Here is a 57,671-nt window from a genome sequence, read left to right as displayed (position 1 = left end):
CTTCCTGGCCCCATCAGTTAACGATGGCCCGGTTGGTGGCGCGGGCTATGCGTTTGGGACGGAGTGCTTTAATTCAGACGGGTCGCCCCCTTTATCAAGGACAACCTTATCGGGTGAGTTATTTGGTTCCCTTGTTGATGTGGCCGGGGCCAGCCATTTGGGTGGGGCCCCAGGAGGTCTTACAGCAGTTGCAGATGGTGGAAATTCCCCAATTACAGGAGACCTTAGCTCTCAGTTGGGTGAAGTCGGTGGTGGTGGCCGATCGCTGGCCCCATGCCGATTTTTCCGGTATTTTGTTGACGACTCCAGAACAGTTTTTCGGCGATCGCCTCCATCCCCACACCCCAGGAGAGCGCTTCCCCCTTGGTATTCCCACCCTCATTGATGGTGTAGATGACCTAGAGGACTGGACAAGAAAACAGGTGAACCAATGCTTAACTCCCAAAGACTGGTCAGATTTAATGTTAGCCAGTCCCCAACACCGAGACCCCATTCGCGACATTCAAGTTAAGCTCACCAAATCCATTTTTCAGCATCCCCCCAACCCCTACGAGTGCTGTTTACTGACTGAGGAGGATCGAGAGGCGATCGCCCAATTATTCGATTACTTCGACGACTATCAGCTTATCCTCCCCTCTCCCTGGCAACAGTTCAGCCTCCCTTCATCCTCAGAAGAACATCTCCTATGGGCCGATATTCATCGTTCTACCGGTCAATTTACCCTTTGGTCTGGCCCCATAGATATCGCCCCAATCCTGTCTCCCCTATGGGCTAATCAACCCGTAGTTTTAATTGGGCAAACCCTGGATCGAGAACCCAATGCCACTCGCTATTGTGCCCAAATGGGACTCCAGGATCTCACCTGCATTCAATTTACCTCTAGTAATCAAGATTTAATCCATCTCTATTTACCCGATCGCCTCCCCCTCCCCAATACCCCCCAATTTCAAATCCAAGTCTTACCTGAAATTCAAGGGTTACTCAGTGTGCGAGGAAATCAAAGCAATTTAACCGTTATTTTAGTCGCCGATGTGCCCCTCAAAGCCCAAATTGCCGCCACTTTAGCTGGTGAATTCGGCTCCAAAGTACAAGTGGAAAAAACCAGCTTAGAAAGCCATGGGATTTTAGTCTGTGGTTGGGAATTTTGGCGATCGCATCAAAGCATCCTCCCCACCCCCGGTTTATTGATCATTGTCGCCTTACCCATCCCCTCCTTAGAACATCCCCTCGTGGCTGGACGAGTGGCCTATTATAAACAAAGGCGCTTAGACTGGTTTCGAGAATATCTACTACCGACTGCCATCCAAAACCTGAAACGGGCGATCGCCCCAGTCCGTCCGGGAGTCGTCGCCCTATTAGATACCCGCGCCCTTCACCGCAGCTATGGCAAAACCATCCTCACCTCCCTCGAACCCATTGCCCGCATTAATTACCGCGATCTTACCTGGGTCAGAGACATTTGGGAGCAACATCCCTAAAATGATCAGTAAAATCCGATATTTAGACAACATATGTCATCTAAAAAATATCAAAAACGCCGAAACCGCCAAAATCAATGGATCGCCTTTGAACTTTTATTAGGCTTTTGGATTATCTTGCCTTTATTAATAATCGGCGGATTTAATTTTCTCATCGATCCCTATGGAGTTTACAATCAATTTTTCACCCTCCGAGAACTCAATGATTACAAGCCCAACAAAGAAGATAATGACAGACTCTATAAAGCCATAGACATCATTCATCTTCAACCCAATACCATTTTACTCGGTTCATCTAGGGTCAAACGAGGTTTAGATCCCGATCATCCCGCTCTAGATACTTTTCCTCCCGTTTATAACTTAGGTCTCAATGGGGCAAATATCTATGAAATCAGACGATATCTTGAGCATACTTGGGTCAATAATCCTAGGCTTAAGCGCGTTATTTTAGGACTCGATTTTTTTACTTTCGATCGCCATATCCAAAATCAGCCAGGTTTTGCCGAATACCGTTTAGAAAAAAAGCAGATTTCTGGGAAAGATGCTATCAATACTACGTTATCTTTAGACACCTTAGCCAGTAGCCAGGAAACTATTAAAGCTAATTTTGACACTCCAAAATCCGAGCAATTTTCAGCACACAAGGGATTTTTACCCTACTTTAAGATTCATGATGGCAATACAGAAATTCGCTTTCAGGGGTCAACTAAACTCTTTTTTATAGAGCATCAAAATTATCAGCTATCAGCAAAGTATATGAAGGACTTTAAGGCTATTGTCAACCTTTGCCAAGAAAATAACATAGAGTTAATTGTATTTATTTCTCCCGCTCATGTCATTCGATCGCAATCTATTTATGCCAGTGGAAAATGGTCAGTTTTTGAAGAGTGGAAGCGTCAAATCGTCGAGTTAATGGGTTCGGTTTGGGATTTTTCTAATTATAACTTGGTTAACACAGAAGAGTTAAGCGAAAAGATGAATTATTATGTAGATGATTCCCATTATACTAAGCCCATTGGCGATTGGGTTCTCAATCGCATTTTGGGTTATCAAGAAGAAGAAGTTCCCCCAGATTTTGGAGTTCTCTTAACTCGTGATAACCTAGATCGAGTTTTAGCCCAAAATCGCCAAGATAGAGATCGATGGCAGGAAGAATACCCTCAATATGTGGAGTTTGTTCAATCGATTCAGGCAGATGTAATGAACAATTCCCAAAAATAGATGAATCTTATCCCAGCCAAGCATTTCAGCTACCAATGCTGGGGAAAATTGCGAGTTCCCAACTTTTGCCGTTTTTGCAGCCGTTCCATACGCGCTCGGATCTCTTGAGCGCGTTTCTGGGCCGGAGATATATATTCCTGGGGTTCGGGTTTTTTCGGTTGGGGTTGATGGGTCAGACACTCGTTTAAACTCTCTAGATGGGGGGCAAGATCTAGAGCGGTTAGCACTTCCTGAGCTGAACGATATCTTTCGTCGAGATCGACCGCCAACAGTTGATCGATAACATCCGCAAATTGGTCGCTGACTTCCACATTATTGCGCCACCATTGTTTAGGGCGAAAATGGGGGAGGTCATCATCGGAGGAAAACTGACCGGTTAACATATAAACACAAGTAATGCCTAGGGCATAAAGATCGCTGGCAAAGGTGGGTCGTAGGGCTAATTGTTCGGGGGGAGAAAAGCCAAAGGTTCCCACAAAAGCCGTAGAAGCAGTTGCTGTAATGGTATGATTCGATTCGGTTTCTTGGATTAAGTATTTGACTGCACCAAAATCAATTAAAACCAATTCTCCTGTGGAAGACTGGGATCTACTATGTCGGCGAATAATATTGGGGGGTTTAATATCCCGATGGATGACTCCTTGCTCATGAATAAATTTTAATAGGGGTAAAATTTCTAGGAGAAAGGACTTGACTTGCTTTTCTGTATATTGGCCGTAATGTCGGATCTCGCGGGAGAGGGTTCGCCCTTGAATGTATTCTTGAACGAGATAAAATTCCCCCTCTTCTTCAAAATAGTCGAACATTTGGGGAATTTGGGGATGATTCCCTAACTGGCTGAGAATTTTGGCTTCTCGGCGAAAGCAGCGACGGGCCCTTTCGAGTCCTTTGGCATGTTTGACTTTAGGGCAAAGTTGTTTAATCACGCACCAAGGCTGTTGGTTTGCGCCTAAATCTTTAGCTAGAAAGGTGACTCCAAACCCACCCCGTCCCAGGAGTTTGTACATTTGATAGCGATCGCGAAATAACTCGTCTTCTCCACACAGACGGGCTAAATCCGTTTCCCAGGTTACGTTGTTAGGAAACTGAAGTAATTTATTGGAGGCTTGCTCATTCGCCATATTTCTCCCCAAACTTGGCCGAAGTATTGTCGATTGCGGATTCTTAACTTTAGTGTAGCAATCTTAAGAGCATTAGGGGTTTAATAGGTCGATGGCTCCCACCATTGGGTGATGTCGTACCCCAACTGCTCGACCATCGATCGCAGACAAGGTAAGCTCAGACCAATCACATTCATATGACAGCCTTCGATGCGCTCGACAAATATGCCCCCTTTGCCTTCTATGGCGAAGGCTCCGGCACAGTTGAGGGGTTCTTTGGTGGCAATATAGGCTCTTAAGGCGCGATCGCTCACACGGGCAAAATAGACCGTCGTTACTTCTGCGGTAATCACTGAAGTCTTTTGATTTAAGTCTAACAAAGCATAACCCGTATATAAATCGCCTTTTTGACCGCGCATTTCCTGCCAACGGCTCATAGCTTCGGCAGCGCTGGCAGGTTTACCATAAATTTGACGGTTGATTGCCAGTATGGAATCACACCCCAAAATTAGGGGCAGGCGATCGCCTTTTTCATATTCCGGGGCGATCGTTTCTGCCTTGCGTTGGGCCAAGGTTTTCACCAAGGTTTCTGGGTCTGAACTTTGCACTTGGGACTCATCAAAATGGCTCGGATGCACTTGGGGAAAGATTCCCGCTTGTTGGAGTAAGCGCAACCGAGCTGGGGAGGCCGAAGCTAAGACCAAGGGAGGAATGGTCATCATTTCATCATGGATCTAATAAACATTAAACGATTGAACCACTTGTTCAAAGAGAGTATGCAGTTTTTGCCAGCGTTTTTCCGTTGTCGATAAACTAAACGTGAGCAATTTTCCGCGACTGACGGCCACACTGGTGAGGTTATGACGCAGGGGTTGGTCAGGAATATTGACCTCATACTCCAACAAGTAATAGAGCTTATCACCAAGGGTTTTAGAACCTGCGTTCACCAATTCTGCACTGCGTCCTGTATTTTCCGGGGCGATCGCGGTTTTTGAGAGTTCATATCCCACTTCTGTTGCGGTTCCGAGATCGCTTAATTCTTTCTCTCCCTCCACTGGGTTAATGACCACGGATAAATTTTCCGTTCTCTCTACTAAATCGTGGAAAACCACATCCGGCCCCCCACTAACTTTCACTGCCACCCAACCATTGGGGTATAAAAACTCATATCCTTTGGTGGCATTGACATACTGTTGCAGTCCACTGGTCGCAGAAACGCAACTGGTCAACATCAGGGTTAATCCCATGAGGGTGGCGATCGCTAGGCGTTTGAACATTCGACTTTTTCCTCAATCCTCTGTAGGAATAAGGGTATCATAGAGAGGAAGACCTGAGTCACCGATGAGCATAACCGGGAAAAAACTGACATTAGATGTCCAAAATCATGGCGCTCACTCAAATAACTCCTTCTATTGCACAACCTCCTCTAAAGAAGCTCCCTAACCCAAGCCCGAAATGCTTTCATGGTTTTATTCCTGCCTTCAACTTTACTGCGTTCTAGGTATTCAGGAATAATTTGGGTTAAAGAAAGTCCAGGAAAATGAGGACTTTCATCAGATTGAATATAAACACCATCTTGCAGCACATTAATTTCTAAACTTGTACCATTAAAGCGCCACAGTTCCCCCACTCCCAAGGCTTCATAATTATTAAACCGAGTCCGAGAGGTAAGATCAATTTCAATAGCCAAATCGGGGGGCGGGTCTACACTTAAATCAATTCGCTTTTGACCGCGAACTGCTGCCTCATTTTCGATATAGAAACATTGGTCAGCTTCAAGTCCTTGTCTCATGGTTTGACTTTTAAAGGTCGTCGAGGCCAAATTTCTGAACTCAATATCAAGTTCTTCTAGCAGAATCTCTACTAGATTACCAATAATTACTTTATCGTCTTCGTGTTCGGGTAAGGGTGTCATGATTTCTAATATTCCTTGGCTGTAATTAATCCGAGACCCGCGTTTTTCTCCTAAATTGTCTAGCAAGTCTTCGTACATCTGCCAACTAATGTCTTTCATTAAAAGTTGATGGCCGGGAAGAATAACTAACTGTTCAAGAGTGACTTGCATAGTGTTGACCTTTGTATGGATTGTCGGAATGCGGCAATATTATTCCATTATGACTTGATAGCGATTCTCCTGGGGAGACGCGATCGCGCTCCGGGTCAAATAACAATTTAACTCCGGTCTGGCGATGTGATTCATTTTTAGCATGACTCTCATGTAAACTAAAAGGGAGATTAAAATACAAACGTCAAAATCGTTACCCAGAAATCGAGGAGGTTAATCTAGATGGATGCAATGGAGTTTTTTCAGCGCAGTGCAGGCACATGGCGATCGCGGCGTTCAACCCATCACCTGGCCTTTCGGCGTGCAGAACTGGGAGAACTCGAAATCACCGTTAGCGCCTTAACTCCAGACGATCCCAGAGTGCAAGAAATTTGCACCATGCATGAAGTGGATGGCCAATTAGCTGCCGGAGGCGCACTGGTGCAATGGCACGGCAGTATGGGTTGGGATCGGGAAGGAGAAGGTCATGAAGATTCAACGGTGATGGTGATCGTTCCTGATGTGGATAACCCGCGCAAAGGTAAACTCTTGCGGGAAAAAGGCTATGCAGAAATTGTCCCCGTGGCTGGACAGTATGAAATGGATGATGAAGACGGACTGAACTTAATTACCGAATATGAAACCATGAGCGCGATCGAGCGATTTTCGTTCGCCAGCGATTCGGACGATATTCGGATGCGAACCAGTACCGTGAAGCGCTTCGGCGGATTTAACACCGCCTCCTTCTGCATTGAAACCCGGATCGGTTCAGCCGCAGACACCAACGCTACGGCTGTGCCAGAAGCCCTCAAATCCTCTTGGGAAAAAGAATCGGCGGTTTCTCTGTTGGGATGGTAACTCAACAGTCTATTAGAGAGGGTAGGGGGTAAAGTCAGTTTCAGGAATCAAGCAAATCTTAAAAATGCATCAAAAGTTCGTTCTCAGTTTTTGAATAGGCTGTAGAATGGCACATCACCACTATGGCGAGAACTGCAAGAACTGTATGAACGAACGTATGATCCCTGAAGAACAATGTCCGATTCAGATTGAAGATGACCGGACAGGAATGAGTGTAGAGACACTTAAACGTGCCTTTGCAGATAACTTATTTTACTTACAAGGAAAGTATGAATCCTTAGCCACCCAAGATGATTTTTACATGGCTCTCGCCTATACTCTGCGCGATCGCCTCCTGAGTCGTTGGCTCAAAACCCTGAAAACCTACCTGGAAAATGACGTAAAAACCGTCTATTATCTATCAGCCGAATTTCTCATGGGTCGGCATTTAGGCAATAGTCTGATTAATCTGAACCTCTATGAGCGAGTCCGTCAAGCGGTCGAAGAATCGGGTCTCGATCTCGAAGAAATCCTCGAACACGAACCCGATCCCGGCTTAGGTAATGGGGGTTTAGGTCGGTTAGCTGCTTGCTTCCTCGACTCCCTAGCTACCCTAGAAATTCCTGCCGTCGGCTATGGGATTCGCTATGAATTCGGAATTTTCCATCAGATTATTCAGGATGGCTGGCAAGCGGAAATTCCTGACAAATGGTTACGTCTGGGTAATCCTTGGGAAATTGCTCGTCCCGATCAAGCTGTAGAAGTCAAATTTGGTGGCCATACGGAAACCTACCACGACGAAAAAGGACGGCCAAGAATTCGTTGGATTCCCGGTACAACGGTGATGGGGATTCCCTATGATACGCCGGTTCCTGGCTATGATACCAATACCGTTAACCCCCTACGGTTATGGAAAGCAGAATCGAGTGATGATTTTGATTTCAGTGAGTTTAATGCGGGGAACTATGATGGTGCAGTTTCGGAAAAAATGCGCTCTGAAACTATCTCCAAAGTTCTCTATCCCAATGACAATACTCCCCAAGGGAAACAACTGCGACTGGAGCAACAATTCTTTTTTGTCTCTTGTTCCCTCCAGGATATTATCCGGGTTCACTTGATGCGTCATAAAACTCTGGATAATTTACCAGAGACGACCGCCGTTCAACTCAATGATACTCACCCGACGGTGGCGATCGCCGAAATGATGCGTTTATTGCTTGATGAACATGGCTTTGATTGGAATATCGCCTGGCGCATTACCCAAAAAACCTTTGCCTACACGAACCATACCCTAATGCCAGAAGCCTTAGAACGGTGGTCAGTGAGCCTATTTGAAGCCGTTCTTCCCCGTCATCTGGAAATTATCTACGAAATCAACCATCGTTTCCTCGAAGATGTCAAGCATTGGTATCCTGATGATTTAGAACTCCTCAGCCGTCTCTCCCTGATTGAAGAAGGCGCAGAAAAGAAAGTCCGCATGGCTAATTTAGCCTGTGTCGGCTCCCATGCCATTAATGGAGTGGCTGCCTTACATACAGAATTACTCAAACAGGATACTCTGAAAGACTTTTACAAGCTTTGGCCGGAGAAATTCTACAATAAGACCAATGGAGTTACCCCCCGTCGTTGGCTCTTATTAAGTAATCCCAAATTGTCAGAACTTTTTACCCGTAAGTTGGGCGAAGGGTGGTTAAAAAATGTGGATCAGTTGCGTCAACTGGAAAGCTCTGTCGAAGATCCAGAATTTCGATCGGAGTGGCACAAGATTAAACAGCACAATAAACAGTTGATGGCGGAATATATCCGCACTCACAATGGGTTGGAAATCGATCCCAACTCCTTGTTTGATATTCAAGTAAAGCGGATTCATGAATATAAACGCCAGCACCTGAATGTGTTGAATATTATCACGCTGTATAACCGGATTAAGCAGAATCCAGGTCTGAAGATTCAACCGAGAACCTTTATCTTTGGGGGTAAGGCTGCACCGGGATACTTTATGGCCAAGTTAATCGTTAAGTTGATTAATTCCGTGGCTGAAGTGGTGAATAAAGACCCCGATGTGCGCGGTCGAATTAAGGTGGTTTTCTTGGCTAACTTTAATGCGTCCTTGGGGCAGAAAATTTATCCCTGTGCCGATTTATCCGAGCAAGTTTCGACGGCGGGTAAAGAAGCATCGGGAACGGGAAATATGAAGTTTTCCATGAATGGCGCTCTGACTATTGGTACGTTAGATGGGGCAAATATTGAAATCCGGGAAGAAGCGGGTGCAGAGAATTTCTTCCTGTTTGGTTTGACGGCTCAAGAGGTGGCAGAGCTGAAACAACAGGGATATAAGCCTTGGGAGTATTATGAACAAAATGCGGAACTCAAGCAAACGATCGATCGCATTGCTTCTGGATTCTTTTCCCATGGCGATCGCAACCTGTTCAAGCCTCTGGTGGATTCCTTGATGTACAATGACCCCTATATGCTGTTTGCTGACTATCAGGATTACATTGATTGTCAAGATAAGGTGGATCTGGCCTATGCCGATCAAGAGAATTGGATCAAGATGTCGATTTTGAATTCAATCCGCATGGGCAAATTTTCTAGCGATCGCACCATTCGTGAATATTGCGAACAAATTTGGGGCGTTAAACCCGTAAAAGTTGAACTCGAAGAATATAATCAAGCCTTAGCGGGTTTGAAAGTTCCCCAAAAACTGGGGTCTTAGCCTTGGGATTGAGTAGGATGGGTTTTATGGCGATCGGATGATCTTATATAGCAAACCTAAATGAGTTATGTAATACCTGCCCCTCATCCCCCTACCCCCTTCTCCCGCAGGCATTGCCCTGAGCCTAGCCGAAGGGAGAAGGGGGAAAAGTCCCTCTCCCTTGGGAGAGGGATATAGGGAGAGGGACTTTCCTGTTGCACAACTCATTTAGACTAGCTATATCAAGTCCGGTTATTCATGTCCGCTTCGCGGAAATACCATCATTATATCAAGTCCGTTTGAATAGTTGTCATTGCGACCGCAGGGAAGCAATCGCTAGGACTATCGAGATTGTTGAGATTGCTTTACTCCACTGCGTTTTATTCGCAATGACATATTAGAACTGATCCAACGGACTTGATATTAAAAACCAAGGGAGCGAGACGCTCCCACTCCAGTAATATTCAGCCATTCGAGGAGTGCGGGCATCTTGCCCGCTTTTTTTTCCCATTAATATCAAGTTCGCTTAAATACCCTAATTAAAAATCCAGGGAGCAAGATGCTCCCACTCCAGTCATATCAAAGAATTCGAGGAGTGCGGGCATCTTGCCCGCTTTTTTTTCCATTAACCGGGCTTCTCTTTTGAGATTAACCAGACTTGATTCTGACAACGCTGAGTCATCACATTAAGTCACAGATTGTAAAGTATATCTACAAACTCTTCCCAAACGCTACTCCCATCAGGTAAGACAAGATCAGATTCACTGAGGGAAGAGAGAATGTCCCGTCGTCGCGCCATGCTCGGAATAAGACAATACCGCCAACTTCGTCGTGGGATTGGCCAATATTACCGCAAGCATAGAGTATTAGTATTCATCTTGCTCTTTGTGCTGACCTTGACAGGATGTAGAATCGGTGGGATGCGATCGGGAAATCAACCCCTCCCTAGCGTCTCTCCCCTCCCCTTAGCCACTCCCCCCGCTTGGATTGAGAGCATTAACCCCACGGAAGAAGCTAAACCCCTGAATCAAATTAATGTGATCTTTACCGATCCTCTGATTCCCCTAGAAAGTCTCGACTCTCCCCAACAACGAGACTTACTCAATAAATTTGAAATTACCCCCAGAATACCGGGAACATTTCGCTTTTTAACCCCGCGCATGGTAGGATTTCAAGCCGATCGCGCCCTTCCCTTAGCTACCAGGGTACAAGTAACGCTCAAACAAGGCTTAAAAGACCTGAATAACCATCAATTAGACCGGGATTTTGCTTGGACATTTAACACCCTTCCCATTCAGCTTTCCAATCTTCCGGGCACGAATCTAGACAGCAATGGCAACCCGGAACCGGTAGATATTAATCCCCAACTCAAATTTACCTCCAATGTTCCCTTAGACCTAAATTCCTTAGCCGAGCATACTCGCTTAGTCTCTGCGGGGAGCGATCGCGACATTGCCCTGAATATTGCCCTCGATGAAAACAGCACAAACCTCACGCCCCAAACAGAATTCGATCCCTCCCAGCAACAATACGACTATATCATTACCCCCCAAAAAAACCTCGAAAAAAACACCCCCTACAGCCTAGAAATCTCCGCCGGATTACAACCCGCTAACGGCAACTTAGCCAGCGAAATCCCCTTTTCTAGTCAATTTAAAACCTACAACGCCCTCAACTTTGACGAACTCGAAACCACCGGCGAACCCGGCCCTGGTGGAACCTATGGGCGATTTATTAAAGGTAGCCCCCAATTGAGATTTAATAATCCCATTGTCGCCGAATCTGCCGTTAATACCATTACGATAAATCCCCCTCCCGCACCCAACGCCCCTCCCCTAGTGCGATTCACCTATGAACCCAACCTAATTCAGCTTAACCCCTGGGCATTAGAGCCGGATACCAATTATACGATTACCATCGGCTCTGAATTAGAGGATCGATTTGGGCAAACCCTAGAAAATCCAGTTACTCTACAATACGAGACGGGAAATGTAGCTGCGGATATTTGGGTGCAGCGTGGATTAAATATTTTACCTAACACTGAAGATTTACAGCTTGATATTTCCAGTGTTAACCTCCCCGATGGAGAATATCAAGCCGCATTTCGTCCCCTAGAACCCACCGATTTAGTCTATGTAGACTCTGCCTATCCTCAAGGGAATGGCAACGATATTTTACCCTCCGAAAATCAATGGCAATCCTATCAAGTTTCTGGTCAACAAAACCAAACCCTTATTAATTCAGTCAACTTAAAATCAGAATTAGGCGGAGAATCAGGACTACTCGCCTATGGGGTGAAAGCCAGAACCAACTCCTATGAAGAAAATGGGGAGCGGCAATGGAATACCCCCACCTTTTATGGATTAGTAGAACTGACCAATCTGGGAGTATTTGCCCAATGGTTCCCAGAGTCGGGTTTAATTCGTGTCAATCACCTAGATGATGGGCAAGCCGTTCCTGGTGCTACAGTAGAGATTTATCAATCCCAATTAGGAGCAAAATCGAGACCCCAACCTAGAGCTTGTGCCACGGGACAAACCGATGATTTAGGATTACTACAATTAACGGCCCAAAACTTGCGAAGTTGTATGGGAGGAAGTCGGTTTTCTGAAGCTCCCGAACTGCTCGTTATTGCCAGAGAAGGTCAAGATTGGGCATTCACCCGCACTGAGTCTTATAGTGGGGCTTATGGTTATGGCATTTATGCCGATTGGGAAGATACAAAACCTGTTTCTAGAGGTACAATATTTTCCGATCGCCAGCTCTATCAACCCGGAGAGCAAGCCACATTTACCGGAGTGGCGTACTATCTGGAACAGGGAGACCTGAAAACCGATACGCGAGCCAATTATCGGGTGAAAATTCAAGACCCCAAAGGCAAGGAAACGGACTTAGGAAACTATAGAACGAACGGTTTTGGCACATTTTCCCTGGAGGTTCCCTTAGCCAAAACTCAGGAAGTGGGAGAATATGTCATTCGTGCCGAAGGTTCTGGCATTACCTTAACCGGTAACTTCCAGGTGGCTGAATTTAATCCGCCCAATTTTAAGGTGGAAGTTGGCTTAAATCAAGAGGTGGCCCAACCCGGAGATTCTATCACAGCCACAACGAGCAGTAATTATCTGTTTGGCGCTCCTGTTATTGGTGGCAGCGCAGAATATTATGTCACTCGTCGCCAAACCCAGTTTAATCCCCAGCAATGGCAAGGGTATACTTTTGGCCCGCAATGGTTTTGGCCGGAAGAAGCGCCTGTGGTAGAAACGGAAGTGTTGCAAACGCGGCAAACCCTGGATGATTCCGGTTCTGGGGAGCAACGGTTTAACCTAGATGCCGATTTGCCCTATCCCATGACCTATCAGGTGGATGTGTCGGTTTCGGATGTCTCGAATTTGTCCGTGAGTGACTCGCAAACCCTGACTGTGTTGCCGAGTGCCAATATTATCGGTCTGAAGAGTAACTTTGTGGCGGATGCGGGGCAAGCCTTTCCTGTGGAAGTGGTGGTTACCGATGCACAGGGGAACCCGAAAGCGGGAGAGCGGGTGAGACTGGAGTTACAGAAAATGACCTACTCTAGCGTAACTCGTGTGGTGGAAGGAGGACGGAGCGATCGCACCCAAGTCGAATATGAAACCGTGGGCGAAACCTTCGTCCGCTCCGCTCAAACCCCCACCACGGCTGAACTCACGCCCCCGGACTCCGGTTCCTATCGCATCCGTGCTAACTTTGCAGGCAGTCAAAATAGCGCCACTGCTACCGACTTGCAAATCTGGGCAACCGGAGGCAGTGGGGTGCGTTGGGGTCGAGGAGATGAAGATAAGCTAGAAATTAAACTAGACAAAGAGACCTATAAGCCCGGAGATACGGCAACCGCGCTGATTCAATCTCCCTATGAACAGGGGCAACTCTACTTTGCCATTATCCGCGATAAACCCCTATTCCAAGCCCTGCAACCCGTGCAAGGCGGGGCCCCCCAAGTACAGTTTGAAGTCACGCCAGAGATGCTACCGAATGCCGCATTCGAGGCGGTTCTGGTGCGTCAGGGCGAGTCCTTGGAAACCGCAAATCCTGAAGATGTGGATAACTTGGTCAAAATCGGGTTTGCGCCCTTTAAGATTGATTTGAGCGATCGCCTCTTATCTGTCGAAGCTACCCCATCTAATCCCCGAAGGCAACCAGGGGAATCCCAAACCGTACAGCTACAACTCAGGGATAACACCGGCTCACCGGTAGCAGGAGAACTGACAGTAATGGTGGTCAACGAAGCCATCTTACAACTGACGGGCTATCGCGCCCCCAACCTGCTCGACACCGTATACGCCGAGCAACCCATCTCTACCCGGTTTAGCGATAACCGTCCCGATGTCGTCTTGCAACCCCAAGCTTCCCCCCTGGCTAAAGGTTGGGGATATGGCGGTGGATTTTCTGCGGGAGGAGCCGACACGCGCACCCGTCGAGACTTCCAACCCTTGGCCTATTACAACGGTTCCGTGATTACCAATAACCAGGGACAAGCCAGTGTCACGTTTACCCTACCCGATGACCTGACCACCTGGCGGGTGATGGTAGTTGCCAAAGATGGTAGTCTGCGCTTCGGCAATGGGGAAACCACATTTATCACCAGTAAGCCCATCCTGACGAATCCGATTTTACCCCAATTCGTGCGACCGGGCGATCGCCTAAATGCTGGTCTCTCGATCACCAATACCACGGAAGCCACCGGTAACTTAGACATCACCGGAACCGTCAGTGGCGGGTTAACCTTCGAGTCTACTAATAATAGTATGGACTCTCGTCAGGTGCGATCGAGTCAGGGAACCCTGGGCGAGAGGTTCCCCGTAGCCGTCAGTGAACCTGGTACAGCTACGGTAACCTTTGCGACTAATTTCAACGGCCAACCCGTGGATGCCTTTGAAGTGCCCTTAGAGATTAAAGCATTAGAAGTGACTGAACAGGTGGTCGAGTCCGGAACCAGCACCAACACCGTCACCCTACCGGTCAATGTTGCGCCCGATACCGCCATCGATACGGGAGGATTAGACATTAACCTCGCCAGTACCTTAATGCCCCAAATTCTCGCGCCTGCTCAACAGGTATTTGCCGAGAACCCCCTGCCCTTTGCCGAACCCATGGCAAGTCAACTGCTGATTGCGGCAAGTCTGCAACGCTTGAGTAGCCAATATGGACAAGCTGTAAATACCTTCAATCTGTCCCAAAAAACCAGTGAGGCACTCAATCAACTCGCGAGTCTGCAACGGGAAGATGGCGGATTTAGTAGCTATCCAGGAGTGCGCCAGTCTGACCCGTATCTTACGCCCTATGTGGCCGAGGCGATCGCGGCAGCATCCAACGCCGGATTTTCCCCAGACGGTATCCAAGTTGACCCACTCAAGCGCTATCTGCAAGACCTGTTAGCTGACCCCGAAAATGAGGATTTTTGTACCTCTGCCCTCTGTAAAAGTACCCTGCGCCTAGAAACCCTCATCGCTCTAGCTGCCTGGGGAGATGTGCGAAATGAGTTCCTCTCGGATATCTACAGCGTCCGCAGCGAATTCGATCCCGTTACGCAGATTAAGTTAGCTCGCTACTTGTCCAATTTCCCCCAATGGAGGACAGAAAGCCAAAGCCTGTTTAATCAAATTCGCGAGTCTATCTATCAGACGGGACGCAGGGCAACGATTAATTTACCCGAACGCTATCAATGGTTGTCCTCAGCAACCACGGCACAAGCGGAAGCCTTGCGTTTGTTCATTGCCCAAGATGCTTCCCCCGCAGAAACTGGGCGCTTGTTAACCAGTTTGCTCTCCTTGCGTCGCAATGGCACTTGGGGCAGTACCTATAATAATGCCCAAGCGCTGGATGCTTTAGTTGCCTACGCACAAACGGAAAGCACGCCCCCCAATTTTGGCGTAGGGGTGACGTTTGCGGGTCAAAGTTTGGGTAATACCCAGTTTCAGGGTTACGAGAATTCGACCTGGAATTTGAGCGTCCCCATGGCTCAGTTACCCAAGGGAAACAGCGATCTAGTATTGCAAAAATCTGGCCCCGGAAACCTCCATTATCTCGTCTCCTATGGCTACCGCTTAACGGGAAGTCAACCGGGACGGTTAAATGGTCTGCGGGTGGTGCGTCAGGTGCGCCGAGCGAATGAGGAGGAGGTGCTGCGAACCACGGGACTCTACGATCGCGACCAACCCTTTGAAGTAGAAGCGGGTCAAGTGTTTGACGTAGCCTTAGAGATTATTACGGATCATCCCGTGGATCATGTGGTGATTACAGACCCCCTCCCAGCCGGTTTCGAGGCGGTGAATACAGAGTTTCAGACGGCGAATCAAGCAGTGCAAGCGGATGCCGATAGTTGGCAAATCGACTACCAACAGGTGTACAAAGACCGAGTGGTGGCTTACGGCGATCGCCTCACCCCTGGGATCTATGAAGTGCATTATTTGGCGCGATCCGTTACACCGGGTTCCTATCTCTGGCCGGGTGCAGAAGCGCACTTACAATATGCTCCAGAGGAGTTTGGTCGCAATGCTTCGTCTCGGTTACTGGTGGATAATTGAGTGATAGGGCATGTCATTGCGATCGCAGGGAAGCAATCTCCAAAACTACCGAGATGGTTGAGATTGCTTCATTCCACTGCGTTCCATTCACAATGACATACTGTAACTGATCCAACGGACTTGATATGACTATGGCTTCTCAACATCCCAACCAATCCCAGGATTGGCTAGATCTTGCCCGTGAGCGAGGAAATGATGCAGACGCGATTTACCAAGCCAGATCGACCTCAATCGGCTGTGTTTATATGGCTGGATATGCGATAGAATGTAGCCTAAAAGCATTACTGCGCGATCGCAATGTGGGATTTCCCAAGCATGGTAATGAGGGACATAATCTCCGGGGTTTATGGGAAGCTGCAAAATTTCGCCTCTCAGATTTGCACGACTCTAAAGGAGCAAAGACATTTTTTATCGAATCCTGGGATACATCCTTACGGTATCAACTCAGTTTGGATAGTAGTATCTCTATTGCAGAATTACTAGATGGAGCCAAACAATTAACCAGACAGATACAGCAGCAACTTCGTCGTCAATCTAGGAGGAAAAGTCGATGAATCACCAAGATCTTAAACAACATATTCTTGATAATATGTCATCGGCTACTTTAGAGGTTCAAGACTTGCGAGTTCAACCCGATCCTTTTATGGGCTGGCGTATTGCTGTCATTTCTCCAGAATTTCAGGGAAAATCACCCGCAGAACGCAAGAATATAGCCTTAAAAGGACTGGAAGACTTGACTATTCAGTGGTTAGATTTGCTTACTCCTGAAGAGCAAGAATGGGCCGGTTCTCTCCCTATTGATTCTACCTTAGAAGACTTACCCCTTTGGCCGGAAGCATTAGCCAAATCCCCCGATCCTGAAGCAATCCTGTTTCCATCCGATCTCGATGATGACCTTGACCTCCCCATTGTAACTACTTTCTATTCTCTCAGAGGTGGAGTGGGGCGATCGACAGCCTTGGCTTATACCGCTCAAATTCTTGCCAGTCGAGGAAGAACTGTACTCTGTGTGGATCTGGATTTAGAAGCACCAGGGTTAGCCGCTTTATGGGGAAAAGAAGATGAAATTGAGGAGGGACAGGGTTTGGTTTCTATTTTATTGAGTTTGGATCGAGGGGAAAATCCTAACATCCAAAATCATATTATTAGAGTATCAGAAACAGAGGAAATTTATTGCCTGCCAGCAGGATTACCAAATGCGAATTATGCTCGTTTGCTCAACTTTATTGATCCAGGTGCATGGTATCGTGAAGACCAGAACCCATTACGGCAGTTGATAGAAGCTCTCAGTCACAATCTAACGTTTAAGCCTGATGTTATTTTACTCGATGCGAGGACAGGAATTACGCCCCTGAATGCTCCTCTGCTATTTGATTTAGCTGACCTAGCTATTATTGTATTTTTTCCCCATCCTCAAACTCTAGTCGGGACAGGTGAACTCGTTCGCGCTTTACTCTCAGCAAAGACAAGACGAACAAAATTATCTTTAACACCAGAACCTCGATTTCTTGTTTCTCCCATACCTGCGAGTCAAGCACCAGAAGTGGTGGAGAGATATCAACATCGAGCCATTGATTGGATTGAAGGATGGCTGTCTATTTTACGGGAAAAGCGATCGAGTACAGAACCGATTAAAGCCCCTGAAATTACCCACTTTATTCCCTATCGTGAAGTTATTGCTACTTCAGACAAAATCTTGCTTAATCGCGATGCATGGCGTGATTTTGAGGCGATCGCGGAATGGCTAGAGCGCTTTCTACCTACAGCCAGCGAAGAGCAGATTCCCAGTAATTTGTCAAGTAGTAAAAACCAAATTTTGCAGGAATTGCGATTCTCAGGAGGAACAGCAGAATCCCAAGATAATTTTCTAGAAACCTTTGTACAAACTGACTTGGTTAACAGGGCACTTCAATCGAATATTTCATTAATTCTAGGTCGAAAAGGAACGGGTAAAACAGCAATTTTTAGACGCTTACTAGAAGACTCAAATTTTAATTCTATTGTTGTTTTATCTCCGAGTCCTCTTAAAGGTAATCGTCCTTGGATAATCAATTCGGAAGGATTTAGTTTTATTAGTCAAATATTAGAAAGGAATGGAAAGAACTGGCGAGATTTTTGGTTGCTACAAATTTGTTTAGCTTGCTGGATTTCCTGGGATGGAGAAGCACCTAAACCGGATACAGCTTTTTTAGAAGTTTTAGGAAGCCATCCAAGGAGCGAATTAGAAGTCGTTCGCTGGTTTGAAAATCTCCTACCTATTTCTCAAATTGGCTTATTATCCAGAGATTGGTTAACCCGTTTTGATGGCGCGGTAAGATCTCCTCTATTCCTACTCATTGATGGATTGGACACAGGCTTTGGCAATACTCAGCCCGATCGAGATAGACGGACTCAAGCGATTGAAGGTTTACTGTCTTTAGTAACAGATATAGGTGAGAGTCTGCAATATTTGAAATTCAAAGTTTTGTTGCGCGAGGATATCTGGAGAACGCTAAAATTTGATAATAAAAGCCATTCTTATGGGCGTTCAGTGACTTTAGTCTGGAAAGATAAGGCAACGTTCTTTAAGGTTCCGATCAAACAAGCATTGAAATCTGAAACCTTTAAACAAATGGTAGAATCAGTTGATCAAGGTGGAATTTGGAACAATTACGATCGTTTAAGTGAATCACAAGTCTTTGCAATCTGGAATCTTCTAGTGGGAGAACGAATGAGAGGTGGTAAATCTGCCTTTACTCGAAATTGGGTCTGGAAACGCATCGCTGATGGAAGTGATAATCACAGTCCTCGCGCTCTTTTACAACTTTTTGCAGAAGCTAGAAACTGGGAACAGAGAGAACAGAAACAGAATCCCTATGAGAAGACGATTATTCGTCCCCGTGCTTTAAGCTCTTCTCTGGAAAAAGTTTCAGAACAAGCCTTAAATGCTTTAATTAATGAAGAGTTTCGGGAGCTTGAAGAATTAGTCGATCGCCTGAAGGAGATTGGGTATTCTCCGTTTAAAGCAACTGAGATAACAGGATTCGACGATCAGTTGAGCCTAGCGAGGGAAGTCGGGTTGCTGTCAATTTATGAAGGGAGTGAAAATGAGGTGGAACGGTATAAAGTTCCCGATCTTTATCTGTCTGGAATTGGAATGACTCGCAAGGGACAAGCATAATTGTGGTGCGATCGCACCAGCGATGGGTCGCATTATCGCTCTTAATCCTCTCCCTCTCGGCGAATCAAATACCGAACTTCTTCGAGTAACACATTAAACCTGGCATCGTTTTCCGCTTGTCGTTGCGTTAATAATTCCATGCGGCGATCGCTTTCGGCTTGTCGCTCCTTAATTAATTCCATCTCTTGTTGATGTTGAGCTGCCACTTGCAATAAAGCTTGGCTAGTTACTCTCAACCCATCTATGCTGTCTCTAAGTTCATCTACACTGTCCGCTAACCGATCAATCCTTTCATCTGTCCAACGCTCTCTGACCATTTTTCCTCCTGATTTAGGTAATCTTGGGCTTCTGCATAAATTATATCTTCTGCTTCTAGTTCGTGAACTTGATAACCATTACGGAGCAAAGGATACGTTTTCCTGAGTCGATCGGGCGCTACACTGGGAGACTCCTTCATAATGAGAGAAACGAATCAGGAGAACTACAACGCTTATGTTTCTAGATGATTATCGTCCACATGCCCAAGAACGGGCTGCTCTGGGTATCCCTCCCTTGCCTTTGGATGCCGCTCAAACCTCCGAGTTGTGCGAGATGCTGAAAAATCCGCCAGAGGAGCTGAAAGAAGAACTGCTGATGTTATTGCGCGATCGCATTCCGCCTGGAGTGGATGAAGCGGCTTATGTGAAAGCCGGGTTCCTGACTGCTGTGGCGAAAGATGAGATCCAGTGTCCGTTGATTTCCCATCAGGGGGCGATCGACCTGCTGGGGACGATGGTGGGAGGATATAATGTGCGATCGCTCGTCGATATCCTCAAAAGCAATGATAACGGCATGGCCAGTGAAGCGGCTGGCGCTCTGAGTAAAATCACCCTGGTTTTTGATGCTTTTAATGAAGTTCTAGAACTCTCAGACGTGAACCCCTATGCCAAACAAGCGATCGACGCTTGGGCAAACGCCGTCTGGTTTATCCGCCGTCCCAAACTGGCTGAAGCCATCACCGTCACCGTCTTCAAAGTGCCCGGAGAAACCAACACCGATGACCTCTCCCCCGCACCCCACGCCACCACTCGCCCCGACATTCCCCTCCATGCCCTGGCTATGCTAGAGTCGCGGATGCCGGAAGGGTTGCAAACCATCGCCAAACTCAAAGAAAACGGCCATCCCGTCGCCTACGTCGGCGATGTTGTCGGAACCGGTTCCTCCCGCAAGTCTGCCATTAACTCCGTTCTCTGGCACATCGGCGAAGATATCCCCTTTGTACCCAACAAGCGGGCAGGAGGATACATTCTCGGTGGTAAAATTGCCCCCATCTTCTTCAACACGGCTGAAGACTCTGGCGCACTCCCCATCGAATGCGATGTCAGCAAACTGAACACGGGCGATGTGATCACCATCCATCCCTACAAAGGGGAAATTACCAACCAAGCGGGAGAAGTCATTTCCACCTTCACCCTCAAACCCGAAACCATTCTCGATGAAGTTCGTGCCGGTGGACGCATTCCCCTACTCATCGGACGCAGCTTAACCGATAAAACCCGTGAAGCCCTGGGATATGAACCGAGTCCCCTATTCACCCGTCCCAGTCTGCCCAACGATACCGGTAAAGGGTTTACCCTGGCGCAAAAAATGGTGGGCAAAGCCTGCGGACTGCCCGGTGTGCGTCCCGGAACCTCCTGCGAACCAATCATGACCACGGTCGGTTCCCAGGATACCACCGGGCCGATGACGCGGGATGAGCTGAAAGAACTGGCCTGTTTGGGCTTTAATGCCGACCTCACCTTACAAACTTTCTGCCATACAGCGGCCTATCCCAAACCCGTAGACATCAAAACCCACAAGGACTTACCCGACTTCTTCTCCACTCGCGGAGGGGTTGCCCTGCGTCCGGGAGATGGCATCATTCACTCCTGGCTCAATCGGATGCTCTTACCGGACACCGTAGGCACGGGGGGCGACTCCCACACCCGGTTCCCCCTGGGTATTTCCTTCCCCGCCGGTTCCGGGTTGGTGGCGTTTGCGGCGGCTCTGGGGGTGATGCCCTTGGATATGCCAGAGTCCGTGTTAGTCAAGTTTACCGGTGAGTTGCAACCGGGGGTAACGCTCAGGGATATCGTCAACGCCATTCCCTGGGTAGCCATGCAACAGGGTAAGCTCACTGTCGCCACCGAGAACAAGCAAAATGTGTTTAATGGTCGGGTGATGGAGATGGAGGGCTTACCGGACTTGAAGTTAGAGCAGGCGTTTGAGTTAACGGATGCCACGGCAGAGCGATCGTGTGCGGGTTGTACGATTAAGTTGAGTACGGACACGGTGGCGGAATATCTGCGCTCTAATATTGTGCTAATGAAAAACATGATCGCCAGGGGCTATCAGGATGCGATGACCTTGACTCGTCGTATTGCCAAAATGGAGGAATGGTTAGCAAACCCAGAGTTAATGTCAGCCGATGAAAATGCGGAGTATGCTGATATTATTGAGGTCAATTTAAACGAGATTAAACAACCGATTGTCGCCGCTCCCAATGACCCGGATAATGTCAAGTTAATGAGCGAATGTGCCGGGGATAAAATTGATGAGGTATTCATCGGTTCTTGTATGACCAATATCGGCCATTATCGGGCGGCGGCGAAGATTTTGGAAGGGGCAGGAACGGTCAAAGGTCGCCTGTGGATCTGTCCCCCAACCCGCATGGATGAACAACAGTTACGGGATGAAGGAGTGTACGGTATTTTCGCTGCTGCTGGTGCAAGAACGGAGATGCCGGGATGTTCCTTGTGCATGGGAAATCAAGCGCGAGTGGAAGATAATGCCACGGTTTTTTCGACTTCTACCCGTAATTTTAACAACCGCATGGGTAAAGGTGCGCGAGTCTATTTAGGCTCGGCTGAGTTGGCAGCAGTCTGCGCTCTTCTCGGTAAAATCCCCACTGTTGAAGAGTATTTAGATATTGTGGCTAAGAAGGTTGATCCGTTTAAGGCTGAGTTGTACCGTTACCTGAACTTCAATGAGATTGAAGGTTTCGAGGATTTCGGTCGCGTGATTCCTGTGGAGGAGATGCCCAAGTTAGAAGAGGCTGTAGTGTAGTATAATGGTTAGGGTGGGCCGGATAATGGCTCACCTTCAAAATTCAGATATCTGTTGATTAAATCTTAAGTATACATATTTTATGTCTAATATTCCAACAATTGAATCGAAAAATTTGAGTATTGCAGACTTGTTTCAAGATTTTTATACTGTACCTAATTTTCAGCGTGAATATGTTTGGAAGGAAGATAACGTAAAAAAATTACTTGAAGATTTATTTGAAGGATTAGGACTATATGAATATGAAAGCTCTAATCAGTTCTCGGAATATTTTTTAGGTTCTATTGTTGTTTGTCCAGATAGAACTGATGATAAAAAAACATTTCAGTTAATCGATGGACAACAAAGATTAACTACAGTTTATTTGATTTTTTGCGCCATTAGAGACTGTATTAAAGAATTAGGAGATGAATCAAGAGTAACTGAAAACTTAATCAAAGGTTTTGCTCAAGATATGAACACAGGTGAGGATATTGATAAATATAGATTGTCTCTACAATATGATAGCTTAGGGCAAAAAATACTGGATTGTATTTTAGAAGGAGATAAGTATGAACAATCCTTACTTAAATCTTCACAATCTGCTCAAAACATAGATAAAGCATGGAAACTCATCAAAAATTTCTTGAATGATAACTTAGAAGCTAACTCTAAAAAATTCAAAGAAGCTTGTTCATTTATTGCTAATCGAACTAAGTTGATTAGAATAGAAAGTCCAAATCTTAAAAATGCCCTTAAGGTTTTTGAGACCATTAATGAAAGAGGAATCGGACTGAATCCTGTAGATTTACTAAAAAATTATTTGTTTATTCATACTTCTAACGGCAATAACTATAATCGAGACTGGAGTAGCTTAACTAAAAAATGGCAAGAATTTCTTACAATACTCTCTCAACATAAGCAAGAACCTTTATCATTTATGCGATATTACTTAATGTCTCATTATCCAGTTAACTTGTCTAATACTTTTCCAGAAGAAGAAATTTATGATTGGTTTCTTGAAAACCAAGAAAAACATGAAATACAGAAAAATCCAATAAAATTCATTGAAACTTTAACGTTGGCTGCTGAACACTATTGTAAATTTACAATAGCTAAAAATATTGATAATTCTGACAATTATCACTTAAAAAATCTTGCTCAAATCCAGGGACGTTCCAAACAACAATTAATATTATTATTAAGCGGACGTTTTTTAAGAATAGATCTTTTTAATAAATTATCCTTGTATCTTGAAAACTTATTTTTTGTTTACGCTATTACAAGAAAAACTAGACGCAAAGATTTTAATTTGGGTCGTGAGTTTGCGCGTTGGTCAAAACACTTAAGATTGGTGAAGACGAGTGAGGAACTAGATTCTTTTATTGAAAAATACTTTATTCCTGAACTTAATTCTTTAAAAGACGATTTTAGGCAATCTTTGCTTCAACTATCTGAATCTAATTTAGCGAAATATCGTCTTCGCTATATTTTAGCTAAAATTTCACAATTTGTTGAAAAAACAGCATATGGAAATAGTAAAGAATTAGGATTTTATCTTGATAAGAATATTACCATTGAACATATACTACCACAATCTAGGAAGAATTTAAAATCACAAAAACTAGGAAATTTAACTTTGTTAGAAAAAACAATTAATAGTTCTATTTCTGACAATGATTATGATGATAAATTATCGGGATATCAGCAATCTCAAATTTTAATAACTCGTTCTTTATCGGAAATTCCTCATGTTGGTAACGATACACAGCTAAATCGTGCTATGAGTCAGCTTGGTTTAGTTAATTTCAAAGTATGGGATGATTCTTCTATTGATCAACGCCAAGAAATGTTGGTAAATATCGCTATGAAAGTTTGGGGACTAGATATTTAGTCGGGGAAGTTGCTGTTCTGATCGCCTAAACCGTGATAATCACTGGGATAGGGAGAATGGGAAGGGGGTTGTGGGGGCGATGCTATAATACCAGTATCCTCAACTCACACATAGGAGGAAAATGCCAGCAAAAGACACTTACCATGATGCCGTAAAAAATGCCTTAATCAAGGAGGGTTGGACAATTACTGCCGATCCTTATCCTATTAAATACGAAGAAGTTAAATTAGTTGCCGATCTCGCGAGTCAAAAAACAATTGCTGCCACTAGACAAGAACGACAAATTGTAATTGAAATCAAAAGTTTTCTCAGTCGCTCTCCTATGCGGGAATTCGAGACAGCACTAGGTCAATACCTAATTTACAAAACTTTCCTTTCCATTAACCAACCTGACTGTGAAATTTACTTAGCAATTGGAAAAGATATTTATCAAAAGTTTTTTGAGCAATTAGCAATTCAACTGATTATCCAAACCTATAAAGTCTTATTATTAGTTGTGGATCTGAATCAAGAGGAGATTACCAAATGGACAAACTAATCCACTATCAAACACTGATCAAGGATATTTTAACTGAGTACGATCGCATTTCTGCACAAGTCCCCGATCCGGATATCGATGAAGTGTTAATGTTTGACGATGACAGAAGTCAATACCTCTGGTTTAATATTGGCTGGAAAGATGGCAGAAGAATTAAAGCTGTTTCTGTCTATGTGAGAATCAAAAATGAGAAAATATACATAGAAGAAGATTGGACAGAGGAAGGTATTGCGACTGAGCTACTGAGGGAAGGTGTACCGAAAGAGGATATTGTACTGGCGTTTCATGCGCCTGAAAGCCGAAAGTTTACGGAGTTCGCGATCGCCTAAACCGTGATAATCACTGGGATAGGGAGAATGGGAAGGGGGTTGTGGGGGCGATCGCCTGTCGAATTTAGGCTAAACTCAATGTTTATAATTCTGACCAATTCTCTAAACTCAAACCTTGAACTCTGGCTAAATCCGTATCATTAGAAACCATAATCAAATTCTTAACCATTGCACTCGCTGCAATTAAAACATCTTCAGTTTGTATCGGTAAACCCCTTAATCTCAAATTAGCATGAATTTCAGCAGCTTTCTCTAATATAGCTAAATCATCTAAGAAAATAATTTGATAATCTTGGAAAATTTGATTAAAGCGTTCCCGTTGTTTAGGAGCATCAACAGCCAGGAAGCCTCTCCTGACTTCAAAATAAGTAATGCAACTAAAATTAATTTTTCTTCTTTGAAATTTTAGTCCTTCTAGTTTAGCTTTTATTTTCAAATTATCTTTGACAGCTAAAGAAATAATATTGGTGTCTAATAAATAACTCATAAGTCTACTACTTTCGTTTTATCGCTTCATCAAAGATAGCCATTTGCTCAGGAGTAAAATCTTGACCAATTTTTGACAAAAGTTCTGTAGCCATAACAAAACTACAATGTTCTTTTAACTCAGCATCTGGCATACTATCAAATTCTTCAAAGCTTAAGTTATCTTGAGCAAGTTTAACTAAAAGTTGAATCATTTCTGAATCATTAAGATCTTCTTGGAATAAAGGGCGTTCTTCCATCAAAATCGAAACTACATCCCCAATTCTCTTGACTATCGATTCTTGTCTCAGCTCTGTGGATAACATGATACTTACCTCCATGCAGTTTGGATTAAGATAGTCTCATCATAGCCTAAAATAGTGTTTCACGAGCCAGAAACCGGGAAGTTTACGGAATTTGCGATCGCCTAAACCGTGACACTGACTGGGATAGGGAGAATGGGGAGGGGAGTGTGGGGGCGATCGCCTGATGGGGTGGAGTGGGGAGAGGGCGATCGCCTTAATCTTAAGTTACAATAAACCCAAATTTACAATACCCAATCCCTAACTTCACAATATGACCATTCAGATCAATTTACCTCAAGAACTAGAACAAGAATTATCGATTGAAGCCCAACAAATTAACCTCTCCTTATCCGAATATATTTTACATCTCCTTTCTCTAAGACAAGTCTTGAATAACACTCCCAAAACCGGCTCAGAGTTGATTTCTTATTGGCAAAAAGAAGGATTAATCAATTCTCGTCCTGAAATTGAGGATAGTCAAAACTATGCTCGTCAAATTCGTTATCAAGCTGAACGCCGTCAACCGTTCTAAATGGAAAAATTAATGCTTGTACTCGATACAGATATTCTAATTGATGTTCTCAGAGGTCATCAACCTGCAATTGAATGGTTTTCGACCTTATCCGAAATTCCGAGTATTCCTGGTTTTGTAGTGATGGAGTTAATTCAAAATGCCCAAAATAAGCAAGAAGTCAATCAAGTATTTAAGTTAATTGCACCCTTGCCAGTCATTTGGTTAACTGAAGCTGATTGTACAAAAGCGCTATCAGATTTTAGCCAATATCATTTGTCTGATGGTTTAGGTTTACTCGATGCTTTAATTGCTCATTGTGCTTTAGGTCAACAAGCAACACTATGTACTTTCAATATTAAACACTATCGAGTAATTCGTAACTTGAAAATTTCTCAACCCTATGTGAGATCTCTTAAACCCTGATACTGACTCAGAAGGCGATCGCTGGGTCTGGAAATGCGATCGCCTGATGGAGTAGAGTAGGGAGAGGGCGATCGCTGGTTCTGGAGAGGCGATCGCCTTTGCTATAATACCAGTATCCTCAACTCACACATAGGAGGAAAATGCCAGCCAAAGACACTTATCATGAAAGCTTTAAGAATGCCTTGATTAAAGATGGTTGGGAAATTGTTCGCGATCCCTATACAATCAGATACGAAGGAATGACCTTATTTGCTGATGTAGCAGGGAAAAAGCTATTTTCCGCACAGAAAGAAGATAGCAATATTGTAGTCGAGATGAAAAGTTTCATCAATCCGTCTGCGGTTCATGAATTTCAATGTGCTTTAGGGCAATACATTTTATATCGAACTCTATTATCTCAAATTCATCCAACTTACTGTCTCTACCTAGCTATTGACCAAGATATTTATGAAACATTTTTTCAGAAAAAAGGTATTGAGTTAGTCATTCAACAGTATCAAATATGGTTGATTGTCATCGATCTTACCCATGAGGAGATTGTCCAATGGATAAATTAGAAAACTATCGCTCTCTAGTGAAAAAAACGTTAACCGAATACGATCGCATTGCCAGCCAAACCCCCAACTTGGAGGGAATAGATACAATATTATCCTTTGATGAAGAACGAGATCAATACCTTTGGTTTGATATTGGTTGGACTTCCAGAAAGCGAGTCAGAGCGATTTCGGTTTATATTAGAATCAAAAATGAGAAGATTCATATTGAAGAAGACTGGACAGAGGAAGGTATTGCGACTGAGTTATTGAGAGAAGGAGTGCCGAAAGAAGATATTGTGTTGGCGTTTTATTCTCCAGAGAAGCGGAAGTTTACGGAATTTGCGATCGCCTAAACCCTGATACTGCCTGGGATAGGGAGAATGGAGAGGGGAGTGTGGGGGCGATCGCCTGATGAGGTGGAGTGGGGAGGGGGCGATCGCCTTTGATATAATACCTGTATCCTCAACTCACACATAGGAGGGAAATGCCAGCCAAAGACACTTACCACGATGCCGTCAAAAATGCTTTAATTAAGGAGGGTTGGACGATCGTTGCCGATCCTTACCCTCTTGAATATGAAGATGTTGAGCTTTATCCGGACTTAGCTATAGAAAATGAACAAAGGCAGCGCAAAATAATTATTGAAATTAAAAGTTTCATAAGTCGATCCTTAATCAAGGACTTTGAAAATGCTTTAGGGCAATATATTTTTTATCGAAACATGATTCAATTAGCTCAAGATGAATATCAAGAAATTTACTTGGCAGTGAACGATCAAATTTATGAAACATTCTTTCAAAGAAAATCTATTCAAGGGGCAGTTAAGTTAAATCACGTTTCTTTATTAGTTGTCAATATAAAAGACGAGGAAATTGTACAATGGATAGATTAACCAAATATCGCCAATGTATTCAAAAAATCTTGACGGAATATAATCACCTGGCTAATTGTTCGCAGAAAAAGAAATATAAAACTTGTTTAATCTTCGATGAAAATCGAGACCACTATCTATGGATGTCTATAGATTGGGTGAATGAGAAAAGAATTAATAACACTCATGTTCACATTCGGATCAAAAACGAGAAAATCTACATAGAAGAAGATTGGACAGAGGACGGTATTGCGACTGAGCTACTGAGAGAAGGTGTACCGAAAGAGGACATTGTACTGGCGTTTCATTCCCCTGAAACTCGCAAGTTTACGGAATTTGCGATCGCCTAACCCCTGATACTCCCTGGGATAGGGAGAATGGAGAGGGGAGTGTGGGGGCGATGCTATAATACCAGTATCCTCAACTCACACATAGGAGGAAAATGCCAGCAAAAGACACTTACCACAATGCTGTCAAAAACGCTTTAATTAAGGACGGTTGGACGATCGTTGCCGATCCTTACAAGATTAAATATAAAGATGCTGAATTGTTTGCGGATCTCTCAGCAGAGAAAACCATTCTAGCAGAGCAGCGCGATCGTAAAATTGTCGTCGAAATTAAAAGCTTTCTTAGTCCTTCATTGATGCGAGACTTTGAAATTGCTCTAGGACAATATATTCTTTACCGAAATTTTATTGGTTTAACTGAACCGGAATATGAAATTTATCTGGCGATCAAAGATAGTATTTACCAGAACTTCTTTAGGCGAGAATCAATTCAGGAAGTAACAAAACTAAACCAACTCTTTTTAATTGTGGTTGATATGGATAAGGAGGAAATTGTAGAATGGAAAGACTAGAGCATTATCGTTGCTCAATTAAGAAAATTTTGACTGAGTATCATGAATGGGTCTCTGCCTCATATCATCTAGACCGAGAAAGTTGCTTAGTATTTGATGAAGATCATGACCATTATCTTTGGATATTTATGGCATGGGAAGACAAGAAAAAAATTAGAAATATTCACGTTCATATTCGGATTAAAAATGAGAAAATTTATATAGAAGAAGATTGGACAGAGGAAGGTATTGCCAATGAGCTATTAAGGGAAGGTATAGTAAAAGAAGAGATTGTACTGGCGTTTCACGAGCCAGAAAGTCGGAAGTTTACAGAGTTTGCGATCGCCTAAACCCTTATACTTCCTGGGATAGGGATAGTAGGGTAGGGGGTTTGGGGGCGATCGCCTCGGATGGGAAGAGCGATCGCGAATAAAAGACATAGCCACCACTGCAATTAATAATTACCCCTACTTCGTCACTATTCCCAGTCTAGTTGTTTGAGACAGTTTTGAAAAGCTGTCTTTGCAGAACCTCGACCCGCACTAATTTTAGTTCCACCTTTTCCATCGGGAACAATAACTGTATCTTTCCAACATGGCCCTTGTTTTGACCAATCGATATCTTGAGCAATCTGTTTCACCATTTCTTCATCAAAACCGTCATTTTCATTGTATTGACGAATATAGTGCAAGAGAGAGCCTAAAATTTCCAAGCCAACACTAATGCCTAAAATGCAAGACTCACGAAATTTTGCGGCATCCTTCCAATACAGTTGGTCTTTGCCAATGATCTCTCCAGTTAAACGTGCTGTTTTTTGCCACTCTCGGCTTTTGTTTGGAAATTCTGCGGTTTGTGAATAGAAAAGAAAAAAGGAATTTAGACAGTTACTCAGTTCCTGTCCATACTGTTTGACCAAATCCTGTTTGTTCACCTCAGATAACTTGTCATTAGGAGAGCCTGTAAATGCACAACTGACCAGCTTGGCTACATAATTAATAGTGTAAATGTAACCGGTCTTAGATCCGGGTGTGGATTTTATCTTTTGTGTTTTTTCATAAAACATATTGACATTTTCAACAACAATTCTAGCAATTGCATCTTTCCCAAAGCCACTATAAGCGACCAAAAGGGATTGAGGAATTGCAAGAGTTTGAGCCATATCACAGAAATCAGTTTGACATTGTTCAAACTCACCCTCAAGGACTAAGTTAATTGGAAAAGTACAATCTTTAATCAGATCGCGCTGTATTCCATCAGATTCAATTAATTCAACAATTGCCCTTCTGCGATGTTGTCCATCAGTAATTTCTAGTGATGTATTATGCAAAATAACCATAACATACAAATCTCCCCAAATCTTTTGATATTGGATTTTGGATGGATCGACATTAGCAGTAATTGCTCCCAAAATCCACTTATTTTTTGATTCAGCCCGTTCAATAATATAGTTTTTAATCCTTTTTACATGCTCATCATTAATGGGACGATTTTTTCCAGAACTGGGATCATTACTATGATGAGTAACACTCCTCCCTCTTAGAAGGGTAGGGATTTCCGCAGCATGAGCATTGATTTGAAGCATCAAACGACCTCCATGCTTAGATCCGATGGCCAAATAGGTTTGTCCTGTTCTATACCACTTGACCATAATCGGTTGAATGCTATCAGTGATAGCTTTAGTCAGTTCTTCCGTCACCAAAGAGTCATCGTCTCTCTGATTGTCGTTAGCTTCAGAGAAAGTAGTCGTTTCAGAAACCATAGTGCTTGTATATTGTACGATTCGTTATTACCACAACCATAGTAACACAATTCCTGAAGAGTGCCACATCTTTTTTTGTAAAATCACACTTGACATCGCGTGTGACGGGCGCTATGTTTATATTGGTTTCCCAAGTAAGTAGAAAATTATGAATAACGAATTCAATAGTAAGGATGTTGCTATGGCTGCCATGAATCATCCCAAAGGATATGAAATCTTAGCCCTAGTACATGACTTAGTACAAAAAAATACTTTGATGAGTTTTGCTGCTGACGCTTCTCCCTCATTAAAGACGATTGAAGTGACCAATACCTCTGGTTACACCTCGACTCAAAAAGTGTTTGATTCTACTCAATTGCCTAGAAGCCTGGAACTTCAGCACGAAGGTGTCAACCTTGAGAGTTCAGAGTTACTCGCAGTTGTCGCACAATACCCACAAAGATTAAAAACAGCAATTAATGCTTGGTTAAAATGGGCTTATTGTACAGATGTTGAATATCCTACTCGATCTTTAATTAAAGCAATTAAGGAGAATTGGGATTTATGAGGCTCTATATGATTGTTTAACTTTTTGAGAGTATCTCTATTTTGTTCGGTTGTGGCAAAATACCCTAGAGTCACGATTTATAATAGGGTGCGTTAAATAACGCACTCTATTTTTTGGAGAAATTTCAGATGGGAAGATTGATCCAAAATAACAGATATTCCTCCCTAACTCGATAATCCTTGATCTGGTCGATATTCTGGTAAATTCACAGTAACGGTTGTCCCTCGATCCGGTTGCGATTCTATTTTAATACTGCCCTGATGATTATCAACGATCGCCTTCACTATCGCTAATCCTAACCCCGATCCTGTCGCCACTTGACCTTCCGGATCTCGTGCATCGCGGCTGCGAGCCGGATCGACTCGATAAAAGCGATCAAAGAGATAGGGTAAATCCCCTTTAGCAATGCCCATCCCTGTATCTTTGACTTGCAAGTGTATTCCAGAACCCTGGGTTAAACTCACCGTAATCGTTCCTCCAGCCGGGGTATATTGCAGAGCATTACTCACTAAGTTCGTGCAGAGACGACTTAACTGAGTCCAATCTCCAGCAACGGTAAACGGGTCTCGATCGCCAGCAGAATCGGGAGCCTCTAGGTTAAACTCTAAGGTTAACTGCAGCGATCGCGCAATCAGTTGCTGTTCTTCAATCACTTCCATCACTAAAGCATCTAAAGGAATAGGTTGCCATTGCTGCTCCACCATGCCACTATCTTGCCGAGCTAAAAATAACAGATCGTTGACTAACCTTCCCATCCGTCGCGTCAGTCGTTCGACGACTTGTAAATGTTGATGTTGTTGAGGATCTAAACTCGGATCGGCAAGGGCAACTTGAACGTTGGTTTGAATGGTGGCAATGGGGTTTCTTAATTCATGGGATGCATCGGAGGTAAATTGCTTCAGTTTCAGATAGCTTACTCTCACTGGTTCCATGGCTAAACCCGACAAGAACCAACCGATCGCCGCCACTGCTATGATCGTTAAACTAACAACTGCTGCCAAATCCACCATTAACTGACGGGTAGGTTTCGTCACTTCAAACCAAGGATGGCTAACGCGCAGGTATCCTAACACCTCCCGACCCACTTGTACACGGTCGGTCACTTGTCGCAGTAGAATATCATCCCTATCATTCCAAAGATTTTCCTGGGGCGATCGCCCAATTCGCACCGTTTCCCCCATGCGATTAAAATGGAGAGGCAGATCCAGAGGCGTTTCCCAAGTTGACCATAATAACTCTCCTGTGGGACTAAACCATTCTAAATCAATGCGATCGTCCTCCGTCGGTTCCACCTGGTTTTGAAAACTCGCTTCTAGGTTAATCTGGAAATGGGGAGATTGACGATTAGCGCTAGACAGAGCCTCAAAAATCAGCGATCGCTCCACCACCTCCACCACATGATTCAAGGTATCATCAATCCGCTCAATCAACGTCGCCCGCACATACCCATAAATCCCCCCAGCAAAACACAGCAGCAGCACCGCAGTCACGGCAGTGTACCACAAAGCTAAACGGCGACGAGTCGTTTGAAACATCGAGAAATTTTAGGCACTAGGGATTACTATTATCCTCCTCGATCGCGCCCAATTCAATGACGACTTCCTCAAAAGCTGGCAAAGATTGAGCCGTTACCGCTTGAGTCAACAGCTCTCCCAGGATCTCCAGATTATCGATCTTCCGCACTTGCTCGACTAATCTTAATCCAATATCACCAAAACGGACTTCCAGGATACGGAGAATCGCTTCTTGTTGCCCTTTAGCTCGTCCCTCTTCGCGTCCCTCTTCGCGTCCTTTCTCAATACCAAACCGTTCAACACTGGTAATATAAGGCATATAGCTCTCCTGTTCTAACGTCTCAATTTCTCTCCATAAACGCCGCTCTTCTCGCTCTGGTAGAGCAATGAGCCAGTCAATCAACCGAAATAGCTCGATAATATCCTGGCGGGATAATCCCCGTTGATAGAGACTTTTGACTACAGCCAGTTTATTCTCATAGCCCCCCTCTGGGTTTTCACCCATGCTCTGGGCTGCTCTATGAGCTTGAACCAGGGCAGCAAAGGGGTTAGGGTCATTGTCTAGCTCACTGACATTGTAATCAAGAAGCTTGACAATGGGAAAGGTTAAGCGGGCCTGACATCCCCAAAAGTCTCGCTGATAACGATAGGGTCGCCAAGAGGGGCGATCGTCCGCTAAAACGGCTAAACTGGCGATATTTCGACGATAGGTGTCAAAGATTCGACTATTGTAGATATACATGCGTTCAGCAAACTCCGATTGGGCTTGTGATTGCACTTCGATGTGTAACAACACCCAAATTTCTTCCCCATGCCTATTCCAGACTTTGACCAGTTTATCCGCGTCTCGTCGCCCGGTTTCGGTTTCGCGCTTAATTTTCTGGAGTTCGGTATCCAGGAATTCAAAGCCCTTTGCCCAAGCAATCTCTGCCTCAATCAGGGGAAAGAAAAAGCGCATAAAATCACGAAAGTAAAGCGAAATAGCCTCTTTCCAGGGTGAATCAAAATCGGTCATTCCTGCACCTTGAATCCTTAATCACTCTATGATAGATCGCCTCTTTGCCCCCACTCTGAATAGCTAGGGTAGGTCTAAGGTAAAATACGGAAGCACTGACCATAGACGGTGAAAGGCAAGAATGATGGAATCACTAGAAGGGGTGAGGATGGAGAATAATCTGGTGAAGAGTCCAGAACCGGCGCAGGTGATGGATATTCCCATTCATTTATGTGAGGATTATCCCGGTTGGTTACTGCATCAACTCAGGCAAGGCCAAGGGGCCCATGTGGTGACTCTGAATGCGGAAATGACGATGCAAGCGCGGGAAAATCCGGCTCTAGCCCAAGTTATCCGCCAAGCGGATTTGGTGATTCCTGATGGGTCAGGAGTGGTTTTATACTTACAATGGCAAGGCTATCAGATCCAGCGCTTTCCAGGGATTGAATTAGCGGAAACTTTGCTCTGTCGTATGGGTGAGTTATCCTCGCCAGAGGAAGACTCTAGAGGGGCGTTTTTCTATGGCGGAGAGCCGGGAGTTGCCCAAGATGCGGCGCAAATGTGGCAGCAGCAGTGCCCAGATCTGAAGATTTCAGGGGTGCAACATGGCTATCTGTCGGAGGCTGAAGAGCAAAATCTTTTAGCTACATTGAAAGAAAAACAACCCTATTTAATTTATGTGGGCTTGGGCGTTCCTCGTCAAGAATTGTGGATTGCCCAACATCGTTCTCTGTGTCCGGGTTCTATTTGGATTGGAGTGGGAGGAAGTTTTGATATTTGGGCAGGACGAAAGGATCGCGCTCCGGCTTGGTTGCGCGATCGCAATTTAGAATGGGTGTATCGCCTCTATCAAGAACCGAGTCGTTGGCGCAGAATGTTAGCCCTCCCTCGGTTTGCCTGGTTATCCTTAACGCAGTCCTTCTGATGCATGAAAACCCTCAAGCAAACCCTACAGTCGGTTCAGCAATGGTGGCAACCCTCTCCTTCCCCAAAATCTTCGACTTCGGGAAAAGAAATTATCATTGAGTTTGAGAAGGTTAACAAAACCTATGAGAAGGGTACTTGTCCCCTGCGTCAAGTCTCCTTAGTCGTCTATAAAGGGGATTTTCTGTTCATTACGGGAGCATCTGGAGCCGGAAAATCCACCTTTCTCAAGCTCATTTATGGAGCAGAAAAACCGACATCGGGGAACTTGACCGTTTTAGGGGAAACCATGACTGACTTAAAGGGCGATCGCCTCTGCCAACTGCGGCGTAAAATGGGTATCGTCTTCCAGGACTACCAACTCATTCCCCAAAAAACCATCGCCGAAAACCTCACCTTCGTCCTTCACGCCCAAGGCTTGAGCCAACCCGAAATCCAGCGTCGTCTACCCGCTACCCTGAGAATGTTAGGCTTATCCCACAAAGCCAACTCTTTCCCCCGTTACCTCTCTGGAGGAGAACAGCAACGAGCCAGTTTAGCTCGCGCTCTCGTTGGTACACCTCCTCTCCTCCTAGCCGATGAACCTACGGGTAACCTAGATTCCCACAATGCGATGCAAGTGATGAAAATCTTGCAAAAACTCAATCGCATGGGGATTACCATCCTAGTAACCACCCATGACGAACGACTGATTCAGTTTTTAGGCAAACCGGTGTTCTCTTTACACCAAGGACACTTGAGCCAAGTGGATTAAAATTCTACATCTTCACCGGGTTCTGGCGCTGTTCCACCCACCCCAATTTGGGTATTGTAAATGGTGGCTTCCGTAATCGTCAGGTCTTCCATATCCGCTTGGGTAACATCGACTTCAATCAAAGAAGCACGAGTAAAATTAACCGCTACCAGATTAGCTTCATGTAAACTGGCTTGATTGAGGAATGCATCCGTAAGGTTAGCACCTTCCAGATTTGCACCAGTGAGATCTGCACCTTCTAAGTTCGCTTCAGTCAAATTAGCACCCGATAAATCAGCATTGCGTAAATCTGCCCCAATCAAATGTTGCAGGCTTAAATCTGCACCAGAGAGGTCACATCCCATACAAGCACGAGTTTCGAGGAGTTGTTGCACGTGAGCGGGATTTTCAGCTTTCGCTGGACTGAACCATAGAAGAGGAGTAAATAGGGCTAAGATTGCTGCATTGGTAAGTTTCATATTTCCTGCCTCCCACACTGGTGTATAGATCGGATGTTATAGTTTTGAGTATAGGAAAATTCTCCGGGAATTTCTTCACCCAGGTGGAGGATTTACAGTTCACTCCTGTGGGGGATGTGCGATCGCCCCACTCTATGGTACAATTGCTTAGAAATCCCGTGCAGCTAAAACATCCATTCCATAGAAATACTCACCCGACTATCCTTGCGCTCCGTGGAATTTTGCTTTTCAATCTCCGTTCCTAAGCGCCATTTCTTCGTTAGAGCATAACCCATCGAGAGAGTCGTTAAACCGATTTCTGTGCCACTTCCAGGATTGACAAAGGTTTGCGAAAGGGATAAATCTGTACCGCCTCCCCGTGAAGGAATCAAGATTAGCCGCATCCCTATATTAACCCCTCCCCTTGAATAGTCAGGGGTTCCCAGATGGTGATAGCCTAAAACGGGAGCTACGTTAAAGTATCCACCCAAAGGTAGCAAATGATAATGGAGATCCAAGGATAAGTGCGATCGCTCGCCCCCAAAAGATCCCTCATACCCCCCACTCACACTTAACCGGGTTCTCCCCAACCACCAATCTTCCAACCCCACATGAAACCCCCCCAGATGCTCCGAGGAAGGAAACTGGGAATACCCCCCTCTCAGTCGCGTGGGAAGACTCGGATCAGTTTGGATCTCCTCCAGCACATTCGGCACGTCCTCTTGCCACCGTTGTAAAACCGGAGACTCTTCTAAAACCCCTGGCGGTACATCGAGTGCATCCGCATAGGCGGCGATCTGAATTCCCCATAGTCCCAGCAGAGATCCCAGAATCAGATAGACGAGAGATTTTGCCCTCTCCCTATATCCCTCTCCCACGGGAGAGGGACTTCTACTCCCCTTCTCCTGCGGGAGAAGGGGCTGGGGGATGAGGGCAAACTGTTGATAACTCATTTGAAAACTGCTACATACCCTAATTAAACCCAAGAAAAAGGCTCTGCCAATCTTGGCAGAACCCTTTCACCTCATGAAAAAATCCGATTACAGCACAGCGCCTTGCATATTCGTTACATCAATAGGCTTCATGAAATACAATTTGATGAACTGTACGCCATTAGACAGGAAGTGGGGCAGCTTTTGCAGGGGTTTCAAGAACTTAGGACTGCTAGAGGCATCAATTTCCCGTAATTTCTTATTGTTCTCGACGCAAATATCCAAATATTCATAGAATTTCGGATTTTCTACGTCTAGCATAACCGGGAATACCCGACCCGCCGTTTCATTGGTTTTCTTAATCACATAGATGTCATATTCGCGAGCATCCAAACCAATAGACGCATAGAAATCTGACCGTTGGATATCATTGAGGAACATCGTCGCAAACACCGACAACAGGAAGAAGCGACTCCACAGTTTAGCTTTCCAATCGTTCAGGATTTGGGGCTGAGACTTCATAATGGCATCAAAGAAATCACCATGGCGGTTTTCGTCCTGACACCAATTTTCAAAGAAGCGGAAGATGGGATAAACTCTATTTTCCGGGTGTTGCTCTAAATGCCGATAGATGGTGATATAGCGCCAGTAGCCAATTTTTTCTGACAGGTAAGTGGCGTAGAAAATGAATTTAGGCTTGAAGAAGGTATAGCTGCGACTTTTGGTCAAAAAGCCTAAATCTAGGGACAGATTAAAGTCAGACATGGCCTTATTCAAAAATCCAGCATGACGGGCTTCGTCACGGGACATTAAGTTAAAGCATTCTGCCAAAACGGGGCTTTTATCTTTGAGGCGACGGCCCAATTCTTTATAGAGTAAGAAGCCAGAAAACTCAGCCGTGCAAGAGCGTTCGAGAAATTCCACAAACAAGCGACGAGTTTCACCATCGATATGATCCCAGGATTGGTTAAATTCTTCGTCACGGATAAAGTGATGGCGATTATAATCGGTTCTAAATTCTTCTAGAATCGCTTGCAATTCTGCTTCATTTACTGAGATGTCCATCTTGGCCATCTCATCGAAGTCTGTGGTGTAGAATCGAGGAGTAAGGATAGTTTCCTTGGCCGGGATTTTTACTCCGGGACGGATTTCTTGAAAAGCGGGTTTTTCAGCCGAGCTTACCATAGGTCTTTAACGATTGGTTTTGAGTTATGAGTGTCTTCCCTGATGGGGGTTTGGATCTCCGATGAGGGAGTGCTTTTAAAGTATCTAGGGTCTTAGTCTAACAAGGTCTGAGGCAGCGATCGCCATTTTTATGTTAAGAGTTGCAACAATTTCGTTACGTTTCTTGATTGATCTAGAGAGCGATCGAGCTAATTTCCTGATTAACACAGGGGATACAGCTATTCTGGGAGTCTGAGATCCGGCGATCGCAATGGCTTCATATTCCTTAATCTTGGATATACTCCATACCCTGAACCAAAGCAAACTCCGCCCGCACCAACTCCCGTCCCAGGTATGCCGCATGATCGAGCATCGTCACCGCACAGGGAGGATCGCTTTCAAATAACTTCACACAAAGCTCCTTAGCCGTTCGTGCCGTATAAACTTGACTTGCCGTACGCTCCACCTTCCCCTTCGCGGGAATCACTTTCCCCGTGTCCGGATCGACCGCCAGACCGCGATCGTTGATAATATTGGTAAAATGCTTGGCACAAATCAGTCCAGCCTTTCGATCCAGGTAAATAATAAAATACCCCCCCGGATCGAGGGCAATCTCTCGTTTCGAGAGTTCGTTATCAATGGCAGTAATCTCTTGGGCAATATCTGTCATAACTTAAAGAACAAATCGCTAACTGGCGTGAAAGATTAGGGTTAAGATGATCCAGATCTAGGGTAATGCAACTACCAGACAAACATCAATTAACAAGGGGCTTTTTAAGGTGGCGCAACAAAAACCAACCATTTTAGTAACCGGTGGAGCAGGCTATATAGGCTCCCATGCCGTGTTAGCCTTACAACAGGCCAACTATGAAGTGATTATCCTAGATAATCTCAGTTATGGCCATCAGGATTTAGTGGAAAATGTTCTCAAAGTCCCCTTAATTGTCGGAGATATTGGCGATCGCATCTTACTCGATCAAATCTTCCAAACCTATCCCATCGCGGCCGTCATGCACTTTGCCGCCTTTATTGCCGTTGGCGAATCTGTCCATAAACCCGGCATGTACTACAGCAACAACGTTCATGGCACACTAACCCTACTCGAAGCCATGCTAAACGCGAAAGTGAACAAGCTGGTTTTCTCCTCCACTTGCGCCATTTACGGAGAACCCCAAACCCTCCCCATCCCCGAAGATCATCCCCAAAATCCCATGAGTCCCTATGCAGCGAGTAAGGCCATGGTAGAACGTATCCTAACCGATTTTGATAGCGCCTATGGCTTAAAATCCGTCCGTTTCCGCTATTTTAATGCCGCCGGAGCCGAACCCGGAGGCTTATTAGGCGAAGATCATCATCCCGAAACCCATTTGATTCCCTTGGCGCTGCACACCGCTTTAGGAAAACGGGAATCTTTATCCATTTTTGGCACAGATTACGACACCGAAGACGGAACCTGTCTGCGAGACTATATTCATGTGGTCGATTTAGCGGCTGCCCATGTGCTGGGTTTAGAATACCTCTTAAAAGGCGGCGAAAGTGAAGTCTTTAATCTCGGCAATGGCAATGGCTTTTCCGTCAGACAAGTAATTGAAAGCGCTCGCCAAGTGACGGGATGTGAAATTAAGGCGGTTGAGTGCGATCGCCGTCCCGGAGATGCACCTATATTAGTTGGTAGTAGTGATAAAGCCAGAACTCTCCTCCACTGGACTCCCCTCTATCCCGATGTTGAAACCATTATTCGTCATGCCTGGCAATGGCATCAATCTCGCCATGGGTAATGAGTAATGGGTCATCATCTCCCCACTCCCCCCAAATAGAAACAGGGTCAACAACCGTTGACCCCTAAACACCGTCACTTTAAGATCTAGTGCAATCGGTTAACAAGCACCGGTTCGACGTAAGACCACATGAATCGTTTGCCAAATAATCTGTAGATCGTAGAGAGGAGTCCAGAGGGATTGATATTCTAAATCTAGACTGACAATATCCTCAAAATTCTTCACTAAGGAACGGCCGCTCACTTGCCACTGTCCCGTTAAACCCGGCTTCACATCCAAGCGTCTCCAATGATGGGGTTTATAGCGAACGACCTCCTCATGGATAGGGGGACGAGTCCCGACTAAGCTCATATCTCCGAGTAGCACATTCCAGAATTGGGGAAACTCATCTAAACTACTTTTGCGTAAAAACTGTCCAACTTTAGTCACGCGGGGATCGGATTCATTTTTAAAGATTAAGCCACTAGCCTTGTTTTTCACCTTAGACTTGAGGCTATCCGCATCGGTGACCATCGAGCGAAACTTGTAGATGGTAAACGGCTTACCATGGAGTCCATAGCGGCGCTGACTAAAGAAAATGGGCCCGGGACTATCGAGTTTAATGGCAATGGCGATCGGAATAAAGATTAGAGCTAGAATCAGCAAACCCACCAGACTGCCCACAATATCGATGGAACGTTTAATTGGGCAATCTGTAGAAGGATGATGGGGTCTAGGCAAAACTGATACCAACTCCCAGCTTGAACCTAGGGGATAGTTACTATTCATGATACTTATCGTCTTATCATTATGTGAGACGGATTCAATTTGATGCCGGTGTGTGCTTATACTTCCTTCATCGTAAGTCAAGCGTCTAGGCTTTGGGTAGAGTTAACCCCTAAACTTCTTTAAATCTTTGCAATTGTGCCCTCTTTTGCCGAGTTTTATGAAGTTTTGATGAAGTTAAGGGAGGGACTCACTATAGGATTTATACTGAAAAGAAGATTCGATAATTTTAACAATACCTATCAAAATATTGATTCTGCAACTGCACCAGCGATCGAGATCGACAACAGATAAGCAGCTTTGAGTTAATCGAATCCTGAATACAGGGCTGCAATCGGTAAAGATAGCGGAGATGACGATCTATTTTCTGAACCTAGGGGACTCACTCGCTGTTGCCAGGTAGAGTTAATGCACTTAAACTGGGTTTGTTTCGGAATCCATTCGGATGATCCATAACCATCCAATCCAATCTCCTACTCTTTTTCTTTCTTATCACCTCTTGTGAACTTAACCGATTATGATCGCAAATGGATAGCAATCATCTAAACTGCTACCAATCCTCTCCTTCTCCAACACCAGACTTGACTTCACATAGGGGAGTCCAGTCGGTTCAGGAGAATTGTCCACACCATCGATCTCATGCTCGAAAACTTAGTCAAACAATGGTAGAGATGCCAGATCCCGATTCTTTGAGTCAATTGAAATCAGGAAAAGTTTGGATCGTTAGTAAGAAGCGTCGTAATGGACTGATTGTCTATAAGCGCTGTCATTCAGAATTTGCCGGTCCTGGGGCTGCTGTGGGTGGTATCTGTGATTCAGATTGCCATGGCTGTTTACCGATGGGTAATCTGGAGTTAGTCCTTCCCCAAAGTCCAGAAGAATTGTACCAAGCTTATTTAACTCGCATTCAGTGGACTCGTCTTCTCCATGGCATTACGAGTGATAGTGTTTCTGTCAAACGGGCGCAAAAAATTCTTCAGAATTTTGAGGGATTTTTTGGTGCTAAAACGGTCTCTAGTACACCAGATGAAGCCTTTGCCCTCATGGTTGGCGTTTTTCCAGACACCGTTCATGAGGCTCGATTACTCAGTTAGGGATGGCAGTGGAGGTTAAAAGGTGATGGAGTCTTTGGTAGGTGCGTTGATTTTCATCAGAATTACCAATGGTGATCCTCAGTCCTCCTCCGGTATGGCGGATGAGAGTGCCTTGGGTTTTGAGGCGATCGCCAATTTCTGCATGGGTCAGTTGGCTGGTAGAATTTAGCCGAGCATAGAGAAAATTCCCGCGACTGGGCCAAACTTTGAGTAGAGAAAGTTGATTGAGTTTTTCATTGAGTTCTTCTCTTTGTTGTAACAGGGCATCAATGGTGCTAAGAATCGATTTACGGTTCTGGAGTACCAAAAGGGCCGCGAGTTGAGAAAAAGTCGGTAAGTTATAAGGCAATCGCACTTTTTCGAGAGCATTAATGAATTCAGGGTGACCGATTGCATAGCCAACGCGATGGGAGGCTAACCGAAAGGCTTTGGAGAAGGTGCGTAATATCACCCAGTTAGGATGTTGAGCTAATTCTGGGACGAGGGTGTGTTGACTAAATTCAAAATAGGCTTCATCAATTACGACCAAGATTTCTGGAGGCAGTTGTTTTAGCCATTGGATTTCTGCGGAGGTGAGGGGGTTACCGGTGGGGGAGTTGGGATGTACCATAAACACCACCCGGATGGGGACTGAAGTCTCTGATTCTATGGCTTTTTGAGCTGCTTCTAGATCGGTTTCAAAGGTTTGGGGATGGCGATCGACGCTCATGACGGGAATACCTAGGGTTTGGGCTAAAATTCCATACATGGAGAAGGTGGGATTAGCGGTTAAAATGGCCGCTCTCTCCCCTAAGCAAGTGGCCATGAGGATCGAGCGAATCAGTTCATCGGAGCCATTGCCGAGGCAAATTTGAGTGGGGGAAAGGGCTGGTTCTGGCACAATTTGGGCGGATTCGTTGGCATATTCACAGATGGCCTGTTTTAATTGGTGATGACTGCCATCGGGATAGCGATTAGCTTCTAGGGGATGAAGATAAAGTTGGGCTAATTTCTGTTTGAGATCTTCGGGTAAATCGTTGGCGCTTTCATTGGTATCGAGTCGATCTAAGGTCTGGGGATGAGTGCCAATGATGTCTCCTGGGTGGGGTTGATAGGCATTCAGTTGGGCGATCGCCGGACGGATGAAAGACAACATAGACTTAAACTCACTCAGAAGTAGTGCTGAAGATGGGATCAGCATATCAAATTTTGCTCCGGGTCAGACAGCAATTTCCGCTAAAAAATCTTGAATACCTAGGCAAATTTGGGGCACTCGATCGCCTAAACCATGATCGCTCTCTAATTCGATTAACTTGACCCAAGGTCGGCTCTGAGCATAGTCTCGACTCTGTTGAATGGGAATCACTTCATCGTTTAAGCCATGGAAAATTAGGGTGGGAATGGCACGGGTGAGCGCAGAAGATGGATATTGAAGCAAATCGGAGATGAAGCCGTAGTGTAGGGGGAGCGATCGCTTTTCTCCATAATGATAGACGGGCCAATAGCCTTGTTTTTGCCATTCTTGCCGGTCAGACTCGATAAATTGAGTCACCCAATAGCCATAAAATTCAAAGGCAGGAGCCAGTAAAACTAACCCCTGCACTTGAGGATAAAGTTGTCCTAACCAAGCCGCCGTTAATCCCCCAAAACTCGAACCGATGATATAAACTGGTGTTTCCGGGCACGGAATTGACACTCCCCGCACTGAAGTGACGGGGATTCCTGATTCAGCGAGACAACTTACCCAGCAGACTTGCATCTACTTGACAGAGGTCGTTCTCTCCACAGGCGTGAATTTGGGTATGCCCTACCCTATTTAGCCCACTAGCTAAGATATTTAGAGCCGCATTGTGGTCACGGTCTAGTACAGTACCACAATGCCCGCAGCAATGCGTTCTTTGACTCAATGTTTTGACAATTTGCTTACCGCAATTTGAACAATTCTGACTGGTATATTGGGGAGGCACTGCAATAGTCATCCTACCAAACACCTTGCCAAAATACTCAACCCATTGGCGAAACATTGACCAGCTTGCATCAGTGATTGACTTAGCCAGCTTGTGATTCTTAATCATATTCCGCACTTGCAAGTCTTCATAGGCAATCAGATCGTTAGATCGAACTACGCACCTTGCAGTCTTTACCGCAAAGTCTTTACGCTGCCTACTTATTTGCAAATGTTTTTTAGCTAACCGCTTAATGGCTTGGCGGCGATTAGCAGATCCCTTTTCCCTTTTAGAAACTTTACGCTGCAACTTTTTGAGTTGTAGCTCTGATTTTCTAAGGTATCTAGGATTCTCAATGACCTGACCTTTTGAATCCGTATAAAAATGATTAAGTCCAACGTCTAAACCAATCGTTGTATGTGTTGGCTCTATTTCTTCTTTACGCTCAATATCTACACAGAACTGAGCATAATACCCATCGGCACGGCGAATTAATCTGATGCGCTTAATTTTCTCAATGGGGTAGAAGTTTAGATCGCGACTGCCGACTAATTTTAATCTGCCAATCTTGAAGCCATCAGTCAAAGTTAAGTATTTCCGATCTTCACTCAGCTTCCATCCTGTTGTTTTATATTCAACTGAATGACCATGCTTCTTAAATTTCGGATACCCTTTCTTACCTGATACTTTCTTCTTGCAGTTATCCAAGAATCGACTAATCGCAGACCAGGCTCTTTCTGCACTGGCTTGCCTTGCTTGAGAATTGAGTTTCTTAGCAAAACTAAATTCTTTTGCCAAGAAAGGCATGTATTTGTTTAAGTCGTATTTATCTGTACCATAATTGTCCATCCAATATCTCAAAGCTTTATTACGACAAAACAGAGCAGTCCGGATCGCCTCTTCAATGAGGTTGTACTGCTCTGTTCTTCCTTTTAGTTTTGATTCGAGGACTAGCATGGTGACTTACGCATTATGCTGACTATTTTAGTACAAATTCTATTGATGGTGTAGAGAGAGAGAGAGAGAAGCTCTCTCTCTCTAATACAAAGCCGTCCTAGAAGGACGGGGTTTTAGACCCATTCTTCTGATAACTCACCTTCTATTCATTATTCAGGATTCAACCTCAATCCCTATCGATTTCCCCGACGATTCCCAGGGCCATTTTCTGAGCCAGAACCAAAGCGATCGCGTCTTTGATTCATCATCTCACCAAACTGTTGCCGTTGAGTATCATCCAGCACATTGCGAATTTCCATCATGCTCTCAAAATGAAGATTACCCATTTGTTGAGCCAACTGTTGCACCTGCTGATGTTGGGCGCGAATTTGGCTATCATTGGCATTTCCCGTCATTAACGTCCGCAACTGCTCGCGAGCTTGCTCCATCGCATTGCGATTTTGTTCAAATTGCGATTCATAGCGGTCTCGAATCGCTTGAATTTGCTGTTGCTGTTGTTCCGACAGATTCAAATTCTGCATCAATCCCCCCGGCCCGCGCTGACCTCCTCCACGCTGGCCTCCTCCCCGTTGACTCACCCTTATTCCTTGACTCTCCCCATTACTTTGCCCGTCTAACACGCTACGATCCCAGTTACCGGAATTGCCATTACTGCGAGCAGCAGCCACTTCCTGACCCAATCCCCGATTCTCCCAATTGCCACGGGGTTTAGCTTCCGCCATCCCCGCACCCAACATCAAAACACTTAAGGTAACCGCACAAACACGAGTGATAGACATAGGTTTAACCGACATCATCTTGAAAGACCTCTTCAATTGAATGAATAACTAATTGGTGGATGGGAAAGATTCCTGTAGAAACCAAGGATCTTCAACCCAGGCAGACTCTTGGTTAGAGGGACTCACCGTCCCCTCCCAAGTGGTTTGCAAAAATCGATCTAATGACGCTATTTCTTCTTCAGATAGGGGTTGGCTGGCCATTTGGGTAGACCAGCGAGCATATCCACCGATCCCCAAAATTAGACTAGCGGCGATCGCCCCGAAGAACCATACCTTTCTCCTTCTCTGACCCCTAGGACTTTCCGGATGAAGGCTCTGGATCTCTTGCAGAATCTGGTCTTCGAGTCCCTTAGCTTCCGGTGGAGGACAAGGCCGGTATTGATGTAGAAACTCTACTAGGCGATCGTCTTTTCCCGACTCACTCGATGAAGAGCAAGAATCGATTGGCTTCATAATTGCACTCCCTGTTCTTCCAAAAACTGACGCATGGCTGCTCGACCGTGAAATAACCTCGATTTCACCGTTCCCAAAGGGATCTCTAAAACCTGGGCAATTTCCTTTTGGGGCATATCTTCCAAATCATGCAAAACCACCACAGTGCGATGTTCCCAGCTCAAATGTTCTAGACCCCGACGCACCAAATCTTGGTAATGCAATTGCATTAAATCAGATGTGTCTTCAGACACAGATGGAAGATCCACCCTCAAGGACAATTGATGCTGTTGAGCTAATTGTCGCCGGCGATCGAAGGCTACATTACAAGTAATTCGGTAAAGCCAAGTGGAAAACTTGGCCGTTTTCCGAAACTTCGGTAGTCCTTTCCAAACCCGTAAAAAGACCTCCTGAACCCCATCATCTAGATAGGATGACCCACAGAGTTGATAGAGGGTAGAGCGCACTGGGGATTGATAACGGCGGTATAATAGGCGATAGCTCTGGGGATCTCCCTGAACACATCGACGAACTAATTCTGAATCATTTAATTGGGATTCAGAATCGCCATTGCTCTGATGAGAGTCCCAAACATGAGCTAGTCTAGCAGCCACGCAACCCGTTCCTCGTCATTAGTGATTTCTGTATGTTTAGACTATGGGGAGGGACAGAAGGTTCAATCGGGTCAGTGATAAACTGAAAATTCTAGAGATTTAAATTCTAGATAAAATCAAAGATTACGAAGCTACCATCTTGTCTAACCCCGAATTTTATATGGATTTATTAGAGTATCAGGCTAAGGAACTATTTGCCCAGATTGGTATTCCCATCTTGCCGTCTCAGTGCATCAACCATCCGGCAGACTTGAAGGGATTGAAGATTCCCTATCCCGTAGTCCTAAAATCCCAAGTGCGGGCTGGGGGTCGAGGTAAGGCTGGAGGGGTGAAATTTGCCGAAAATACGATTGATGCGGTGGCGGCAGCCCAAGCAATTGTGAATTTACCCATTATGGGTGATTATCCGGATGTGATTCTGGCTGAGGCTAAATATAATGCCGATCGCGAGTTGTATTTAGCAGTGGTTTTGGATACCCATGCGAGACGACCGGTACTATTAGGGTCGAATAAAGGAGGGGTCGATCTCGATGCGGTGATGGAACACATGCAAGTGGTGGTGGTGGATCGGAGCTTTTCACCCTTTTATGCTCGCCGCTTGGTGTTGAAGATGGGACTTCAAGGACGCTTAATTCAATCGGTGAGTCAGATTATTGAAAAAATGTATCGGTTATTTGTGGATAAAGACCTGGATGTGGTTGAGATTAATCCTTTGGGAGTGAGTCCAGATGGTAGTGTAATGGCTTTAGATGGTAAGGTAACGGTGAATGATGAAGCCTTAAGTCGCCATCCGGATGTGATGGAGCTATTGCATCAACATGCCCCCGGATCGGTTCATGCTCCTGGGTCGATATTCGACAATAATGGCGATCGCGCCAGGGATGAGTGGCATTATCGCCCCCAGAAACCCGATAGGGTTAAAGATTTGGACTTCCATCTCATGGATTTAGAGGGCACGATCGGTGTGTTATCGAATGGAACAGGACTGATGATGGCTACCCTGGATCTAATCTATAGTAGCGGTGGCAATCCAGCCCGGTGCTTGGAAATTGCCGGTGATTTTCAAGGGGGATGGTTGGCGGATCAATTCTGCGAGCGCATTGATCGGGGGTTGGAGTTGGTACTCGATCAAGATCCAGTGGAGGTTATACTGGTGAATTTGATGAGTGGCTTAACGCCGAGCGATCGCATTGCTGAGACGATTCTGAAAGTATTAGAACAGCGATCGAGATCGCCTGCCTATGACCCCATCCCCATTATCCTCAGATTGGTAGGAGATCCCTTGAGTCCGGCGATCGCCGAACGATTGGCTCAATTCCAAATCACCTGGATCGAAGACCTAGAAGCAGCGATTAAAGCGACTTTAGCTCCCAGTAAGCTGTAAGTATTCTGTAAAACTAAGTGCCAGAATGACCCATGAACTTTAGTCAGACTCAAAAAGTATTAGTCCAAGGAATTAACCAGGCTTTAGGACGAGTCCATGGCCGGTTGATGAAGGAGTATGGCACAAATGTGGTAGCCGGGGTGAGCGCAGGAGACGGCGGCCAAGACATTGAAGGGATTCCCACCTTTGATTTGGTGGAAGAGGCCGTGAGCCATATGGAGGGAATTGATACCTCGTTGATTTTTGTACCGCCCTATGAAATGCTGGATGCGTCTCTAGAGGCGATCGCCGCCGGAATTCGCAATCTGATTTTAATTCCCTCTGGAATGCCTCCCCTGGATATGGTGAAACTGCTGCGGAAAGCGGAAGTGACGGAAACCTTGGTCTTAGGGCCCAATTGTCCGGGGATTATTGTACCCGGTCAAGTCTTGTTAGGAACCCATCCGAGCCAATGCTATACTCCCGGCCGCATTGGTTTAATCAGTTGCGCGGATACTCTCACCTATCAGGTCGCTCTAGAGTTAAGTCAAGCCGGATTGGGTCAATCGATAGGAGTGGGTTTAGGCCGGGAAACTATTTTAGGATCTTCTTTTGCCCAATGGTTACAAATATTAGAAGAAGACGAGCAGACCGATGCGATCGTTTTGGTGGGTGAGATTGATGGACTAGGGGGAGAAGAACAAGCAGCCCAATATATTACAGAAGCCATTGATAAACCGGTAGTCGCCTATTTAGCGGGTCAACGGGCCCCCCAACCCCGTCGTAAGGGCCATGCTGCCACCTTAATTGCTTCCCGGTTATTGGTGAGGGAGACGAAAGCAGGACGGGGTTCGATGGTGAGTACAGATATGGGCGATCGCAAGTTAGAAGCCTTTCAAGCCGGTAAAATTCCCGTAGCCGAGAAACCGAGCGATATTCCTAAGTTGCTTAAAAATCAATTAAAACCCACTTCATCAACTAGAGGACGCAGAACTCAAAAGTAACGATTGGGCATCAAAAAGGCTGATACAAAATAAAGAAAGAAAACCCATGTTCTTGCCAAGTTCTTCGATCCACTGGACTATCGGTTAACGCCATTCCCCACTGTACTCCAGCAGTAAAATTGTCTTGTTGCCAGAGCAATCCTATTCCTAGGGAAGATAACTGTTGGTTATCCCTACCAGAGAGATTCCAACCGATGCCATAATCAAAAAAAGGAGTCAATTGGATTTGGCTATCCCACTGGGGAATTTTAAATAGGGGAAAGCGCAATTCTAAGGCAGAAAACCAACCACTATCGGTTAATATGCCATCTTGACGATAGCCGCGCACTGTATCTAATCCCCCTAAGCGAAAGGCTTCTAGAGGGAGTAAGGGGTTAGTTGCCAGTTGTAAATGACTGCGCCAGAGTAAGAGGTTTTCTTCACCCCAGAGTTTAGACCATTGTCCTTGTAAGTGCCAGGCAAAAAAATGATTATCGGGAAGGGGATCGGGGTTTTCAGTCACTCCGAAAAGATTGATGCCGAAACTGAATTGAGAGCGCAAAAATAAAACTTCTGTGGGATTGCGTTTTGTCCATTCTTGGAAGAAACGTAAGGCGGTTACTTTGGTGTGTCCTCGATCGTCTGCACCTAAAGCAAGGGGAAAGGCTCGATCCTCTAAAAAAGTTTCACTTTCTTGGCGTGATAATGTCACTCCGATCGCCAACTCTTCCGTAGGATTTTGTAAAATCGGTTGCCGGAAAGCGAGTTCATAATAGCGCGATGCCGTTTCTACATCTAGGGGATTCAATGGCTCTTCAATCATCTCGCTGCTTGTCCTACCATAGGCCAGTTCTAGGGTTCCATTGCGCGGATTAAGGGGAAAAGTATAGCCAACCTCAACGCTGTGACTGCCGTCAGTCTGGTAATAATCGAAATTGAGGCGATCGCCCCATCCCAACAGATTGCCCTCCGTCAGTCCGAATCCTCGGCGAAAACTGCCCACACTAGGTAAACCAGCATTATCAGCCACAATCCGTCCTTGTAAGGAATCCGCTTCCCTAATCTTAACCCTGAGCCGACTTAACCCCGGTTGGGCGCTGGTGGATAACTCACTCGATAGACGCTCAATCAGGGGATTGACTTGCAGCAGTTGCAATCCTTGTAATAAACGATTCACATTAAAAGGCTTTTGAGTGGCTAAACGCAGACGCTCTTCAATATATGCAGTGCGTAACAGTCGGTTTCCCGTCACTTCAATCTCCTCGATTCCCCCTTCTATCACTTGAAGGATAACCCCCCCTCCTTGCAGTTCTTGGGGGGGAATAAATGCTCCAGAATTGATATAGCCGCGATCGTGATAGGCTTGGGTAATCTCGTAGCTCACTTGGAATAACTCGGCTAAGGACAGGGGACGGTTGGTGAAAGGAGCAGTGAGAGTGGCTAATTCTTCAGCACTCAATACCGTACTTCCGATGACCTCAAATTGCTCAACTGTAATCTGGGTGGGCAGATCGCTAGACTCCGCTAAGGGAAGAGGAGGCGCTGATTCTTGGGCCTCGATCGCCCCGTGATGGATGCCCAAAGAGCATAAACCCCCAGAGAGCGCTACTAAAATCCATGAAGAAACCTTAAACCCCTGTCGCCAAACCATACCAGAATGAGGAAAATAGAAGCAGAGACACAACACTAGGGAGAGACCTGGTGGAATGGGTGACGGTTAACTCTCAATCGTCAACTATCCACGCTTTGACTATCCACTGTCAACTCTAGACGATCGCGTTCATGCCTTATGGTAAATTGCTACAAGTATGGGAGGCTTTGGTAAACCGATTCTATGAATACTCAAGACCCCAATCCAGAAACCTTTGTGGTACAAATGGCATCCCTGCTCGATTTGCCGCCAGAATGGGCGAATCAACCCGGCACGATCGAAAATATGACTCGGTTGATGGCGATCGCCCAATCCCTAAACCAATTTCCTTTGCCTGAAGATCTTGAAGTTGCTCCCATTTTTAAGCCATGACCTTGGATCTTGATTATCTCGATGCAGTTGCGATCGCCCGTGGAGTACGCAACCAACAATATCGTGCCCAGGAGATTCTAGAAGCGACCTTAAACCGTATCGATCTCTATAATCCAGCTCTCAACTGTTTTACCACCCTATTGGCAGAGGAAGCCCTGGACAAGGCCAAAGCCATGGATCGAGGCTTGGAGCGGGGAGACAGACCAGGGGCCCTAGCGGGGGTTCCCTTTGCGGTGAAGAATTTGTTTGATATTGCTGGAGTCACCACGGTTGCCGGTTCTAAAATCCATCGCTCCCATGCTCCTGCTCTCTCAGATGCCACGGCGATCGCCCGTTTGCAAAGAGCGGGGGCTATCCTTATGGGAGCCTTGAATATGGATGAGTATGCCTATGGGTTTGTCACCGAAAATGCCCATTATGGCCCCACCCATAACCCCCATGACCTGACCCGAATAGCTGGAGGCTCATCGGGAGGTTCAGCAGCCTGCGTTGCTGGCGGTTTAGTGCCCTTTAGTTTAGGCTCAGATACCAATGGTTCGATCCGGGTTCCGGCGGCGTTGTGCGGCGTTTATGGCTTCAAACCGACCTATGGCCGTCTCTCCCGTGCTGGTGTAAAGTTGTTTTCCAGTAGCTTGGATCATATTGGCCCCTTTGGGCGTTCCGTTCGGGACATCACAACGTTGTTTGATATTTTGCAAGGGGAAGATCCTCTCGATCCGGTCTGTTGCACCCTGCCCCCTGAACCTTGTTTACCCCAACTGCATCAAAAAATCGAATCTTTACGAATCGCGATCGCCGATGATTATTTTACTCAGGGGGGAGAACCAGAGGTGTTTGAAGCCTTGGAAAAGGTCGCCCAGGTGCTAGGTGTAACCCAGAGGGTGAGCTTACCGGAAGTGGAGCGAGCAAGAGAAGCCGCTTATTTAATTACCGCTAGTGAAGGGGCGAATCTGCATTTGTCCGACTTGAAACGCTCTCCCCAGGATTTCGATCCGGCGACGCGCGATCGCTTTTTGGCAGGGGCCATGATTCCGGTACAATGGTATTTAAATGCACAGCGTTTTCGACGCTGGTATCGCGATCGCATCCGGGAAGTCTTTCGGGAAGTCGATGTTATTCTTGCCCCCACTACTCCCTGTCTGGCTACCCCCATCGGTCAAACTACCCTAAATATTGAGGGAGAAGACATCCTGCTGCGTCCCAATTTGGGTCGCTATACTCAACCCCTCTCCTTCATTGGATTACCCGTCTTATCCGTTCCCATCCATCGACCCCATAAACTCCCTGTAGGGGTACAAATTATGGCCGCTCCCTACAATGAGGCGCTCATTTTGCGCGTGGCTGCTGTTCTAGAAGCTCAAGGGGTAATCTGTGCCTCCGTAGCCTCTAGATAACCTAAACCTTAAGGATGTCCTCAGTTTCTGCCAACCTGAAAAAAGGAGTTTCTACAGTAGACAAATGGGGGATTAGGATATAAAAACTACCATAAAATCCTGTTTTTAATATCTATGACCTTATTCGCAAAACCCTTTTATCAGAGAAAATCCCTGAGAACGGTTTTAATTCTTCCCTTTGTGATGCAAATTTCTGCCTCAGTGATCTTAACGGGTTGGTTGTCGATTCGCAACGGACAACAAGCTGTTAATCAGCTTGCTCTGGAACTGAGGGAAGAAATAGTGACTAGAGTACAGCTTTATTTAGATCGGTATTTAGAAACCCCCCATCTAATCAATCAACTGAATCTTGAAAATTCCACACAGGGTAACTTTAACCTTCTGGATGCCGCTAGTCGAGAACAGCAATTTTGGAAACAGCTCAAAATTTTTCCGAGTATTGGCAATATTGCCTTTGGTAGCCATAATGGGGACTTCACTGCCATTGAATATACTAGCGATCGCTCCGATATTATCCTACAAGTCTCTGATGCCTCCACCAACTACCAAATGACCACCTATAGTTTAGATGAAAATGGCGATCGCACCGGTATTATTGCTGTCCAACCCGCCTTTGACCCTCGAACCCGGAACTGGTACAAAAATACTCTGTTACAAAATGCACAATCTTGGAACCCTATTTTTAGCTTTTTTTCTGATGATAACCTTTTAGTTTTACCAACAAGTATCTCCGTTTATGGCGAACAAGGAGAACTTTTGGGAGTCTTAACCGTTCGTCTGTATCTCTCTCAAATTAACGACTTTTTATCCAGCTTAAAAATTGGCAAGACTGGGCAAATTTTCATCATGGAACGGGATGGCACGCTCGTGGCCAATTCTACCCTCACCCCCGTCACCCTAAACACCATAAAAGGGGTGCAACGAGTCAAAGCCGAAAATGCCGAAAATGCTCTAATTCGCCTAGCCGCTCAAACTCTAAAACAAAAATATACAACTTTAGCAGCGATTCATACAGTAGAGCAACTCGATTTTAATCTAGATGGCGATCGCCAATTTGTTGAGGTTATTCCCTACAGTGACAAACGAGGATTAGATTGGTTAGTGGTGATTGCCGTCCCAGAATCCGATTTTATGGAACAAATTAATACGAATACTCAGATTACCATCATCATGTGTATTGGGGCTTTAATCTTGTCCATACTCTTAGGGATTATCATGGCTGAATGGGTCATAAAACCTATTATTAGTATCAATCAAGCTGCTAAAGATATTGCCACCGGAAAATGGGAGAGCCGGATTGATATTAATCGTAACGATGAAGTTGGTCAACTGGCTCAGTCCTTCACCAATATGGCAGAACAACTGCAAAATATTTTTTTAACTTTAGAACAAAAAGTTGAAGAGCGAACCGCAGAATTACAGGAATCTAACCAACAATTAGCTAGGGCAAAACAGCAAGCAGAAGTTGCGAATCAAGCCAAGAGCGATTTTTTAGCCAGCATGAGTCATGAACTGCGAACCCCCCTCAATGGCATCCTGGGCTATGCCCAACTCTTGCAGCGCAGCTCCACATTAGGCGATCGAGAACAGCATAGAGTTAATATTATTTATCAATCTGGATCTCATTTACTGACCTTGATTAATGAGATTTTAGATTTATCCAAAATCGAGGCAGGCAAATTAGAATTAGTTCCTGCTCCTGTCTGTTTGCCCTATGTCTTGCAAAGTGTGGTAGAAATTTGTAGAATTCGTGCCCAAGAAAAGAACATTCAGTTCATTTATCAGCCTGGCAACCAATTACCTGAACGGGTTGAAGTCGATGAAAAAAGGTTGCGACAAGTTTTAATTAATTTATTGGCTAATGCCATTAAGTTTACAGATCATGGTTCGGTGATATTAAGGGTAAATGTACTGGAATTATCACAAACCAATGCTTCCATTCTCTTTCAAGTGATGGATACCGGAAGGGGTATTGCTCTAGAAGACCAGCAGAAACTTTTTGAAGCCTTTGAACAAGTGGGAGATCTGGGTCAACAAGCTCAAGGAACCGGTCTGGGATTAACCATTTCCCAACGCATTGTGCAACTGATGGGGGGGACTCTTGAGGTTAAAAGCCAACTGGGTGAAGGGAGCGAATTTTTCTTTACTCTTCATATTCCCTTAGCTCACAATGAATTGCCCCAGGGCAAAACTATAAATTTAAAATGGCTGTATGAGACTCCAGAATACCCAGGCAAGAGAGAAGAAACCCTAGAAAAAAAAGCCCCTGATTTTATATATTTACCTCCCCATCAAGACCTTGAAGAATTATTAAAACTTACCCAAGAAGCCGATACTATTGCTATTCGAGAAAAAATAGCTACTTGGGAAGGAAATTATTCAGAGTTTTCTGAATTCATTCTTCAACTCGCCCATGAATTTAAAGTGGAAGAAATTGAAGTTTTATTAGAACACTATTTATAGAGAGTTAGGTTGGTAATGGGGATGGGTAAGGACGTTCTTAATCCTCATCATCTAAAAAGTCATCGGATGAATCAGAAGAGCGTTTCTCTTTCAGTTTTACTCGATTGGACATGGCACTAATACGTCGTAATTGCAGCACTGCCCACTCTGCCACTTCTTGCACTTCTTCATCAGGATCGTCAACTGCATGACACATCATATGGCTGACTGTGGCAATCAGTTCATACATGCGAGTAAAATCTCGAATCGCATTTTTTCTCACTTCGGGATTCTCATCCTGCAAAGATAAGGATAGGGCGCGATTCATGGGCTTAATGGTTTTTATGCCAATTTCCGATAGGGCAGATAAAATTAGGGTGCGCTGTCCTGAATCCGAATCAAAGAGTAAATTAAGTAAGGGTTGCACGGCTAGAGAGTTACCCCGTTGTCCCAATTCCCAAATGGCTTGGCGGCGTTTTTGGGGATCGATATTTTCTAAGTCTTTAATTAAATCCTCAACTAGGGTGAGTTTGGGTAACCGGGTGGTTTCATTAATGGGCAAAATCTGATGATTTTCTTCGGATTCTTGGGGTGATTCTTCTGGAGGTGGATCTTCTTTTTTCAGTTCTGGATGGCTTGGTTGTCCTGGGAGGATTGGCTCAAGTTCCTCTTCCGATAAGCTTTGTGATTCTGTTTCTCGATCGCCAGGATCGGATTTCCCATTACGGAGTTTTTCTAGAGTGGCTTGTGCAAGGGAAGGCATGAGTTCAGGTGATGAGGTATCTGGATCGTCTTCTTCGTCTTCAAATTCGTCTTCTTCATCTCCTCGGTTGAGTAGCTTAAGCAGGATAAAAATCGTTCCCCCTAAAACGGTTAAACCGCCTAAACCCATGATGACCCAACCGAGTATCCCTTGTTTCTTGGAGGGTTTTTTATTGTTTCGGGGTTTGCTTTCTTCGGTGGGGGTTTCCTGGGGAGTTTGGGTAAGGAGGGCGGAGTCTAGGCTATCCCAAGTATTTTGACCCACTTGCCCATCGGGAGTTAAGCCTTGGGCGTTTTGGAAGGCGATCGCCGCTTCCTGGGTAGTTTGGGCAAAAATACCATCGACTTCCCCTTGAAAATAGCCTAGGGTTTTGAGCTGTTGCTGAAGTTGGCTTACGGCTTCTCCTTGAGCGCCTAGGGAAAGAAAGGGCCTGGGGGTACGGCTTTTTTCGGCTTCTTCTAAGGCAATTTGACTATTGTTGCGATAAAAGTAAATCCGATCTTGGGCTTTGGTATAACAGTCATCTTCTGGCGGCACTTGAGTCATGAAGTCGGCTGCTTGTTGCCATTGCTGGGAAATCTGAGTCCATTGGCCGGCTGTGGTGGCACTTTTTCCGGCTTGATTGGCTTTTTGGGCTAAGTCTAGACCCTGGGCGCAGGCATTTTCGGAGGCTTGGGCGAGGAGAAAAGAGGGGTTTTCAGGGTGAGGGAGGGGAAGGCGGGCGATCGCCGTCCCAGAACTGATGATTCCTAGACTGGCAAGGGTACTAAAAATGCATAGGGGGAGGCGATAGGACATTAGGGTAAGCCGTTGCCGGAAAAGCGAGTTGATGGATCGGGATCTATGAGTCTGTGATACCTTGGATTGCTCTGGGTGGCAAGCCTACTTACCCTATTTTACGAGCTATGCTCTGGTAAGGGGGGCTTCAGCAGATGCTCGGAAGGGGTTGAGCAATTTTGTAGGTATGGATATGGAGGATTCTAGGAAGATTTTACCATAGGCTAAGACCAAGGTTTATGGGTTATGTTTGTCAATTTCGACTCTCTGTTGAGCGAGGGAGGAATCCGGGTTCGGGGAAAATTTAAGGTTAAATTTGGCCGCTAAGGTTTCCCGTTGGTTGACGAGGTAGATGCTGATCAGGGTTAATCCTACACCTAGCCATTGTAGGGGACTGAGGACTTCTTCGAGGATCAGATTACCAAAGAAGAGGGCAAAGACGGGGGTGAGGAAGGTGAGGGAACTGAGGCTGGTGAGGTTGCCGGAGGAGGCGAAGTAGAAAAAGAGGCCGTAGGCGATCGCACTGCCAAAGGTGGTTGAGTAGGCGATCGCCAGCCAATCCGTGAGCAACAGATGATCCCACTGATGGCTTTCCCAAAGTCCAGAGCCGAGCATCAGGGGCAGTCCACCCAGGATCATATGCCAACCGGTAGCCATCACCGGATCGGCATGACGGCTCACATAGCGGATCAGAATCGTTCCTATCGCCATGGAGAGGGCGGCAAAGAGCATTAAGCCTTGTCCGTTCTGGAAAATCTGGCCGATCTGGATCTCCTCTAGAGGGAAGCCGCCTAAAATCCATTCATCGGGTAAGCCGATCAGACTGATACCACTAACTCCCAAGATTAAGCCCAATGCCCCCCACCAACCAATAGTTTCCCCGAATAACCAGGCAGCCATCAGTGCGACGGCTAGGGGTTGGGAGTCAATCATCACGGAGCCGAGTCCAGCATTGGTTCTGACTAATCCTTGGGCGAGAAAGCCCTGGAAGAGGGTTCCATCGATCAGGGCGAAGAGGCTAATCCATAACCAGGCTTTGATGCCTTGGGGTTGGGGACGTTGGGTGAGCCAACCGGTGAGCAGGATTAACAGTCCGGCAGGAACGAGGCGCAGGGTAGCCACGAAGAAGGGGGTGGTGTGGGGGAGGGAACCTTTCATGGCAACCATGGCGGTTCCCCAAAAGAAGAAGGGGGAGATGAGCAGTAGGGAGAAGAGCCAAGGGGATTGAGAGTTGAGGGATTTTAGATGCATGTTTCCAGAGTTGAGGGTGACAGGCGAAGATCTGCCCTCTCCCTGAATCCCTCTCCCACGGGAGAAGGGGCTGGGGGATGAGGACAACGGTTAAGATCTGCCCTCTCCCTAAATCCCTCTCCCACGGGAGATGGACTTTTGCTCCCCTTCTCCTGGGGGAGAAGGGGCTGGGGGATGAGGGAACTTGGCAAATCGTTAAGAGACATTTTGACACTCCACTGCCTAAAGGCGAGTGGATTCTTGGTTCAATGAGTCCACTTACTCTAGATTCCTTGCGGCTACTGGGTTTTTAACGCGGTTGATTACCCTATCCGCTATACTCTAATTATACACATTATTAGAGATTATGGCAAGAACAAAACGACTGCAACTTTTATTGTCTGAAACCGAGTATGAGACACTTAAACTTTATGCCAAAGCCAAGCAAGTTCCCAT

General features: G+C 45.4%; 54 protein-coding genes (1 of these 54 running past the window's edge). 29 read left to right on the top strand and 25 right to left on the bottom strand.

The window, feature by feature from the left end; genetic code table 11:
- Together PMG71_RS21960 and PMG71_RS21955 are read left to right on the top strand one after the other, a co-directional pair.
- A protein-coding gene (locus PMG71_RS21960; RefSeq protein ID WP_283755872.1) for an ATP-dependent DNA helicase crosses the window boundary here: on the top strand, positions 1 to 1,478 show its 3' portion. Its footprint begins 100 nt before the window's first position; only the last 1,478 of its 1,578 coding nucleotides appear in the window; its start codon lies beyond the left edge, outside the window; the stop codon is at positions 1,476 to 1,478.
- A 33-nt stretch (positions 1,479 to 1,511) separates the two neighbouring features.
- On the top strand, positions 1,512 to 2,699 hold the full coding sequence (locus tag PMG71_RS21955) for a hypothetical protein (RefSeq protein WP_283755871.1): 1,188 nt from the start codon (positions 1,512 to 1,514) through the stop codon (positions 2,697 to 2,699).
- A gap of 29 nt (positions 2,700 to 2,728) precedes the next feature.
- Here the strand turns inward: PMG71_RS21955 and PMG71_RS21950 are convergent, their stop codons facing one another.
- The 4 genes from PMG71_RS21950 to PMG71_RS21935 all read right to left on the bottom strand — a co-directional run bounded on the left by PMG71_RS21950 (position 2,729) and on the right by PMG71_RS21935 (position 5,864).
- Positions 2,729 to 3,820 carry a serine/threonine-protein kinase gene (locus PMG71_RS21950; RefSeq protein ID WP_283755870.1) on the bottom strand — a complete coding sequence of 364 codons (1,092 nt, stop codon included), beginning with the start codon at positions 3,818 to 3,820 and terminating at the stop codon, positions 2,729 to 2,731.
- Positions 3,821 to 3,900: 80 nt separating this feature from the next.
- Positions 3,901 to 4,518: a Maf family protein gene (locus PMG71_RS21945; protein WP_347179368.1), complete on the bottom strand. Its 618-nt coding sequence runs from the start codon at positions 4,516 to 4,518 to the stop codon at positions 3,901 to 3,903.
- Positions 4,519 to 4,533: 15 nt separating this feature from the next.
- Positions 4,534 to 5,076 carry a photosystem II reaction center PsbP gene (gene psbP / locus PMG71_RS21940; RefSeq protein ID WP_283755868.1) on the bottom strand — a complete coding sequence of 181 codons (543 nt, stop codon included), beginning with the start codon at positions 5,074 to 5,076 and terminating at the stop codon, positions 4,534 to 4,536.
- Between the two features lie 149 nt (positions 5,077 to 5,225).
- Positions 5,226 to 5,864 (bottom strand): Uma2 family endonuclease, encoded by a 639-nt coding sequence (locus PMG71_RS21935; RefSeq protein WP_283755867.1) that lies wholly within the window; start codon positions 5,862 to 5,864, stop codon positions 5,226 to 5,228.
- A 222-nt stretch (positions 5,865 to 6,086) separates the two neighbouring features.
- On the opposite strand from PMG71_RS21935, the gene PMG71_RS21930 reads away from it, so the two are divergent.
- The 5 genes from PMG71_RS21930 (at position 6,087) to PMG71_RS21910 (ending at position 19,095) form a co-directional block, all read left to right on the top strand.
- Positions 6,087 to 6,701, top strand: coding sequence for a phycobiliprotein lyase (locus tag PMG71_RS21930; protein WP_283755866.1), 615 nt, complete (start codon positions 6,087 to 6,089; stop codon positions 6,699 to 6,701).
- 145 nt (positions 6,702 to 6,846) lie between these two features.
- Positions 6,847 to 9,396, top strand: coding sequence for a glycogen/starch/alpha-glucan phosphorylase (locus PMG71_RS21925; protein WP_283755865.1), 2,550 nt, complete (start codon positions 6,847 to 6,849; stop codon positions 9,394 to 9,396).
- Positions 9,397 to 10,154: 758 nt separating this feature from the next.
- The gene (locus PMG71_RS21920) at positions 10,155 to 15,935 is read left to right on the top strand and encodes an alpha-2-macroglobulin family protein (RefSeq protein ID WP_283755864.1); all 5,781 of its coding nucleotides are present in this window, start codon (positions 10,155 to 10,157) and stop codon (positions 15,933 to 15,935) included.
- 125 nt (positions 15,936 to 16,060) lie between these two features.
- Positions 16,061 to 16,489 (top strand): HEPN domain-containing protein, encoded by a 429-nt coding sequence (locus tag PMG71_RS21915; RefSeq protein WP_283755863.1) that lies wholly within the window; start codon positions 16,061 to 16,063, stop codon positions 16,487 to 16,489.
- Positions 16,486 to 19,095 carry a P-loop ATPase, Sll1717 family gene (locus PMG71_RS21910; protein ID WP_283755862.1) on the top strand — a complete coding sequence of 870 codons (2,610 nt, stop codon included), beginning with the start codon at positions 16,486 to 16,488 and terminating at the stop codon, positions 19,093 to 19,095. The genes PMG71_RS21915 and PMG71_RS21910 overlap by 4 nt, the downstream gene beginning before the upstream one ends.
- Before the next feature lie 41 nt (positions 19,096 to 19,136).
- Here the strand turns inward: PMG71_RS21910 and PMG71_RS21905 are convergent, their stop codons facing one another.
- Positions 19,137 to 19,412, bottom strand: a complete 276-nt coding sequence (locus PMG71_RS21905; protein WP_283755861.1) for a hypothetical protein — start codon at positions 19,410 to 19,412, stop codon at positions 19,137 to 19,139.
- Positions 19,370 to 19,552: a hypothetical protein gene (locus PMG71_RS21900; protein ID WP_283755860.1), complete on the bottom strand. Its 183-nt coding sequence runs from the start codon at positions 19,550 to 19,552 to the stop codon at positions 19,370 to 19,372. Before PMG71_RS21900 ends, PMG71_RS21905 begins: the two co-directional genes overlap by 43 nt.
- A 35-nt stretch (positions 19,553 to 19,587) precedes the next feature.
- Between PMG71_RS21900 and acnB the strand changes: the two genes are divergently transcribed.
- The 4 genes from acnB (at position 19,588) to PMG71_RS21880 (ending at position 24,919) form a co-directional block, all read left to right on the top strand.
- Positions 19,588 to 22,179 carry a bifunctional aconitate hydratase 2/2-methylisocitrate dehydratase gene (acnB, locus tag PMG71_RS21895; RefSeq protein WP_283755859.1) on the top strand — a complete coding sequence of 864 codons (2,592 nt, stop codon included), beginning with the start codon at positions 19,588 to 19,590 and terminating at the stop codon, positions 22,177 to 22,179.
- Between the two features lie 82 nt (positions 22,180 to 22,261).
- Entirely contained in the window at positions 22,262 to 24,052 is a 1,791-nt protein-coding gene (locus PMG71_RS21890) for a DUF262 domain-containing protein (RefSeq protein ID WP_283755858.1), read from the top strand.
- 121 nt (positions 24,053 to 24,173) lie between these two features.
- The gene (locus PMG71_RS21885; protein ID WP_283755857.1) at positions 24,174 to 24,590 is read left to right on the top strand and encodes a XisH family protein; all 417 of its coding nucleotides are present in this window, start codon (positions 24,174 to 24,176) and stop codon (positions 24,588 to 24,590) included.
- Entirely contained in the window at positions 24,578 to 24,919 is a 342-nt protein-coding gene (locus PMG71_RS21880; protein ID WP_283755856.1) for a XisI protein, read from the top strand. The genes PMG71_RS21885 and PMG71_RS21880 overlap by 13 nt, the downstream gene beginning before the upstream one ends.
- Before the next feature lie 82 nt (positions 24,920 to 25,001).
- On the opposite strand, the gene PMG71_RS21875 is transcribed toward PMG71_RS21880, so the two are convergent.
- Complete coding sequence (locus PMG71_RS21875; RefSeq protein WP_283755855.1) at positions 25,002 to 25,406, bottom strand: PIN domain-containing protein; 405 nt, start codon at positions 25,404 to 25,406, stop codon at positions 25,002 to 25,004.
- 7 nt (positions 25,407 to 25,413) lie between these two features.
- Positions 25,414 to 25,710: a hypothetical protein gene (locus PMG71_RS21870; RefSeq protein WP_283755854.1), complete on the bottom strand. Its 297-nt coding sequence runs from the start codon at positions 25,708 to 25,710 to the stop codon at positions 25,414 to 25,416.
- Positions 25,711 to 25,960: 250 nt separating this feature from the next.
- On the opposite strand from PMG71_RS21870, the gene PMG71_RS21865 reads away from it, so the two are divergent.
- The 8 genes from PMG71_RS21865 to PMG71_RS21830 all read left to right on the top strand — a co-directional run bounded on the left by PMG71_RS21865 (position 25,961) and on the right by PMG71_RS21830 (position 29,221).
- Complete coding sequence (locus PMG71_RS21865) at positions 25,961 to 26,221, top strand: hypothetical protein (RefSeq protein ID WP_283755853.1); 261 nt, start codon at positions 25,961 to 25,963, stop codon at positions 26,219 to 26,221.
- A gap of 12 nt (positions 26,222 to 26,233) precedes the next feature.
- Positions 26,234 to 26,626 carry a PIN domain-containing protein gene (locus PMG71_RS21860; protein WP_283755852.1) on the top strand — a complete coding sequence of 131 codons (393 nt, stop codon included), beginning with the start codon at positions 26,234 to 26,236 and terminating at the stop codon, positions 26,624 to 26,626.
- 140 nt (positions 26,627 to 26,766) lie between these two features.
- Positions 26,767 to 27,183: a XisH family protein gene (locus PMG71_RS21855; protein WP_283755851.1), complete on the top strand. Its 417-nt coding sequence runs from the start codon at positions 26,767 to 26,769 to the stop codon at positions 27,181 to 27,183.
- Entirely contained in the window at positions 27,171 to 27,515 is a 345-nt protein-coding gene (locus PMG71_RS21850) for a XisI protein (protein ID WP_283755850.1), read from the top strand. Before PMG71_RS21855 ends, PMG71_RS21850 begins: the two co-directional genes overlap by 13 nt.
- A 131-nt stretch (positions 27,516 to 27,646) precedes the next feature.
- Positions 27,647 to 28,054 (top strand): XisH family protein, encoded by a 408-nt coding sequence (locus PMG71_RS21845; protein WP_283755849.1) that lies wholly within the window; start codon positions 27,647 to 27,649, stop codon positions 28,052 to 28,054.
- Complete coding sequence (locus PMG71_RS21840; RefSeq protein WP_283755848.1) at positions 28,042 to 28,383, top strand: XisI protein; 342 nt, start codon at positions 28,042 to 28,044, stop codon at positions 28,381 to 28,383. The genes PMG71_RS21845 and PMG71_RS21840 overlap by 13 nt, the downstream gene beginning before the upstream one ends.
- A 92-nt stretch (positions 28,384 to 28,475) precedes the next feature.
- Entirely contained in the window at positions 28,476 to 28,892 is a 417-nt protein-coding gene (locus PMG71_RS21835) for a XisH family protein (protein WP_283755847.1), read from the top strand.
- Complete coding sequence (locus PMG71_RS21830; protein ID WP_283755846.1) at positions 28,880 to 29,221, top strand: XisI protein; 342 nt, start codon at positions 28,880 to 28,882, stop codon at positions 29,219 to 29,221. The genes PMG71_RS21835 and PMG71_RS21830 overlap by 13 nt, the downstream gene beginning before the upstream one ends.
- 128 nt (positions 29,222 to 29,349) lie before the next feature.
- On the opposite strand, the gene PMG71_RS21825 is transcribed toward PMG71_RS21830, so the two are convergent.
- Positions 29,350 to 30,630: a DNA sulfur modification protein DndB gene (locus PMG71_RS21825; protein WP_283755845.1), complete on the bottom strand. Its 1,281-nt coding sequence runs from the start codon at positions 30,628 to 30,630 to the stop codon at positions 29,350 to 29,352.
- A 148-nt stretch (positions 30,631 to 30,778) separates the two neighbouring features.
- Here PMG71_RS21825 and PMG71_RS21820 point away from each other — a divergent pair, with 148 nt between their 5' ends.
- Positions 30,779 to 31,177: a hypothetical protein gene (locus PMG71_RS21820; RefSeq protein ID WP_283755844.1), complete on the top strand. Its 399-nt coding sequence runs from the start codon at positions 30,779 to 30,781 to the stop codon at positions 31,175 to 31,177.
- Positions 31,178 to 31,341: 164 nt separating this feature from the next.
- Here the strand turns inward: PMG71_RS21820 and PMG71_RS21815 are convergent, their stop codons facing one another.
- Both PMG71_RS21815 and PMG71_RS21810 read right to left on the bottom strand, forming a co-directional pair.
- Complete coding sequence (locus PMG71_RS21815; protein WP_283755843.1) at positions 31,342 to 32,712, bottom strand: sensor histidine kinase; 1,371 nt, start codon at positions 32,710 to 32,712, stop codon at positions 31,342 to 31,344.
- Between the two features lie 16 nt (positions 32,713 to 32,728).
- Positions 32,729 to 33,706 carry an RpnC/YadD family protein gene (locus tag PMG71_RS21810; RefSeq protein ID WP_283755842.1) on the bottom strand — a complete coding sequence of 326 codons (978 nt, stop codon included), beginning with the start codon at positions 33,704 to 33,706 and terminating at the stop codon, positions 32,729 to 32,731.
- A gap of 121 nt (positions 33,707 to 33,827) precedes the next feature.
- Here PMG71_RS21810 and PMG71_RS21805 point away from each other — a divergent pair, with 121 nt between their 5' ends.
- A complete protein-coding gene (locus PMG71_RS21805) occupies positions 33,828 to 34,610 on the top strand; it encodes a WecB/TagA/CpsF family glycosyltransferase (protein ID WP_283755841.1) in 783 nt (260 codons plus the stop codon).
- A gap of 3 nt (positions 34,611 to 34,613) precedes the next feature.
- A complete protein-coding gene (gene ftsE, locus PMG71_RS21800; RefSeq protein WP_283755840.1) occupies positions 34,614 to 35,363 on the top strand; it encodes a cell division ATP-binding protein FtsE in 750 nt (249 codons plus the stop codon).
- Here ftsE and PMG71_RS21795 read toward each other — a convergent pair.
- The 4 genes from PMG71_RS21795 to PMG71_RS21780 form a co-directional block, all read right to left on the bottom strand.
- On the bottom strand, positions 35,360 to 35,821 hold the full coding sequence (locus PMG71_RS21795; protein WP_283755839.1) for a pentapeptide repeat-containing protein: 462 nt from the start codon (positions 35,819 to 35,821) through the stop codon (positions 35,360 to 35,362). The genes ftsE and PMG71_RS21795 overlap by 4 nt on opposite strands.
- A 164-nt stretch (positions 35,822 to 35,985) precedes the next feature.
- Positions 35,986 to 36,753 carry a hypothetical protein gene (locus PMG71_RS21790; RefSeq protein ID WP_283755838.1) on the bottom strand — a complete coding sequence of 256 codons (768 nt, stop codon included), beginning with the start codon at positions 36,751 to 36,753 and terminating at the stop codon, positions 35,986 to 35,988.
- Positions 36,754 to 36,840: 87 nt separating this feature from the next.
- On the bottom strand, positions 36,841 to 37,917 hold the full coding sequence (gene acsF / locus PMG71_RS21785) for a magnesium-protoporphyrin IX monomethyl ester (oxidative) cyclase (RefSeq protein ID WP_283755837.1): 1,077 nt from the start codon (positions 37,915 to 37,917) through the stop codon (positions 36,841 to 36,843).
- Between the two features lie 265 nt (positions 37,918 to 38,182).
- Entirely contained in the window at positions 38,183 to 38,566 is a 384-nt protein-coding gene (locus PMG71_RS21780) for a DUF4346 domain-containing protein (RefSeq protein ID WP_283755836.1), read from the bottom strand.
- 109 nt (positions 38,567 to 38,675) lie between these two features.
- Here PMG71_RS21780 and galE point away from each other — a divergent pair, with 109 nt between their 5' ends.
- Positions 38,676 to 39,674: a UDP-glucose 4-epimerase GalE gene (gene galE / locus PMG71_RS21775; RefSeq protein WP_283755835.1), complete on the top strand. Its 999-nt coding sequence runs from the start codon at positions 38,676 to 38,678 to the stop codon at positions 39,672 to 39,674.
- Positions 39,675 to 39,773: 99 nt separating this feature from the next.
- Here the strand turns inward: galE and PMG71_RS21770 are convergent, their stop codons facing one another.
- Positions 39,774 to 40,442, bottom strand: a complete 669-nt coding sequence (locus PMG71_RS21770; protein WP_283755834.1) for a sugar transferase — start codon at positions 40,440 to 40,442, stop codon at positions 39,774 to 39,776.
- Positions 40,443 to 41,101: 659 nt separating this feature from the next.
- Between PMG71_RS21770 and PMG71_RS21765 the strand changes: the two genes are divergently transcribed.
- Complete coding sequence (locus PMG71_RS21765; RefSeq protein ID WP_283755833.1) at positions 41,102 to 41,533, top strand: hypothetical protein; 432 nt, start codon at positions 41,102 to 41,104, stop codon at positions 41,531 to 41,533.
- Here the strand turns inward: PMG71_RS21765 and PMG71_RS21760 are convergent.
- From PMG71_RS21760 to PMG71_RS21735, 6 genes are all read right to left on the bottom strand, one after another.
- Positions 41,526 to 42,668, bottom strand: coding sequence for a histidinol-phosphate transaminase (locus PMG71_RS21760; RefSeq protein ID WP_283755832.1), 1,143 nt, complete (start codon positions 42,666 to 42,668; stop codon positions 41,526 to 41,528). The two genes, PMG71_RS21765 and PMG71_RS21760, sit on opposite strands and share 8 nt — an antisense overlap.
- Before the next feature lie 63 nt (positions 42,669 to 42,731).
- Positions 42,732 to 43,208, bottom strand: coding sequence for a YqiA/YcfP family alpha/beta fold hydrolase (locus tag PMG71_RS21755; protein ID WP_283755831.1), 477 nt, complete (start codon positions 43,206 to 43,208; stop codon positions 42,732 to 42,734).
- Positions 43,209 to 43,239: 31 nt separating this feature from the next.
- A complete protein-coding gene (locus tag PMG71_RS21750; protein WP_283755830.1) occupies positions 43,240 to 44,415 on the bottom strand; it encodes an RNA-guided endonuclease InsQ/TnpB family protein in 1,176 nt (391 codons plus the stop codon).
- Between the two features lie 173 nt (positions 44,416 to 44,588).
- Positions 44,589 to 45,137, bottom strand: coding sequence for a Spy/CpxP family protein refolding chaperone (locus PMG71_RS21745; protein WP_430541024.1), 549 nt, complete (start codon positions 45,135 to 45,137; stop codon positions 44,589 to 44,591).
- A 105-nt stretch (positions 45,138 to 45,242) separates the two neighbouring features.
- Positions 45,243 to 45,647, bottom strand: a complete 405-nt coding sequence (locus PMG71_RS21740) for a hypothetical protein (RefSeq protein WP_283755828.1) — start codon at positions 45,645 to 45,647, stop codon at positions 45,243 to 45,245.
- Positions 45,644 to 46,240: a sigma-70 family RNA polymerase sigma factor gene (locus tag PMG71_RS21735; protein WP_283755827.1), complete on the bottom strand. Its 597-nt coding sequence runs from the start codon at positions 46,238 to 46,240 to the stop codon at positions 45,644 to 45,646. Before PMG71_RS21735 ends, PMG71_RS21740 begins: the two co-directional genes overlap by 4 nt.
- 160 nt (positions 46,241 to 46,400) lie before the next feature.
- Here PMG71_RS21735 and PMG71_RS21730 point away from each other — a divergent pair, with 160 nt between their 5' ends.
- Both PMG71_RS21730 and PMG71_RS21725 read left to right on the top strand, forming a co-directional pair.
- The gene (locus PMG71_RS21730) at positions 46,401 to 47,624 is read left to right on the top strand and encodes an ATP-grasp domain-containing protein (RefSeq protein ID WP_283755826.1); all 1,224 of its coding nucleotides are present in this window, start codon (positions 46,401 to 46,403) and stop codon (positions 47,622 to 47,624) included.
- A 32-nt stretch (positions 47,625 to 47,656) separates the two neighbouring features.
- Positions 47,657 to 48,607: a succinate--CoA ligase subunit alpha gene (locus tag PMG71_RS21725; RefSeq protein WP_283755825.1), complete on the top strand. Its 951-nt coding sequence runs from the start codon at positions 47,657 to 47,659 to the stop codon at positions 48,605 to 48,607.
- A gap of 10 nt (positions 48,608 to 48,617) precedes the next feature.
- Here the strand turns inward: PMG71_RS21725 and PMG71_RS21720 are convergent, their stop codons facing one another.
- Positions 48,618 to 50,237: a ShlB/FhaC/HecB family hemolysin secretion/activation protein gene (locus tag PMG71_RS21720; RefSeq protein ID WP_283755824.1), complete on the bottom strand. Its 1,620-nt coding sequence runs from the start codon at positions 50,235 to 50,237 to the stop codon at positions 48,618 to 48,620.
- Between the two features lie 183 nt (positions 50,238 to 50,420).
- On the opposite strand from PMG71_RS21720, the gene PMG71_RS21715 reads away from it, so the two are divergent.
- From PMG71_RS21715 to PMG71_RS21705, 3 genes are all read left to right on the top strand, one after another.
- A complete protein-coding gene (locus tag PMG71_RS21715) occupies positions 50,421 to 50,609 on the top strand; it encodes a DUF4089 domain-containing protein (RefSeq protein ID WP_283755823.1) in 189 nt (62 codons plus the stop codon).
- Positions 50,606 to 52,003, top strand: coding sequence for an AtzE family amidohydrolase (locus PMG71_RS21710; protein ID WP_283755822.1), 1,398 nt, complete (start codon positions 50,606 to 50,608; stop codon positions 52,001 to 52,003). Before PMG71_RS21715 ends, PMG71_RS21710 begins: the two co-directional genes overlap by 4 nt.
- 114 nt (positions 52,004 to 52,117) lie before the next feature.
- A complete protein-coding gene (locus PMG71_RS21705) occupies positions 52,118 to 54,466 on the top strand; it encodes a hybrid sensor histidine kinase/response regulator (RefSeq protein WP_283755821.1) in 2,349 nt (782 codons plus the stop codon).
- A 37-nt stretch (positions 54,467 to 54,503) separates the two neighbouring features.
- Here PMG71_RS21705 and PMG71_RS21700 read toward each other — a convergent pair whose 3' ends face one another.
- Together PMG71_RS21700 and PMG71_RS21695 are read right to left on the bottom strand one after the other, a co-directional pair.
- The gene (locus PMG71_RS21700) at positions 54,504 to 56,006 is read right to left on the bottom strand and encodes a peptidoglycan-binding protein (protein ID WP_283755820.1); all 1,503 of its coding nucleotides are present in this window, start codon (positions 56,004 to 56,006) and stop codon (positions 54,504 to 54,506) included.
- Between the two features lie 216 nt (positions 56,007 to 56,222).
- Positions 56,223 to 57,236 (bottom strand): DMT family transporter, encoded by a 1,014-nt coding sequence (locus PMG71_RS21695; protein WP_283755819.1) that lies wholly within the window; start codon positions 57,234 to 57,236, stop codon positions 56,223 to 56,225.
- Between the last annotated feature and the right edge of the window lie 435 nt (positions 57,237 to 57,671).

This window comes from Roseofilum acuticapitatum BLCC-M154 (assembly GCF_030068475.1).
GTDB classification, from domain to species: Bacteria; Cyanobacteriota; Cyanobacteriia; order Cyanobacteriales; family Desertifilaceae; genus Roseofilum; species Roseofilum acuticapitatum.
This window is presented reverse-complemented; position numbering and strand designations above follow the sequence as displayed.

Bases quoted from the DNA above. Each gene is read 5' to 3' on its own strand.
- PMG71_RS21725 (WP_283755825.1), top strand. From the start codon at position 47,657: ATGAACTTTAGTCAGACTCAAAAAGTATTAGTCCAAGGAATTAACCAG.
- PMG71_RS21935 (WP_283755867.1), bottom strand. From the start codon at position 5,864: ATGCAAGTCACTCTTGAACAGTTAGTTATTCTTCCCGGCCATCAACTT.
- PMG71_RS21795 (WP_283755839.1), bottom strand. From the start codon at position 35,821: ATGAAACTTACCAATGCAGCAATCTTAGCCCTATTTACTCCTCTTCTA.
- acsF (WP_283755837.1), bottom strand. From the start codon at position 37,917: ATGGTAAGCTCGGCTGAAAAACCCGCTTTTCAAGAAATCCGTCCCGGA.
- ftsE (WP_283755840.1), top strand. From the start codon at position 34,614: ATGAAAACCCTCAAGCAAACCCTACAGTCGGTTCAGCAATGGTGGCAA.
- PMG71_RS21705 (WP_283755821.1), top strand. From the start codon at position 52,118: ATGACCTTATTCGCAAAACCCTTTTATCAGAGAAAATCCCTGAGAACG.
- PMG71_RS21760 (WP_283755832.1), bottom strand. From the start codon at position 42,668: ATGTTGTCTTTCATCCGTCCGGCGATCGCCCAACTGAATGCCTATCAA.
- PMG71_RS21750 (WP_283755830.1), bottom strand. From the start codon at position 44,415: ATGCTAGTCCTCGAATCAAAACTAAAAGGAAGAACAGAGCAGTACAAC.
- PMG71_RS21810 (WP_283755842.1), bottom strand. From the start codon at position 33,706: ATGACCGATTTTGATTCACCCTGGAAAGAGGCTATTTCGCTTTACTTT.
- PMG71_RS21840 (WP_283755848.1), top strand. From the start codon at position 28,042: ATGGATAGATTAACCAAATATCGCCAATGTATTCAAAAAATCTTGACG.
- PMG71_RS21730 (WP_283755826.1), top strand. From the start codon at position 46,401: ATGGATTTATTAGAGTATCAGGCTAAGGAACTATTTGCCCAGATTGGT.
- PMG71_RS21770 (WP_283755834.1), bottom strand. From the start codon at position 40,442: ATGAATAGTAACTATCCCCTAGGTTCAAGCTGGGAGTTGGTATCAGTT.
- PMG71_RS21700 (WP_283755820.1), bottom strand. From the start codon at position 56,006: ATGTCCTATCGCCTCCCCCTATGCATTTTTAGTACCCTTGCCAGTCTA.
- PMG71_RS21855 (WP_283755851.1), top strand. From the start codon at position 26,767: ATGCCAGCCAAAGACACTTATCATGAAAGCTTTAAGAATGCCTTGATT.
- PMG71_RS21930 (WP_283755866.1), top strand. From the start codon at position 6,087: ATGGATGCAATGGAGTTTTTTCAGCGCAGTGCAGGCACATGGCGATCG.
- PMG71_RS21890 (WP_283755858.1), top strand. From the start codon at position 22,262: ATGTCTAATATTCCAACAATTGAATCGAAAAATTTGAGTATTGCAGAC.
- PMG71_RS21820 (WP_283755844.1), top strand. From the start codon at position 30,779: ATGAATAACGAATTCAATAGTAAGGATGTTGCTATGGCTGCCATGAAT.
- PMG71_RS21905 (WP_283755861.1), bottom strand. From the start codon at position 19,412: ATGGTCAGAGAGCGTTGGACAGATGAAAGGATTGATCGGTTAGCGGAC.
- PMG71_RS21805 (WP_283755841.1), top strand. From the start codon at position 33,828: ATGATGGAATCACTAGAAGGGGTGAGGATGGAGAATAATCTGGTGAAG.
- PMG71_RS21865 (WP_283755853.1), top strand. From the start codon at position 25,961: ATGACCATTCAGATCAATTTACCTCAAGAACTAGAACAAGAATTATCG.
- PMG71_RS21845 (WP_283755849.1), top strand. From the start codon at position 27,647: ATGCCAGCCAAAGACACTTACCACGATGCCGTCAAAAATGCTTTAATT.
- PMG71_RS21910 (WP_283755862.1), top strand. From the start codon at position 16,486: ATGAATCACCAAGATCTTAAACAACATATTCTTGATAATATGTCATCG.
- acnB (WP_283755859.1), top strand. From the start codon at position 19,588: ATGTTTCTAGATGATTATCGTCCACATGCCCAAGAACGGGCTGCTCTG.
- PMG71_RS21830 (WP_283755846.1), top strand. From the start codon at position 28,880: ATGGAAAGACTAGAGCATTATCGTTGCTCAATTAAGAAAATTTTGACT.
- PMG71_RS21765 (WP_283755833.1), top strand. From the start codon at position 41,102: ATGGTAGAGATGCCAGATCCCGATTCTTTGAGTCAATTGAAATCAGGA.
- PMG71_RS21870 (WP_283755854.1), bottom strand. From the start codon at position 25,710: ATGTTATCCACAGAGCTGAGACAAGAATCGATAGTCAAGAGAATTGGG.
- PMG71_RS21925 (WP_283755865.1), top strand. From the start codon at position 6,847: ATGAACGAACGTATGATCCCTGAAGAACAATGTCCGATTCAGATTGAA.
- PMG71_RS21815 (WP_283755843.1), bottom strand. From the start codon at position 32,712: ATGTTTCAAACGACTCGTCGCCGTTTAGCTTTGTGGTACACTGCCGTG.
- PMG71_RS21745 (WP_430541024.1), bottom strand. From the start codon at position 45,137: ATGGCGGAAGCTAAACCCCGTGGCAATTGGGAGAATCGGGGATTGGGT.
- PMG71_RS21915 (WP_283755863.1), top strand. From the start codon at position 16,061: ATGACTATGGCTTCTCAACATCCCAACCAATCCCAGGATTGGCTAGAT.
- PMG71_RS21835 (WP_283755847.1), top strand. From the start codon at position 28,476: ATGCCAGCAAAAGACACTTACCACAATGCTGTCAAAAACGCTTTAATT.
- psbP (WP_283755868.1), bottom strand. From the start codon at position 5,076: ATGTTCAAACGCCTAGCGATCGCCACCCTCATGGGATTAACCCTGATG.
- PMG71_RS21780 (WP_283755836.1), bottom strand. From the start codon at position 38,566: ATGACAGATATTGCCCAAGAGATTACTGCCATTGATAACGAACTCTCG.
- PMG71_RS21715 (WP_283755823.1), top strand. From the start codon at position 50,421: ATGAATACTCAAGACCCCAATCCAGAAACCTTTGTGGTACAAATGGCA.
- PMG71_RS21790 (WP_283755838.1), bottom strand. From the start codon at position 36,753: ATGAGTTATCAACAGTTTGCCCTCATCCCCCAGCCCCTTCTCCCGCAG.
- PMG71_RS21955 (WP_283755871.1), top strand. From the start codon at position 1,512: ATGTCATCTAAAAAATATCAAAAACGCCGAAACCGCCAAAATCAATGG.
- PMG71_RS21740 (WP_283755828.1), bottom strand. From the start codon at position 45,647: ATGAAGCCAATCGATTCTTGCTCTTCATCGAGTGAGTCGGGAAAAGAC.
- PMG71_RS21920 (WP_283755864.1), top strand. From the start codon at position 10,155: ATGTCCCGTCGTCGCGCCATGCTCGGAATAAGACAATACCGCCAACTT.
- PMG71_RS21880 (WP_283755856.1), top strand. From the start codon at position 24,578: ATGGACAAACTAATCCACTATCAAACACTGATCAAGGATATTTTAACT.
- PMG71_RS21860 (WP_283755852.1), top strand. From the start codon at position 26,234: ATGCTTGTACTCGATACAGATATTCTAATTGATGTTCTCAGAGGTCAT.
- PMG71_RS21950 (WP_283755870.1), bottom strand. From the start codon at position 3,820: ATGGCGAATGAGCAAGCCTCCAATAAATTACTTCAGTTTCCTAACAAC.
- PMG71_RS21875 (WP_283755855.1), bottom strand. From the start codon at position 25,406: ATGAGTTATTTATTAGACACCAATATTATTTCTTTAGCTGTCAAAGAT.
- PMG71_RS21900 (WP_283755860.1), bottom strand. From the start codon at position 19,552: ATGAAGGAGTCTCCCAGTGTAGCGCCCGATCGACTCAGGAAAACGTAT.
- PMG71_RS21885 (WP_283755857.1), top strand. From the start codon at position 24,174: ATGCCAGCAAAAGACACTTACCATGATGCCGTAAAAAATGCCTTAATC.
- PMG71_RS21710 (WP_283755822.1), top strand. From the start codon at position 50,606: ATGACCTTGGATCTTGATTATCTCGATGCAGTTGCGATCGCCCGTGGA.
- PMG71_RS21945 (WP_347179368.1), bottom strand. From the start codon at position 4,518: ATGACCATTCCTCCCTTGGTCTTAGCTTCGGCCTCCCCAGCTCGGTTG.
- PMG71_RS21850 (WP_283755850.1), top strand. From the start codon at position 27,171: ATGGATAAATTAGAAAACTATCGCTCTCTAGTGAAAAAAACGTTAACC.
- PMG71_RS21825 (WP_283755845.1), bottom strand. From the start codon at position 30,630: ATGGTTTCTGAAACGACTACTTTCTCTGAAGCTAACGACAATCAGAGA.
- PMG71_RS21695 (WP_283755819.1), bottom strand. From the start codon at position 57,236: ATGCATCTAAAATCCCTCAACTCTCAATCCCCTTGGCTCTTCTCCCTA.
- PMG71_RS21720 (WP_283755824.1), bottom strand. From the start codon at position 50,237: ATGGTTTGGCGACAGGGGTTTAAGGTTTCTTCATGGATTTTAGTAGCG.